Annotated in this window: 53 protein-coding genes (1 of these 53 only partly in view); 16 read left to right on the top strand and 37 right to left on the bottom strand. The window is 65.8% G+C overall.

All coding sequences use genetic code 11. The features are described 5' to 3' along the window. Window positions 1-172: 172 nt before the first annotated feature. Window positions 173-817: an NAD(P)-dependent oxidoreductase gene (locus tag BLQ85_RS18760; RefSeq protein WP_074579174.1), complete on the bottom strand. Its 645-nt coding sequence runs from the start codon at window positions 815-817 to the stop codon at window positions 173-175. 103 nt (window positions 818-920) lie between these two features. Between BLQ85_RS18760 and BLQ85_RS18755 the strand changes: the two genes are divergently transcribed. After that, complete coding sequence (locus BLQ85_RS18755; protein WP_083336912.1) at window positions 921-1,862, top strand: LysR substrate-binding domain-containing protein; 942 nt, start codon at window positions 921-923, stop codon at window positions 1,860-1,862. On the opposite strand, the gene BLQ85_RS18750 is transcribed toward BLQ85_RS18755, so the two are convergent. From BLQ85_RS18750 to BLQ85_RS18715, 8 genes are all read right to left on the bottom strand, one after another. Continuing rightward, window positions 1,837-2,757, bottom strand: a complete 921-nt coding sequence (locus BLQ85_RS18750) for an EamA family transporter (RefSeq protein ID WP_074579172.1) — start codon at window positions 2,755-2,757, stop codon at window positions 1,837-1,839. The genes BLQ85_RS18755 and BLQ85_RS18750 overlap by 26 nt on opposite strands. Before the next feature lie 20 nt (window positions 2,758-2,777). Beyond that, on the bottom strand, window positions 2,778-3,224 hold the full coding sequence (locus tag BLQ85_RS18745; RefSeq protein WP_074579169.1) for an acyl-CoA thioesterase: 447 nt from the start codon (window positions 3,222-3,224) through the stop codon (window positions 2,778-2,780). A 28-nt stretch (window positions 3,225-3,252) separates the two neighbouring features. Continuing rightward, the gene (locus tag BLQ85_RS18740) at window positions 3,253-4,224 is read right to left on the bottom strand and encodes a dipeptidase (protein ID WP_074579168.1); all 972 of its coding nucleotides are present in this window, start codon (window positions 4,222-4,224) and stop codon (window positions 3,253-3,255) included. Between the two features lie 73 nt (window positions 4,225-4,297). Beyond that, window positions 4,298-5,062: an ABC transporter ATP-binding protein gene (locus BLQ85_RS18735; protein WP_074579208.1), complete on the bottom strand. Its 765-nt coding sequence runs from the start codon at window positions 5,060-5,062 to the stop codon at window positions 4,298-4,300. A gap of 23 nt (window positions 5,063-5,085) precedes the next feature. Further along, window positions 5,086-5,937, bottom strand: coding sequence for an ABC transporter ATP-binding protein (locus tag BLQ85_RS18730; RefSeq protein ID WP_074579166.1), 852 nt, complete (start codon window positions 5,935-5,937; stop codon window positions 5,086-5,088). Then, window positions 5,934-6,848, bottom strand: a complete 915-nt coding sequence (nikC, locus tag BLQ85_RS18725; protein ID WP_074579164.1) for a nickel transporter permease — start codon at window positions 6,846-6,848, stop codon at window positions 5,934-5,936. Before nikC ends, BLQ85_RS18730 begins: the two co-directional genes overlap by 4 nt. Continuing rightward, on the bottom strand, window positions 6,845-7,939 hold the full coding sequence (locus tag BLQ85_RS18720) for an ABC transporter permease (RefSeq protein ID WP_371327315.1): 1,095 nt from the start codon (window positions 7,937-7,939) through the stop codon (window positions 6,845-6,847). Before BLQ85_RS18720 ends, nikC begins: the two co-directional genes overlap by 4 nt. A 14-nt stretch (window positions 7,940-7,953) precedes the next feature. Then, window positions 7,954-9,558: an ABC transporter substrate-binding protein gene (locus tag BLQ85_RS18715; RefSeq protein ID WP_074579206.1), complete on the bottom strand. Its 1,605-nt coding sequence runs from the start codon at window positions 9,556-9,558 to the stop codon at window positions 7,954-7,956. 447 nt (window positions 9,559-10,005) lie between these two features. Between BLQ85_RS18715 and BLQ85_RS18710 the strand changes: the two genes are divergently transcribed. The 5 genes from BLQ85_RS18710 to BLQ85_RS18690 all read left to right on the top strand — a co-directional run bounded on the left by BLQ85_RS18710 (window position 10,006) and on the right by BLQ85_RS18690 (window position 15,965). Continuing rightward, a complete protein-coding gene (locus BLQ85_RS18710; protein WP_074579162.1) occupies window positions 10,006-11,034 on the top strand; it encodes a TRAP transporter substrate-binding protein in 1,029 nt (342 codons plus the stop codon). A gap of 137 nt (window positions 11,035-11,171) precedes the next feature. Beyond that, window positions 11,172-12,971, top strand: coding sequence for a TRAP transporter large permease (locus BLQ85_RS18705; RefSeq protein WP_254806481.1), 1,800 nt, complete (start codon window positions 11,172-11,174; stop codon window positions 12,969-12,971). Window positions 12,972-13,007: 36 nt separating this feature from the next. Next, a complete protein-coding gene (locus BLQ85_RS18700) occupies window positions 13,008-14,057 on the top strand; it encodes a LacI family DNA-binding transcriptional regulator (protein WP_074579160.1) in 1,050 nt (349 codons plus the stop codon). A 32-nt stretch (window positions 14,058-14,089) separates the two neighbouring features. After that, a complete protein-coding gene (locus BLQ85_RS18695) occupies window positions 14,090-15,097 on the top strand; it encodes an NAD(P)-dependent oxidoreductase (protein WP_074579158.1) in 1,008 nt (335 codons plus the stop codon). Between the two features lie 46 nt (window positions 15,098-15,143). Beyond that, window positions 15,144-15,965 (top strand): amidohydrolase family protein, encoded by an 822-nt coding sequence (locus BLQ85_RS18690; protein WP_074579156.1) that lies wholly within the window; start codon window positions 15,144-15,146, stop codon window positions 15,963-15,965. 60 nt (window positions 15,966-16,025) lie between these two features. Here the strand turns inward: BLQ85_RS18690 and pyrF are convergent, their stop codons facing one another. Then, on the bottom strand, window positions 16,026-16,862 hold the full coding sequence (gene pyrF, locus BLQ85_RS18685) for an orotidine-5'-phosphate decarboxylase (protein WP_175456149.1): 837 nt from the start codon (window positions 16,860-16,862) through the stop codon (window positions 16,026-16,028). Window positions 16,863-16,944: 82 nt separating this feature from the next. On the opposite strand from pyrF, the gene BLQ85_RS18680 reads away from it, so the two are divergent. Then, window positions 16,945-17,835, top strand: a complete 891-nt coding sequence (locus BLQ85_RS18680) for a DMT family transporter (protein WP_074579154.1) — start codon at window positions 16,945-16,947, stop codon at window positions 17,833-17,835. A 1-nt stretch (window position 17,836) separates the two neighbouring features. On the opposite strand, the gene BLQ85_RS18675 is transcribed toward BLQ85_RS18680, so the two are convergent. From BLQ85_RS18675 to tsaB, 3 genes are read right to left on the bottom strand one after another with little or no spacing between them, the layout of a single operon-like run. Continuing rightward, on the bottom strand, window positions 17,837-18,613 hold the full coding sequence (locus BLQ85_RS18675; RefSeq protein ID WP_074579152.1) for a uracil-DNA glycosylase family protein: 777 nt from the start codon (window positions 18,611-18,613) through the stop codon (window positions 17,837-17,839). Then, complete coding sequence (gene rimI, locus BLQ85_RS18670) at window positions 18,610-19,089, bottom strand: ribosomal protein S18-alanine N-acetyltransferase (RefSeq protein ID WP_074579149.1); 480 nt, start codon at window positions 19,087-19,089, stop codon at window positions 18,610-18,612. Before rimI ends, BLQ85_RS18675 begins: the two co-directional genes overlap by 4 nt. Next, complete coding sequence (tsaB, locus tag BLQ85_RS18665; RefSeq protein ID WP_074579147.1) at window positions 19,086-19,835, bottom strand: tRNA (adenosine(37)-N6)-threonylcarbamoyltransferase complex dimerization subunit type 1 TsaB; 750 nt, start codon at window positions 19,833-19,835, stop codon at window positions 19,086-19,088. Before tsaB ends, rimI begins: the two co-directional genes overlap by 4 nt. Window positions 19,836-19,947: 112 nt before the next feature. Here tsaB and dacB point away from each other — a divergent pair, with 112 nt between their 5' ends. Together dacB and cutA are read left to right on the top strand one after the other, a co-directional pair. Continuing rightward, complete coding sequence (gene dacB, locus BLQ85_RS18660; protein ID WP_074579146.1) at window positions 19,948-21,465, top strand: D-alanyl-D-alanine carboxypeptidase/D-alanyl-D-alanine endopeptidase; 1,518 nt, start codon at window positions 19,948-19,950, stop codon at window positions 21,463-21,465. 168 nt (window positions 21,466-21,633) lie between these two features. Beyond that, window positions 21,634-22,023 (top strand): divalent-cation tolerance protein CutA, encoded by a 390-nt coding sequence (gene cutA, locus BLQ85_RS18655; RefSeq protein WP_074579144.1) that lies wholly within the window; start codon window positions 21,634-21,636, stop codon window positions 22,021-22,023. A gap of 9 nt (window positions 22,024-22,032) precedes the next feature. Here cutA and BLQ85_RS18650 read toward each other — a convergent pair whose 3' ends face one another. From BLQ85_RS18650 to purE, 5 genes are all read right to left on the bottom strand, one after another. Then, on the bottom strand, window positions 22,033-22,656 hold the full coding sequence (locus tag BLQ85_RS18650) for a LysE family translocator (protein ID WP_074579142.1): 624 nt from the start codon (window positions 22,654-22,656) through the stop codon (window positions 22,033-22,035). Between the two features lie 49 nt (window positions 22,657-22,705). Beyond that, window positions 22,706-24,238, bottom strand: a complete 1,533-nt coding sequence (locus BLQ85_RS18645) for a hypothetical protein (protein ID WP_139201055.1) — start codon at window positions 24,236-24,238, stop codon at window positions 22,706-22,708. 122 nt (window positions 24,239-24,360) lie between these two features. Continuing rightward, window positions 24,361-25,359 carry an L-threonylcarbamoyladenylate synthase gene (locus tag BLQ85_RS18640; protein WP_074579137.1) on the bottom strand — a complete coding sequence of 333 codons (999 nt, stop codon included), beginning with the start codon at window positions 25,357-25,359 and terminating at the stop codon, window positions 24,361-24,363. Beyond that, a complete protein-coding gene (locus BLQ85_RS18635) occupies window positions 25,359-26,600 on the bottom strand; it encodes a 5-(carboxyamino)imidazole ribonucleotide synthase (RefSeq protein WP_074579135.1) in 1,242 nt (413 codons plus the stop codon). The genes BLQ85_RS18640 and BLQ85_RS18635 overlap by 1 nt, the downstream gene beginning before the upstream one ends. Continuing rightward, window positions 26,597-27,103, bottom strand: coding sequence for a 5-(carboxyamino)imidazole ribonucleotide mutase (gene purE, locus BLQ85_RS18630; RefSeq protein WP_074579133.1), 507 nt, complete (start codon window positions 27,101-27,103; stop codon window positions 26,597-26,599). The genes BLQ85_RS18635 and purE overlap by 4 nt, the downstream gene beginning before the upstream one ends. Window positions 27,104-27,283: 180 nt before the next feature. On the opposite strand from purE, the gene trxA reads away from it, so the two are divergent. Next, window positions 27,284-28,174, top strand: a complete 891-nt coding sequence (gene trxA / locus BLQ85_RS18625; protein ID WP_074579130.1) for a thioredoxin — start codon at window positions 27,284-27,286, stop codon at window positions 28,172-28,174. Window positions 28,175-28,181: 7 nt separating this feature from the next. Here the strand turns inward: trxA and BLQ85_RS18620 are convergent, their stop codons facing one another. The 5 genes from BLQ85_RS18620 to BLQ85_RS18600 all read right to left on the bottom strand — a co-directional run bounded on the left by BLQ85_RS18620 (window position 28,182) and on the right by BLQ85_RS18600 (window position 32,849). Further along, window positions 28,182-28,571 carry a hypothetical protein gene (locus BLQ85_RS18620; protein WP_074579128.1) on the bottom strand — a complete coding sequence of 130 codons (390 nt, stop codon included), beginning with the start codon at window positions 28,569-28,571 and terminating at the stop codon, window positions 28,182-28,184. Window positions 28,572-28,596: 25 nt separating this feature from the next. Further along, window positions 28,597-29,505, bottom strand: coding sequence for a phosphoribosylaminoimidazolesuccinocarboxamide synthase (locus tag BLQ85_RS18615; RefSeq protein ID WP_074579126.1), 909 nt, complete (start codon window positions 29,503-29,505; stop codon window positions 28,597-28,599). 101 nt (window positions 29,506-29,606) lie between these two features. Continuing rightward, the gene (fba, locus tag BLQ85_RS18610; RefSeq protein ID WP_074579197.1) at window positions 29,607-30,671 is read right to left on the bottom strand and encodes a class II fructose-bisphosphate aldolase; all 1,065 of its coding nucleotides are present in this window, start codon (window positions 30,669-30,671) and stop codon (window positions 29,607-29,609) included. Between the two features lie 145 nt (window positions 30,672-30,816). Beyond that, a complete protein-coding gene (locus tag BLQ85_RS18605; RefSeq protein WP_074579124.1) occupies window positions 30,817-32,157 on the bottom strand; it encodes a histidine kinase dimerization/phospho-acceptor domain-containing protein in 1,341 nt (446 codons plus the stop codon). Further along, the gene (locus BLQ85_RS18600; protein WP_074579122.1) at window positions 32,154-32,849 is read right to left on the bottom strand and encodes a response regulator; all 696 of its coding nucleotides are present in this window, start codon (window positions 32,847-32,849) and stop codon (window positions 32,154-32,156) included. Before BLQ85_RS18600 ends, BLQ85_RS18605 begins: the two co-directional genes overlap by 4 nt. 129 nt (window positions 32,850-32,978) lie before the next feature. Between BLQ85_RS18600 and BLQ85_RS18595 the strand changes: the two genes are divergently transcribed. Continuing rightward, window positions 32,979-33,722, top strand: coding sequence for a phosphatase PAP2 family protein (locus BLQ85_RS18595; protein ID WP_074579195.1), 744 nt, complete (start codon window positions 32,979-32,981; stop codon window positions 33,720-33,722). Between the two features lie 146 nt (window positions 33,723-33,868). Here BLQ85_RS18595 and pyk read toward each other — a convergent pair whose 3' ends face one another. The 6 genes from pyk to def all read right to left on the bottom strand — a co-directional run bounded on the left by pyk (window position 33,869) and on the right by def (window position 39,402). Continuing rightward, window positions 33,869-35,302: a pyruvate kinase gene (gene pyk / locus BLQ85_RS18590; RefSeq protein WP_074579120.1), complete on the bottom strand. Its 1,434-nt coding sequence runs from the start codon at window positions 35,300-35,302 to the stop codon at window positions 33,869-33,871. 116 nt (window positions 35,303-35,418) lie between these two features. Beyond that, window positions 35,419-36,612 carry a phosphoglycerate kinase gene (locus BLQ85_RS18585; protein WP_074579117.1) on the bottom strand — a complete coding sequence of 398 codons (1,194 nt, stop codon included), beginning with the start codon at window positions 36,610-36,612 and terminating at the stop codon, window positions 35,419-35,421. A 120-nt stretch (window positions 36,613-36,732) separates the two neighbouring features. Beyond that, window positions 36,733-37,068 (bottom strand): AzlD domain-containing protein, encoded by a 336-nt coding sequence (locus BLQ85_RS18580; protein ID WP_074579114.1) that lies wholly within the window; start codon window positions 37,066-37,068, stop codon window positions 36,733-36,735. Beyond that, on the bottom strand, window positions 37,065-37,754 hold the full coding sequence (locus tag BLQ85_RS18575; protein WP_074579112.1) for an AzlC family ABC transporter permease: 690 nt from the start codon (window positions 37,752-37,754) through the stop codon (window positions 37,065-37,067). Before BLQ85_RS18575 ends, BLQ85_RS18580 begins: the two co-directional genes overlap by 4 nt. Before the next feature lie 55 nt (window positions 37,755-37,809). Further along, window positions 37,810-38,796, bottom strand: coding sequence for a methionyl-tRNA formyltransferase (fmt, locus tag BLQ85_RS18570; RefSeq protein ID WP_074579110.1), 987 nt, complete (start codon window positions 38,794-38,796; stop codon window positions 37,810-37,812). 84 nt (window positions 38,797-38,880) lie between these two features. Further along, entirely contained in the window at window positions 38,881-39,402 is a 522-nt protein-coding gene (def, locus tag BLQ85_RS18565) for a peptide deformylase (RefSeq protein ID WP_074579108.1), read from the bottom strand. Between the two features lie 230 nt (window positions 39,403-39,632). Between def and BLQ85_RS18560 the strand changes: the two genes are divergently transcribed. From BLQ85_RS18560 to BLQ85_RS18550, 3 genes are all read left to right on the top strand, one after another. Then, window positions 39,633-40,856 carry a LysM peptidoglycan-binding domain-containing protein gene (locus tag BLQ85_RS18560; protein ID WP_074579106.1) on the top strand — a complete coding sequence of 408 codons (1,224 nt, stop codon included), beginning with the start codon at window positions 39,633-39,635 and terminating at the stop codon, window positions 40,854-40,856. A 72-nt stretch (window positions 40,857-40,928) separates the two neighbouring features. Next, on the top strand, window positions 40,929-42,035 hold the full coding sequence (gene dprA / locus BLQ85_RS18555) for a DNA-processing protein DprA (RefSeq protein ID WP_074579103.1): 1,107 nt from the start codon (window positions 40,929-40,931) through the stop codon (window positions 42,033-42,035). 88 nt (window positions 42,036-42,123) lie between these two features. Continuing rightward, a complete protein-coding gene (locus BLQ85_RS18550; RefSeq protein ID WP_074579100.1) occupies window positions 42,124-42,639 on the top strand; it encodes a Smg family protein in 516 nt (171 codons plus the stop codon). 72 nt (window positions 42,640-42,711) lie between these two features. Here BLQ85_RS18550 and BLQ85_RS18545 read toward each other — a convergent pair whose 3' ends face one another. From BLQ85_RS18545 to BLQ85_RS18525, 5 genes are all read right to left on the bottom strand, one after another. After that, a complete protein-coding gene (locus tag BLQ85_RS18545; RefSeq protein WP_074579098.1) occupies window positions 42,712-45,372 on the bottom strand; it encodes a DUF1631 family protein in 2,661 nt (886 codons plus the stop codon). A gap of 27 nt (window positions 45,373-45,399) precedes the next feature. Next, on the bottom strand, window positions 45,400-46,353 hold the full coding sequence (gene secF / locus BLQ85_RS18540) for a protein translocase subunit SecF (RefSeq protein ID WP_074579095.1): 954 nt from the start codon (window positions 46,351-46,353) through the stop codon (window positions 45,400-45,402). A 37-nt stretch (window positions 46,354-46,390) separates the two neighbouring features. Beyond that, window positions 46,391-48,268: a protein translocase subunit SecD gene (secD, locus tag BLQ85_RS18535; protein ID WP_074579093.1), complete on the bottom strand. Its 1,878-nt coding sequence runs from the start codon at window positions 48,266-48,268 to the stop codon at window positions 46,391-46,393. A gap of 108 nt (window positions 48,269-48,376) precedes the next feature. Beyond that, complete coding sequence (gene yajC, locus BLQ85_RS18530) at window positions 48,377-48,718, bottom strand: preprotein translocase subunit YajC (protein ID WP_036839126.1); 342 nt, start codon at window positions 48,716-48,718, stop codon at window positions 48,377-48,379. Between the two features lie 209 nt (window positions 48,719-48,927). Further along, window positions 48,928-52,494 (bottom strand): indolepyruvate ferredoxin oxidoreductase family protein, encoded by a 3,567-nt coding sequence (locus BLQ85_RS18525; protein WP_074579091.1) that lies wholly within the window; start codon window positions 52,492-52,494, stop codon window positions 48,928-48,930. 184 nt (window positions 52,495-52,678) lie between these two features. On the opposite strand from BLQ85_RS18525, the gene BLQ85_RS18520 reads away from it, so the two are divergent. Further along, window positions 52,679-53,152 (top strand): Lrp/AsnC family transcriptional regulator, encoded by a 474-nt coding sequence (locus BLQ85_RS18520; protein WP_007870093.1) that lies wholly within the window; start codon window positions 52,679-52,681, stop codon window positions 53,150-53,152. Here BLQ85_RS18520 and BLQ85_RS18515 read toward each other — a convergent pair whose 3' ends face one another. Beyond that, entirely contained in the window at window positions 53,153-53,521 is a 369-nt protein-coding gene (locus BLQ85_RS18515; protein ID WP_074579089.1) for a hypothetical protein, read from the bottom strand. Window positions 53,522-53,677: 156 nt separating this feature from the next. On the opposite strand from BLQ85_RS18515, the gene BLQ85_RS18510 reads away from it, so the two are divergent. Next, the gene (locus BLQ85_RS18510; protein WP_254806479.1) at window positions 53,678-54,322 is read left to right on the top strand and encodes a hypothetical protein; all 645 of its coding nucleotides are present in this window, start codon (window positions 53,678-53,680) and stop codon (window positions 54,320-54,322) included. Here the strand turns inward: BLQ85_RS18510 and BLQ85_RS18505 are convergent. Together BLQ85_RS18505 and BLQ85_RS18500 are read right to left on the bottom strand one after the other, a co-directional pair. Beyond that, window positions 54,319-54,645 (bottom strand): hypothetical protein, encoded by a 327-nt coding sequence (locus BLQ85_RS18505; protein WP_074579087.1) that lies wholly within the window; start codon window positions 54,643-54,645, stop codon window positions 54,319-54,321. The genes BLQ85_RS18510 and BLQ85_RS18505 overlap by 4 nt on opposite strands. A 20-nt stretch (window positions 54,646-54,665) precedes the next feature. Further along, window positions 54,666-54,693, bottom strand: partial view of a murein transglycosylase A gene (locus tag BLQ85_RS18500; RefSeq protein ID WP_175456147.1) — the final stretch only. 1,220 nt of this gene lie beyond the right edge of the window; the window shows 28 of its 1,248 coding nt (coding positions 1,221-1,248); its start codon lies off the right edge, out of view; its stop codon occupies window positions 54,666-54,668.

Genomic DNA, 54,693 nt, shown 5'->3' with positions numbered 1-54,693 from the left:
GCGTAGCGCGCCTTTGGCGAACAAAGAAAACCCGCTTTGCGGGTTTCGATAAAAGTGCCTCGCCCGCCGGGGCGAGACCCGGCCAGCTGAACTAAAAAGAGGAAAGAGGAGGAAGAGCGCGCTCAGCCGGAGCAAGACCCGGCAAGCCCCCCCGCTGCATCGCCAATCAGCGTTAATTGGCCGCAGTAAACCGACGCCTCACATGCCGAGGCGTCTCCACCTCATCCACAATCGCCACGGCCAGGTCGGCCACCGAGATCCCGGCCGGCTTATCCCCCTGGCCGGGCAGCAGTTCATCGCCACCCAGCCGGTATTTGCCGCTGCGCTCGCCGGGCGCCAAGCCAATGGGCGGCGAGACAAAACTCCAGTCCAGCGAGGCTTCGAGCTTGAGCTGGTTGAGCGCCTCACGCGCTGCCAGCGCGCCCTGTTTGTATTCGGCGGGGAACTGCGGCGTGTCCACCAGTTGCAGGCCGGGTGCCACATACAGGCTGCCCGCGCCGCCCACCACCAGCAGGCGCTTGACGCCGGCCTGCTTGACGCCAGTCACGATGGCCTGGCTGGCCTGCAGGTGCAGGTCGTAAATCTTCGGTTCGCCCCAGCCGGGGTTGTAGGCGCTGATGACGGCGTCATGGCCGGCCACGGCCTTGGCGACCTGGCCGGCGTCCAGCGCGTCCGCGGCGACGACGGTGAGGCCGGTTTGCGGCGCGACTTTGCCGGGGTTGCGGGCCAGCACTGTGACCTTGTGGCCGCGGCTCAGCAATTCGGAAAGAATCGGTGCGCCGACAAAACCGGTGGCGCCTATGAGTGCGATGTTCATGGTGGAGATTTCCCTGTGGTTGAAAGAAGCTGTTAGTTTGATTGCTTCACAAGTAACTGAATAGACGGCAAAATCCGACAACACTGTGAAGTACAACTAATCAATGAGCGATAAATCCCTGGACCAACTCAAGCGCATGGCCGTCTTTGCCGAGGTGGTGGCGGCAGGCTCGCTGACGGCGGCGGCGCGCCGCTTGGGCATGACGCCTTCGGCCGTGAGCCAGCATTTGCGCCAGCTGGAACAGGCGCTGGGCCTGGCCCTGCTGCACCGCTCGACCCGGCGCCTCACGCTGACCGAGGCCGGCGAGCGCTACCACGCCGGTTGCGCGGCCATGGTGGGCGCCGCGCGCGAGGCCGAGCAAGCCCTGGTGCGCCTGCGCGACGAACCCGAGGGCGAGCTGCGGCTGGCCGCGCCCGTGGGCTTCGGCAGCCTGCTGGCCTCGGCGCTGGCGCCGCTGCGCGGCTACCCCAGGCTCAGCCTGCGCCTGCTGCTGGACGACAAGCTGATAGACCTGATCGCGGAGCGTGTGGACATCGCGGTGCGCGTAGGCGAGATGGCCGACTCCAGCCTGGTCGCGCGCAAGCTGGGCAGCACGGCGCGCCAGCTCTGCGCCTCGCCGGCCTACCTGGCCGAACGCGGCTGGCCCGCCACGCCGCAGGATTTGCTGCGCCACGACTGGCTGGGCAGCAAACCCAACAGCAGCAACAACGCGGACATGCTGGAGCTGCTGGGCCCGTCCGGCGAATGCGAAACCCTGAGGCTGGAAGGCAGGGTGCAGGTGTCGCAGGTCACGGCGCTGCACGCGCTGGCCGTCGCCGGCTGGGGCATCAGCATGGGCGTGAGCGAGGACGACCGCAAGGCGCTGGCCGAAGGCCGCTTGCTGCCGGTGCTGCCGGGCTGGCGCATGGAAGACATGCCGGTGTACGCCGTCACGCCGCGACGCGGCGAGCAACCGGCCAAGGTGCGCTACACGCTGGAGCTGCTGGCGGCCTGGTTTGGCGACAGGCAGGCGGCCGGCGTCAGGTCTGTTGCGGGCCCGGCCTGAACACCCGCCCGCCCAACATCACACAAGCCAGCGCGACCACCACAAACGCGACGCCCGCCCATTGCCAGGGCGTGACGACCTCGCCCAGCACCAGCATGCCGGTGGCCAACCCGACGACGGGCACACCCAGGCTGAAAGGCGCGACGCGGTTCGCGGGGTGGCGCTTGAGCAGGTTCGTCCACAGGCCGTAACCCAGGATGGTGGCGGCCCAGCCCAGGTAGGCCACAGCGGCCAAGCTCGAGGCGCGCGCCTCCAGCCAGTGCCAGCGCAGGGGCTCGGGGTCGAACGTCCAGGAGAGGGCGGCAAACGGCAGCACCGCGACCAGGCTGCTCCACACCACAAAAGCCAGCGGCGAATAGTCCTTGTAAGCCTGCTGCACGCGCCGCGCCACGATGTTGGACATGGCCCACATGGCCGCCGCGCAGAGCGTGAGCAAAAAGCCCAGCGGCGTGGTGGCGCTGCTGCCGTCCGTGCCCACGTAGTTGAGCGCGAAGCAGGCCAGGCCCAGGGCCGCGAGCACCAGGCCGGCCTGCAGAGGGCGGCTGGCGCGTTCATGCAGCAGCACAAAACCGAACAGCGCCGTCCAGAACACCTGGGTCTGCTGCAACACCGAGGCCAGCGCCGCCGTCATGCCGACCTTGAGGGCGAGAAACAAAATGCCGAACTGCCCCACACCCTGGAAGAGGCCATAGAACACAATCCACTTCCACGCGATCTTGGGCGGGCGTATCAGCAGCACCAAAGGCAGGGCGGCGAACACATAGCGGGCGGTGCCGAGCTGAAACGGTGTGAAGTCGCGCAGCGCGAATTTCATCACCACAAAATTGATGCCCCACAGCACGACCACGGTCAGGGCGGCCGCCAGGTCGCGGCCTGTCAGGGCATTGTGTTGCATCGGCGGGCGGGGGACGCGGCTCAGGACAGCTGCATGCTGCGCGCGGCGTCCAGGTGCGCCTTGACGCGCTGGGCCAGCGCGACGTCGCCGGGGGTCTCGGGCCGCCATTCCTGGGCGGGCAAGGCCTTGCCGTCCAGGTCCACCGCGACAAACACCACCAGGCATTCGGTGATCACCGCCATCTGGCCGATTTTCATGTCGCCGGCGCGCACTTCCACCGAGATGTTCAGGCTGGTCTTGCCGGTATAGGCCAGCCGGGCTTCAACCTCGACCAGGTCGCCGATCATGATGGGGCGCTGAAAACGTATGCTGCCCACCGAAACGGTCACGCAGTAGCGCTTGGCCCAGCTGGTGGCGCAGGCATAACCGGCCTCGTCAATCCATTTCATGACGGTGCCGCCATGGACTTTGCCGCCAAAGTTGACGGTGCTGGGTTCGGCCAGAAAACGAAGCGTGATGGAAGACATGTGGGACTGCCAGTGGGTTGCGGGAGGTTCAGGCGTGCTGCCAGGCGATGCCGGCGACACGCATCATATTGTCGCCCATCACGCCCTCGATCTCGGCCGCGCCCAGGCCCGCCTGGCGCAGCGCCTCGGGCAACAGTCGCCAGGTTTCGACCGGCGTATAGCTCATGCGCTGAACGCTGCGGTCGTAACCGGCGGCCTTGGGCCACCAGTAGTCCGGGTCGTAGTCGCCGGGCGGGTTGTCGTTGAGTTCGTCCTGGCGGAAGCTGATGTCCAGGCCTATGCCCACATGCTGCGCGCCCACCAGGCCGGCCACATAGGCCACATGCCGCGCCATGTCGCCGGCGTGCGGCGTGCTGGTGCCGAGAAAAGCCGAAACACCCGAGATGCAGACCACGCCGCCGGTGGCCGCGCAGGCGCGTATCTGCTCGTCAGTGATGTTGCGGCCGTGCTCCACCAGCGCCAGCGGGTTGGCGTGGCTGAAGATCACCGGCTTTGACGAAGCTGCCATGATGTCCAGGCTGCAGCGCCGGCCGGTGTGCGAGCAGTCCATGAGCAGGCCGGCCTTGTTGACGGCCCGCACCATGCGCAGGCCCAGCGGCGTGAGGCCGCGCGCCTCGTCATGGCAGCCGTCGGCCACGCTGTTGTTGCGGTTGTAGGCAAAGTGGATTTGCCGCACGCCGAGCTCGCGGTACAGCGCCACCATCTCGGTGTGCTCCTGCAAGGGCATCGCGCCTTCGAGGTCAAAGCCGATGGCAAGCCGGCCCGCCGCGGCGGCTTCGCGGATCTCCTCCACGCTGGAGACCAGCCGGTAGCGATCCGGGTTCGCCGCGATCCTGGTGCGGAAGGCGGCGATCACCGCCATGATTTGCGACACCGGGTTCATGTCCATGCCGACGTTGATGGACACATAGTTGACGCCGGCGGCGCGCAAGGCGTCCATGGGCGAAAAGTCGGCCGCCGGGTGCAGCGGCAGGCAGGCATGGGCTTCCCAGTTGATCATGTCGGAGGCCTCCGTGGGTGAAAGGAAATTAAAGCACGCGCACGCCCGATGCGCCAGTCAAGAATAGCCACCGCTACGCCGTGGTGGCCACCCCGGCCTCGGCGCGGCGCTTGAAGCCGGTGGACGCTTCCATCAGGCTCAGCGTGTAGGCATTGGTGACCTTGCGCACCGCCAGGTCGGCCGAAGGCAGCATCTCCACCGTCTGGCCGCGCTGCATCACCATGAGCCGCTCGCACAAATGGGTGACGACGGCCAGGTCGTGGCTCACCATGATGAAAGTCAGGCCGCGCCGGCGCCGCAGTTCTTCGAGCAGGTTGAGCACCTCGGCCTGCACCGAGGCGTCCAGCGCCGAGGTGGGCTCGTCCAGCAACAGGATTTGCGGCTCCAGGATCAGGGCCCGCGCGATCGCGATGCGCTGGCGCTGCCCGCCCGAAAGCTGGTGCGGGTAACGAAAACGAAAGCCCGTGCCCAGGCCGACTTCCTCAAGCGCGCGCTCTATGCGCGCCTCCGCATCGAGGATGCCGTGGATGGCCAGCGGCTCGGCCAGGATGCGGTCCACCGTGTGGCGCGGGTGCAGCGAGCCGTATGGGTCCTGGAACACCATCTGCACCTGGCGTCTGAAGGCCTTGCTGCCGGGCGCGCTGTCCTGGCCCAGCAGCCGCACCGTGCCGGCCGTGCGCGGCGCCAGCCCGCAAATGGCGCGCAGCACCGTGGACTTGCCCGAGCCCGATTCGCCGACGATGCCGAAGCTCTCGCCGGGGTTCACGGTGAAAGACGTGTCGGCCACCGCGGCAAAACCGTCGTACACCACGCGCAGGCCGCTCACCTCCAGGCCCAGCGATGCGGAGGAAACCGGTGCGTTCACAGTGCCCACTCCGGTTTCCGGTCCAGCGTGGCCAGCGGATGGATGGACGCGCCCAGTTGCGGCAGGCAGGCCATCAGGCCGCGTGTGTAAGGGTGTTTGGCCTGGGCCAGGCCGCCGGCGGCAAGCTCCTCCACCACGCGGCCGGCATACATCACGAGGATGCGGTCGCAAAAGGTGGATACCAGCCGCAGGTCGTGCGAGACCAGGATCAGGCCCATGCCGCGTTCGGCCACCAGGGTGTCGAGTATGGACAGCACCTGCAGCTGCACCGTGACGTCCAGGGCCGAGGTGGGCTCGTCGGCGATCAGCAGGTCGGGGTCGGCGATCAGCATCATGGCGATCATCGCGCGCTGGCCCATGCCGCCCGAGACCTCATGCGGATAGAGCTTGAAGACGCGTGCCGGGTCGTCAATGCGCACCGACTCCAGCGCGGCGAGTGCGCGCTTTTTGGCTTCAGCCGACGAGACGCGCGTGTGGGCCTGCAGCGTCTCCACGATCTGCGCGCCAATCGTCATGACCGGGTTCAGCGAAAACTTCGGGTCCTGCAGCACCATGGCGATGCGGCCGCCGCGCAGCGCACGGCGCTGCGCCGGCACGCAGTTGAGCAGGTCCGTACCAGAGAATTCCAGGCGTTGGGCGCTGATGCGGCCCTCCGGTGCGGTCAGCCCCATGATGGCGCGGCCGGTCTGCGACTTGCCCGAGCCCGATTCCCCCACGATGCCCAGGCGCTCGCGGCCCAGCGTGAAAGACACACCGCGCACCGCTTCGGTCATGCCGCCGTCGCGGCGCGGAAAGCTGACGCGCAGGTCCTCAACGACGAGCAGGGGTGTTGCGGAATGCGCCGTCATTTGGCCGCCTTGGGGTCCAGCGCGTCGCGCAAGCCGTCGCCCAGCAGGTTGAAGGCCAGGCTCACGATAAAAATCGCGGCGCCGGGCGCGGCCGCCACCCACCACTGGTCCAGCACATACAGGCGGCCGTTGGCGATCATCGCGCCCCACTCCGGCATGGGAGGCTGCGCGCCCAGGCCCAAAAAGCCCAGGCCGGCGGCGGTCAGGATGATGCCGGCCATGTCCAGCGTGACGCGCACGATCACTGAGGACACGCACAGCGGCATGATGTGGCCCAGCACGATGCGCCAGGGTGAGGCGCCTAGCAGTTGCACGGCGGCGATGTAATCAGTCTGGCGTATCGTCAACGTCTCGGCGCGCGCCATGCGCGCATAAGGCGGCCAGGAGGTAATGGCGATCGCGATCACCGCGTTCTGTATGCCGGGCCCCAGCGCCGCGACAAAGGCCAGCGCCAGGATGAGGCGCGGAAACGCGAGAAAGATGTCGGTGATGCGCATCAGCACCGCATCGACCCAGCCGCCGGCATAACCGGCCACGGTGCCGACGACCAGGCCCAGCGGCGCGGCCAGCACCGCCACCAGGATCACCACCATCAGCGTGATGCGCGAGCCTATGATGACGCGCGAAAAAATGTCGCGCCCCTGGTCGTCGGTGCCGAACCAGTGCGTCCACGAAGGCGGCAGCAAGCGCGTGGTGCGCAGGTCGCCGGTATAGGCCGAATAAGGCACCAGCAGCTCGGCAAAGATCGCCACCCCGACCAGGCCCAGCACGATAAAGAGGCCCAGCATGGCCAGCCGGTTGCGTGAAAAATCGCGGCAGCCGTGGTAGACCCGGCCCATAAAGGCCTGGCGGCGCGAGGTGGGCCTGTCGGTGTCCAGCCAGCTGCGCAAGAATGCGGCTTTGGAAGTCATCGAATGCGGGTCCTTGGATCAAGCAGCTTGTAGAGCACGTCGGAGAGCAGGTTCAGCCCCACAAAAATCGAGCCCACGATGATGGTCCCGCCCAGCACCGCATTCATGTCGGCGTTCTGCAGCGAGTTGGTGATGTACAGGCCCAGGCCCGGCCAGGCGAACACGGTCTCGGTCAGCACCGAGCCTTCGAGCAGGCCGGCATAGGACAGCGCAATCACCGTCACCAGCGGCACCATGGCATTGCGCAGCGCGTGGCGCCAGATGATGCGCGACTCCGACAAACCCTTGGCGCGCGCGGCGATCACGTATTCCTGCGCGAGTTCGTTGAGCATGAAGGAACGCGTCATGCGGCTGATGTAGGCCAGCGCGAAATAACCGAGCAGCGAGGCTGGCAGGATCAGGTGCGAAAACACATTGCGAAATGCCTCCCACTCGCCGGCCATGGCGGTGTCCAGCAGCAGCAAGCCGGTGACGGGCGTGAGCGTGTATTCATAGCTGACGTCGATGCGGCCCGGCCCCGAGACCCAGCCCAGGCGCGCATAAAACACCACCAGCGCCATCAGCCCCAGCCAGAAGATGGGCACCGAATAACCCACCAGGCCTATCACGCGCACCACCTGGTCCACCAGCTTGCCGCGCCGCACGGCCGCCCACACGCCCAGCGGCACGCCCAGGCCCGCGCCTATCAAGATGCCCAGGCTGGCCAGCTCCAGCGTGGCCGGAAAGGCGCGCTTGATGTCTGTCATCACCGGGTTGGCGGTCAGCACCGAGGTGCCGAAGTCGCCCTTGAGCACCTTGCCCAGGTAGATGTAGAACTGCTGGTAGATCGGCTTGTCCAGCCCCAGCTCTTCGCGCACGCGCGCGATCACATGGGCCGGCGCCCGGTCGCCCACGATGGCCAGCACCGGGTCTATCGGGATCACCCGGCCTATGAAAAACGTGACCGCGAGCAGGCCCAGGTAGGTGAGCAGTATCACCACCAGGAAGTTGCCAAAGCTCCTGGCGTGCGGTGCAAGGCGCTGGCCGGCCGTGCGCGTGCGCACCGCGCTGAGCGGCGCCACGCCGGCGGCCGTGGGATCGGGGATGGCCAAAGTCGGTGGAGCCGTCAGCGCTTGGACACGTTGAACACGTAGTTGCTGTCGAAGGTCGGGCCCAGCTTCAGGCCGTCGACGTTGCTGCGGTAGGCCGCCACCTCGGTCTGCTGGTACAGCATGATGAAGGGGCTGGTCTTGCGGAACTCGGCCTGCAGCTCCTCGTACATCTTCTTGCGCTTGCCGGCATCGCGCTCCAGCACGGCGGCGTCCGACTGCTTGGTCAGCTCGGGAATCGCCCAGGCGTTGCGCCAGGCCAGGGGCTTGGCCTTGGCGTCGTCGGCGTTGTCGGGGTTGCGCGTGAAGGTGTCGGCGTTCGAATGCGGGTCCCAGTAGTCGGCGCCCCACTGGCCTATGTACATGTCGTGGGTGCGCGCGCGGTACTTGGTCAGCGTCTGCTTGCCGTCGCCGGGAATGATCTCGATGTCTATGCCGGCCTGCTTGGCCGTCTGCTGGAAGGCTTCGGTGATGCCCTGCACCGGCTGTATGGTGCGCATGTCTATGGTCACCTTGAAGCCGTTGGGCAGGCCCGCCTTGGCCAGCAGCTGTTTGGCCTTGGCCACGTCGAGCTTGTAGGGCTTTTCGGTGCTCGCGCCCAGCAGGCCCTGCGGCAAAAAGTTCTGGTTGACCACACCGATGTTCTTGATCAGCGTGTCGCCGATGGCACCGTAGTCGACCAGGTATTTCATGGCCTCGCGCACCTCGGGCTTGGCCAGGTTGGGGTTCTTCTGGTTCAGGCTGATGTAGTAGACCGTGCCCTTGGGCGTGGAGGTGAGCTTCACGTCCTTGTTGGCCGAAAGCGCCGCGATGTCCTGCGGGCTCAGGTTGCGGGCGATGTCGATATCGCCTTTTTCCAGCAACAGGCGCTGTGTGGCCGACTCCTTCACGTGGCGGTAGATCACGCGCGCGAGTTTGGACTTGGTGCCGTAGTAGTTGTCGTTGCGCTCCAGCGCCACGATTTCATTGGCGCGCCATTCGCGCAGCTTGAGCGGGCCGGAGCCGGCGTAGTTGGTCTTGAGCCAGGCATAGCCCCAGTCGCCATTGACCTCCTTGGACTGCACCAGCTTCATGTCGACGATGCCGGCCACATTGGCCGTCAGGCAGTTGAAGACGAAGGTTGGCGCATAGGCCTTGTCGGTCTCCATGGTCAGCACGGTCGGGCTGGTGGCCTTGATCTTGTCCTTGACGTTGGTCTTGGAAAAACCGAACTGGGTCAGGATGAAGGCCGGCGATTTGTCCAGCATCACGGCACGCTGCAGCGAGTAGGCCACCTCTTCGGCCGTCAGCGGATTGCCCGAGGCGAATTTGAGGCCGGGCTTGATCTCGAAGGTATAGGTCTTGCCGTCGGCCGAGACACTCCAGGACTTGGCCACGTCGCCCACCAGCTTGGAAGGGTCGTTCACGTCCAGGCGCAGCAGGCGGTCGTAAGTGTTGCCCATGACTTCACCGGCGGACAGCTCGAAGGCCTCGGCCGGGTCCATGGTGATGATGTCGTCAAAGCCGAAGGCCAGCACCAGCGTGTCCTTGGGCGTGGCGGCCAGCGCGGCGCCGGCGCCGCAGGCCAGCATGGCGGCCGCGGCCGTGGCGCAGAGCACGCGGCGGCTGATGAGGGGGAGCATGTGGTTCAAGATGGTTTCCTTCTGTTGGACGGTTCAAAAAGAATGCGCTGCGCCGCTTGTGGCGGCTGCGCCCTGGCCCTGAGAGGCTTAAGAGGAGAGCACGAACCGTGCCCATATACCCCGCTTGTTGCCGCTCGTAACTTGTACATACAAGCTCGGCAGCTGATGCATTCTGCGCCGCTGCCCGCTCGCGTCAAGACCCGGGTTTTCCGCGATTGCCGAGCGAACCAAAAAGGGGCGTCGGGTCTGTCTCCCCGGATTTCATCGCGCTTTTGCCGCCGATGGCAAAACCCGCCCCAAACACCGGTTTACGGAGGAAAACACCTAGCAAAACCGCGCCCACCCGGCTTGACGGTCAATTTGGTGTAACGATACAGTAAATCGTTCTACAAAGAACACCGAGATTCCCCAGCGCACCGCAAAACACATCACATCAGGAGACAAAAAATGGGTTCACTTTCACGCCGCCGCTTTGTCCAGGCCACTTCTGCCGCCTCCGTTGCCATGGCGACGGGTTTTTCGGGCCTGGCCAAGGCCCAGTCCACCGTCGCGCTGCGCCTGTCGTCCGCGCACCTGCCCGACCTCAATTCCTCGCACTTCGCCTGGCAGCAGCTCATGGAGGCCAACCTCAAAAAGGCCGTGGGCGACAAAATACGCATCGACTACTTTCCCAACAACCAGCTCGGCAAGGAGAGCGACGTGGTGCAACAGGTCAAGGTCGGCTCCATCGACATGATGCTGACCGGCTCGTCCATCTGGGCCACGGTGACGCCGCAGCTGGGCATGCTGGACCTGGGTTACCTGTTCGACAGCTACGAGCACGTGGCCAAGGCGCTGGACAGCGGCGTGGGCGCCAAACTCAACGAGATGCTGCAGAAAAGCACCGGCTGCCAGGTCATCACCTGGAGCGCGCATTACGGCGCCCGCAACGTCTACACCAAGCAGCCGGTCAAGTCGCTGGCCGATATCAAAAACGTCAAGCTGCGCGTGCTGCCGACGCCGGCTTTTATCGAGACCTTCAAGATCATGGGCGCCATCCCCACGCCGATTTCCTTCGGCGAGCTCTACATGGCCGCGCAGACCGGCGTGGTCGACGGCTTTGAACACGATTCGGGCACGGTGCTGGCCAGCAAGCTCAACGAAGTCGTCAAGCACTGCTGGATGACCGAGCACCTGTTCAGCCCCATGGTCTGCATCATGGGCAAGCGCGGCGTAGAGCGGATCCCGGCCGAACTGCGCCCGGCCTTCATGAAGGCCGCCGCCGATTCGACGGTGCAGCTGCGCAAGACCGGCACCGAAAAAGGCCTGCAGGGCATTGAAGACCTGAAGAAACTCGGCATCACTTTCACGCCCATGGCCAAAAACGAGCGCGACCAGGTGCGCAAGGAAATGGAAACCAAGCTCTGGGCCGGCTTTGCCAAGCAGTATCCTGAAACCGCGCCGCTGTTCACGGCCATCAGCGCGGCGCGGGGCTGAGCATGGAAGCCACCCTGTCGGCGGCCCTGCCCGGTACCGCAGCCGCCAGCCCCCCAGCCCCGTCCCACAACCCGGCGCATGCCTCGGCGCCCGGCTTCAGCGTCGGCCATTCGCCGGGCCGCTGGCTGGCCTGGCTGATGCGCATGACCGAGTACGTCGCGGGCGTGGTGCTGGCCGTCGACATGCTGGTGGTGTTTGCCTCGGTGGTGTTCCGCTACTTTCTGCATGAGCCTTTTGACTGGGCCGAGGAGGTGGCGCGCGCGCTGATGATCGTGCTGGTGTTTTTCGGCGCAGCCACGGTGCTGGCACGCAGCCAGCATGTGGGCGTGGACATCTTCCGCGGCTTCCTGCCCGTGCGCTGGCAGCCGGCGCTGATCCAGTTCGCGAGCTGGATCATCGTGGGGGTTTCGGCCAGCCTCTTCGTCTCGTCGGTCGGCCTGCTGGTGGACTCCTGGTCCAGCACCACGCCCATAGGCCTGCCGCAATGGATTTACACCTTCCCCGTCGTGATCGGCAGCCTGTTCATGACCCTGTTCGGCATCGCCAACGCAGTCAATGGGCCTTCGCGCGTGGTCTGGTCCACGCTGGGAATCGGCATCGCCATGGTGGCGGCGGTGGTGGGCTGGAACATGCTGCTGCCCGGCCTGGCCATCAAGCCCTGGATGCTGCTGACCGCCGGCTTCCTGGGCGGGCTGCTGCTGGGCGTGCCGATCGCCTTTGTGCTGGGCCTGTCCTCGCTGGTGTTCTTCATGGCCGACCCGTCCCTGCCCATGCTGGTGTATTCGCAGCAGGTGATGGCGGGCACCGACCACTATGTACTGCTGGCGATTCCCTTCTTTGTGCTGGCCGGGCTGCTGATGGAGTCCAACGGCATGTCATCGCGCCTCATCGAACTGCTGCTGCGCATGTTCGGCCGGGTGCGCGGCGGGCTGGGGCTGATCACCATCACGGCAACCGCCTTCTTCTCGGGCGTGTCGGGCTCCAAGCTGGCCGACATCGCGGCGGTGGGCGGCATCATCATGCCGGCGGTGCGCAAGACCAAACAGGACCCGAACGAGACCGCGGGCCTCTTGGCCTGCACGGCCGTGATGGCCGAGACGATTCCGCCCTGCATCAACATGATCATCATGGGTTTTGTCGCCAACATCTCGATTGCCGGCCTCTTCATGGCCGGGCTGGTGCCGGCGGCCGTGCTGGCGCTGTCGCTGGCGGCGGTGACGGTTTACGTGGGCACGCGCATCAACCCCGACGAGGCCTTTGACGTGCGCACGCCGATGCTGCGCCTGCTGGGCGGCGCCATGGTGGCGCTGGTCATGGTGGCGATGATCGGCAAGGGCGTGACCTCGGGCGTGGCGACCTCCACCGAGGTTTCGGCCTTTGCCGTGGTCTATGCGCTGGTGGTGGGCTGGATGGCGTTTCGCGAGCTCACGGTGAAGTCGGTGGCGCAGCTCTTTGTGCGCTCGGCCTCCATGGCCGGCGGCATCCTCTTTATCGTGGCGGCGGCGTCCAGCGTGTCGTTTGCGCTGACCATACAGCAGATCCCGCAATACCTGTCGACCTTCATGATCGGTTTTGCGCATGCCTACGGCAGCACCATGTTCGTGATTCTTTCGGTGCTCATCATGATCGTCTTCGGCGCCGTGCTGGAGGGCGCGCCCGCGCTGATCATTTTCGGCCCCCTGCTGACGCCGATTGCCTCCCAGCTGGGCGTCAATCCATTACATTTTGGGACCGTCATGGTGATTGCCATGGGATTGGGCTTGTTCGCGCCGCCGGTCGGGTTGGGCTTGTTCGCCACCTGCGCCATCACCGGCACGCATGTCAAGGACGTGGCCCGGCCCATGATGAAATACCTGGCGGTGCTGTTCGTCACGCTGATCCTGCTGGTGCTGGTGCCGCAATTCTCGTTGTGGCTACCCACCCGCATGGGCCTCTGACAATGCCTTCAACCTCTTGATGAAAAGAAGAACGCCGTGAGCAAGATCCGAGATGTCGCCAGCCTGGCCGGGGTTTCCACCAGCACCGTGTCCAACGTGCTCAACGGCCGTGCCAACCGCATGGCCGCCGAGACGCTGGCGCGCGTGGAAGCCGCGATCGCCGAGCTCAAGTACCGGCCCAACTCCACGGCGCGCCAGCTGAAGACCGGCTACACGCCGCTGATAGGCCTGCTGGTACCGTCCATGGCCAACCCCATGTACGGCTTCATCGCGCGCGAGATCGAAACCCTGGCACAGGAGCGCTACGGCTTTCGCATCATGATTGGCAACACCTATCGCGACAGGGACAAGGAGACGCGCTTCTTCGACGACCTGCTGGCCCACGGCGTGCGCGGCGTGATCATCATCTCCTCGCTGATCGACGAGCAGCACGTGGAGGCCGCGGCCGAACGCGGCATGGTGATGGTGAGCTACGACAGGCGCGCCACGCCCAATATGCGTTCCATCGTTGACCATGTCACGGTGGACAGCTTCGAGTCGGCGCGCATCGCCACGCAGCACCTGATAGACCTGGGCCATCGCCGCCTGGCGTTTGTCACGCCGGCCGGCCGCACCATGAGCCGTAACGAAAAAATCGCCGGCTTCCTGTCGGCCGCCAAAACCGCGGGGCTGGAGGGCAGCGCCCGCGTTGTCGAGGGCACGCCGGTCGACGAGTACGGCGACTCGATGATGAGCGAAGTCGGCCGCGCCCAGGCCGGCCTGCTGGCCAAACTGCCGGAGCGGCCCACCGGCGTGATAGGCGTCAACGACCTGATGGCTTTCGGCCTGATGGCGGGTTTTCGCGACGCGGGCCTGGCCGTGCCCGAGGACGTGTCGGTGATCGGCATAGACAACGTGTTCCTCTCTACCTTGATGCACCCGGCCATGACCAGCGTGCGCCTGCCGGTGCCCGAGATGGCGCAGGTCATGGTCGAGCGCGTGATGAGCCGGTTGGCCGACCCCTCCATAGAGACCCGGGAATACATCTTCCAGCCCACGCTGGTGGCGCGCGATTCCGCCGTGAGATACCAGGCCCGCGGGCGCTGATTTTTGGTACGCACTGAACACAAGGTTTTTGAATGGCAACGGTTTTTGTCAGCCACCCCCAAAGCAAGCTAGGGCACTACTTCGGCGACCGCGCGATCGCCGCGCTGCGGGCCGTCGCGGAGGTGCGTTTCAACCCGGGCGACACCGACCTCTCCTCCAGCGAACTGGCCGCGCTGGCCGCCGATTGCGAGGTCATCATTTCCTACCGCCAGACGGTGGGCGACGAGGCGCTGTTTGCGGCGCTGCCCCGCCTGCTGGCCTTTGTGCGCTGCGCCATCGACATCCGCAACATCGACGTGCCGGCCGCCAGCCGACACGGCGTGCTGGTCACCCAGGCCAGCGCGGGTTTTATCCCCTCGGTCAGCGAATGGATTGTCGGCGTGATGATTGACTTGAGCCGCCACATCAGCAGGGCCGCGGCCGACTACCACGCGGGCCGGCCCGTGCTGCCCGCCATGGGCCGCGAGCTGCGCGGCGCCACGCTAGGCGTGATCGGTTATGGGCAGATCAGCCGTTACCTCTGCGACGTGGCGCTCGCGCTGGGCATGCGCATCGTGGTGCACGACCCCTATACGCCGACCGGCCGCAAGGAGCTCGAGCAGCTCGAGCTGCTGCCCTTGCTGCAGCGCTCCGACTATGTGGTCTGCCTGGCCGCCGCGACGGAAGCCACCGAGAATTTGATGAACGCCACAACCTTTGCGGCCATGAAGCCCGGCGCGTTTTTTATCAATGCCTCACGCGGCAACCTGGTCGATGACGAGGCCTTGATCGCCGCGCTGGACGCCGGCACGATTGCCGGCTGCGCCGTCGACGTGGGCCGCGCGCCCGACCAGATGCCCTCGCCGCGCGTGGCCGCGCACCCGCGCGTGATCGCCTCACCCCATATAGGCGGCCTCACGCCGCCCGCGGTGGAACACCAGGCCATGGAAACCGTGGCCCAGGTGACCGAACTGCTGCAAGGGCGTGCGCCCCAGGGCGCGGTGAATGCGGCGCAGGCCCACCGCTGGCAGCAGGCCACGCAGGCGCCGCAGCCGGCCTGAATGCCGCCTGGCCTCACTCCCTCTTTTTGCGAAAGCCCTTTCCTTCATGCAAGCCACCCAGAACACCACCGACGCCGGCGCCTGCGACTGCCATGTGCATATCTACGAAGACAAATACCCCATGGTGCCCAATGTGGCCTGGGTGCCACCGCATCTGCCGGTCTCGACGTACCGCGAGGTGCAAAAGGCGCTGGGCCTGAGCCGCGCCGTCATCGTCCAGCCCTCGGCCTACGGCTTTGACAACAGCTGCACGCTGGACGCCGTGGCGCAGCTCGGCGAGTCGGGCCGCGGCATCGCGCTGGTGGCGCCCGAGGTGACGGATGCCGAGCTGCGGCGCCTGCACGACGGCGGCATCTGCGGCGTGCGTTACATGATGATCAACCCGGTGCTGGAGTGGAGTTCACTCGAGCCCATGGCGGCGCGCCTGGCCGCCATGGACTGGATGGTCAACCTGCAGCTCGACGGTCGCAATTTCCCTGAGCATGAAGAAATGCTCAAGCGCCTGCCCTGCAAGCTGGTGATAGACCACAACGGCAAGTTCCTCGAACCCGTCAAGCCCGAGCATCCCGCCTTCCAGTCGCTGCTACGCGTGCTGGACACCGGCAAGGTGTGGATCAAGCTGTCGGCGCCCTACGAGACTTCCAAAGTGGGCGCGCCCGGCTATGACGACGTGAGTCTGATCGCGCGCACGCTGGCCGAAAAATTTCAGGAACGCTGCCTGTGGGCCAGCAACTGGCCGCATCCAGGGCGCAATCCTCCGCCCTCCGAGGTCGAGCTGTATGACTTGCTGTTTTCCTGGGCTTCGAGTGATGAGGCGAGGCGAAAGATCCTGGTGGACAACCCGGCGGCGTTGTACGGGTTTCGCTAAGAGCTTGTCCTGTGAATGCGCCTTCAGCAGGGCGCGCACCGGCCAACAGCCGCAAACAGCCTACTTCGAAGCTTCATCCCTGGCCGCTTCCAGCACATCACGCGTCTTTACCGCTTCCCGACGCGCGGCATCGGCAAAATCATCTCCCGACGACGCGTACAAAATCGCGCGCGATGAATTCACGATGATGGGCGCACCGACACGCCAGCCAGCCTTGACGGTGGCGACGGCATCACCGCCCTGCGCGCCCACGCCTGGAATCAACAAGGGCAAGGTGGGCGCCACGGTGCGCACGCGTTCAATCTCGGCCGGATAAGTCGCACCCACCACCAGCCCAAGCTGGCCGTTGAGGTTCCAGGGCCCTTGCGCCAGGCGCGCCACATGTTCATACAACAGCGGCTGGCCCTCGATGGAGGCGAAGCGCTGGTTCTGCAAGTCGTCGCCGCCGGGGTTGGAGGTGCGGCACAGCAAAAACGCCCCCTTGCCTTCGTATTTCAAGTAGGGCGCGACCGAGTCAAAACCCATGAAGGGCGAGAGCGTCACCGCATCGGCGCCGTAGCGCTCAAACGCTTCTTTCGCATACTGCTCGGCGGTGGAACCTATGTCGCCGCGTTTAGCGTCCAGGATGATGGGCACCTGGGGCGCAACGCGGCGCATATGTTCCATCAGGCGTTCGAGCTGGCCTTCGGCGCGGTGGGCTGCGAAGTAGGCGATTTGCGGCTTGAAGGAAATCACCAGGTCGGCGGTGGCATCCACAATCGCGGCGCAAAAATCGTAAATCTTGTTGGCGTCGCCCTTGAGCTTGCCGGGGAATTTGGCCGGTTCCGGGTCCAGGCCGACGCAGAGCATGGAATGGTTCTGGCGTTCTGCGGCGCCCAGCATGTCGAGGAAATTCATAACCCCTATTGTAAGAAGGTGGCTCTTCAGCATGTTTTGCCCCAAACCGGGACAATCGCGCAAACCATCGCCCACCCTCTGCATGCAACTCTCCCAGCGCCAACTCGTCCTCCTGGTCCTGCTCACCCTGGTCTGGGGCCTGAACTGGCCGGTGATGAAGCTGGGCATCGCGGACTACCCGCCGCTGACCTTTCGCGCGATCTCGATCTGGCTGGGCATTCCAGTGCTGGGCCTGGCCATGGTGCTGCTCAAGGTGCCGTTTTTTGTGCCGCGCGACAAATGGCGCGAATTGTTCTGGCTGGCGGCGGCGAACATGTTTGTCTGGCATGCGCTCATCATCCTGGCGGTGAAAAACCTGAGCAGCGGCCGCGCCGCCATCCTGGGCTACACCATGCCAATTTTCTCGGCGCTGCTGGGCGCCTGGTTTTTCGGCGCGAGGCTCAAACCGCGCAACTGGCTGGGCGTGGCCGCCGCGGCGCTGGGCGTGGCCCTGCTGCTCTGGTATGAGCTGACCAACCTGACGGGCCGGCCGCTCGGCGTGCTGTGCGCGCTGGTGGCGGCGGCCACGTGGGCGCTGGGCACGCAGCTGCTGCGCAAGACCACGATTGAGGCCGCAACCTTAACGATCTCATTCTGGATGACGGTCATGACGGCCGTGGTGATGAGCGGGCTGGGCATGGCGTTCGAGCTGCCGCAGTGGAAAGCGCCCTCGCCCACGGCCTGGGCGGCGATTGTCTACAACGCGGTGCTGATCTTCGGTTTTGCCCACGCGGCCTGGTTCACGCTGGCGCGCGCGCTGCCGCCCGTGGCCTCGACGCTGAGCGTGATGATGATTCCCATCCTGGGGGTGTTTTCAGGCGCGCTGGGCCTGGGCGAGGTGCTGCACTGGCAGGACTGGGCCGCGGTGCTGCTGATGGTGGCGGCGATCGCCTCGGTGCTGGCGCCCAGCCGGGACACCACTGCTAAAACCTGAATCAGACTGGTGTAGCCACCCGGCTCATGGCCAGGCACAGGTCGTCCCAGGCTTTGGCTTTGTCGGAGGGGTTGCGCAGCAAATAGGTGGCGTCATAAGTCACCACCGCCTGGGCTCCGTGCAGGGCGTGTACCTGGCCGCGCAGTTTGCCGAAGGGCTCACTCGATTGCAGCAAGGCCTGCGCGGCCAGCCGGCCCATGACCAGCACGACGTCGGGCTGCGCGCTGGCCATCAGGGCCGGCAGCGCCTCGGGCAGGGCGGCGCCCACACCGGCCGCCGCGCCGCGCACCAGCGGCGCGAGCAGCACCACGCCGGCCTTGTGCAAGCGGGCGGCGCGCAGCATGTTGTCGAGCAGCTTGCCGGCATCGCCCTCGAAAGGACTGAAGGGCTCGCGCTGCAGCGCGGCCGCCGGCGTTTCGGCCAATACCAGCCAGCGCGCGCCCTGGTCATGGGCGGCCTCGGCATACAAAGCCTGGGCCGCGCCCATGCTCCAGGCGCCTGAGATATTGGGTGCGGCGGCTTCACGCGCTTCGACAGGCGGCGCGGCCAGCGGTGCGCGAGGGGGTGGGGTGCGCAGCGGCGGCGGCGCTTCGCGCGCCACCGGGGCCGCCGCCGGCGTGGCTTCTGGCAGGGCAGCCGCGGGGCTTGCCGCTGCGCCGGCGCGGGCAGCAGCCACGTCCATCACCGCTTCGGCCGCTGGCGCCGCCTGCGGCAGCCACACGCGCACACCCATCTCGCGCAGCATGGCGCGGTGCCGTTTGTCGAGGTCCAGGCTCATAGGGCCAGGCTCATGACCACGGCATCTTCGCGCGCGGAGGCGCCGGCCGGGTAGTAGTTGCGGCGCGTGCCGACATGGCGAAAGCCGTAGCTCTCGTACACCGCCTTGGCGCGCGCATTGCTCACGCGCACTTCCAGCCACAGCCACTGCGCGCCCTGGGCGCGCGACCAGATGGCCAGCCCGTCGAGCATGATGCGGGCCCAGCCCTGGCGCTGGTGTTCGGGTGCCACGGTGATGTTGAGCAAATGCACCTCGTCCACGCCCTTCATGGCCACGAAGTAGCCCAGCAGTTGGGTATCAGGGGCGTTGCCGGCGGTCAGCAGCTGCGCCTGGTAGCCGGCGTTGAGCGAATCGAGGAAGTTGCCCTTGGTCCAGGGCTGGCTGTAGGCGCTTTGCTCCACCCGCAGCACCGCGTCCAGCCATGCGGGCGTCATGGCTTCGAACTGGGCTTCCAGGGGCTTGAGGATGGCGTTCATGGTGAAAGGGGCGGCACCTCAGCGAGGAGCTTGGCGGCCTTGGCCTGCTCGCGCTCCTCGGTGGTGAGCGCTACTTTATCGCGAACGTAAAGCGGCAGGGCAAGCTCGGCACTCACACAGTGTCCGGCGGCGGCCAGCATGGGCGCCAGGCGCAGCAAGGCGGTGGCCGTGGGCAGGGCCTCGGCCTGCGCCGGCATGGCGGCCGGCAGGCGCCCGGCGTAGACGGCAAACACATTGCCGGCCAGCAGCCCGGCCGCCGCATCGGGCACAAAGTCCTCGGGCCGCAGCAGCTCGCATTCGCCCAGCGCGCGGCACTGGCCATCGCTGAACTCAAAGCTTTGCACATACATCTCGTCCATGCGCGCGTCGAGCAGCGCCGTGATGGTGGACGACTTGGCACCGGCTTGCTGCGAGCGCGCCTCCTCGGCCACGGCCATCAGCGTGTCTATGGGCAGTACCGGCATGCCGGCGCCGTCCCTTGCACCAAAGGCCAGGCCCTGGGCCACGGCGCAGGCGGTGCGCAGGCCGGTAAACGAGCCCGGGCCGCGCCCGAAGGCGATGGCGTCCAGCTCACCCAGCGCCAGCCCGGCCTCGGCCAGCAGCGCCAGGACGGCCGGGATCAGCGTGGTGGAGGCCTGCGCGCCGCCGGGGCCGCTGTGCTGCCAGGTCCGCGCGCCGTCGGTCACGGCCACCGACATGCGGTCGGTGCTGGTGTCAAAGGCGAGGAATTTGAGGAATGGGGGCATGCGGTCGGGCGGGTGTATCGGGGGCCGGCAGCGTCCGAATAAAAGGGGCCGGCGGGTATCTGCACCCGATTATCCCCGCCAATGGCCGGTGCGCCGCCGCGATAATCCCCGCATGACCCATGACCCGCCACGCCCGCGCGCGCCGCATGCCGTCGCGCGGGGCCTGCTGGCCGCCGCGCTGATCGCCGCCCTGCCCTGCATTCCCCATACCGCCCTGGCGCAAGCCCCGCGCCTGCCCGCCCCGATTGAAAAAGCCCTGGCGCGCGCCAAGGTGCCGCGCGACGCGGTGTCCATGCTGGTGGTCGAGGCAGCCAGCGGCAAGCCGGTGCCGCGCCTGAGCTGGCGCATAGACACGCCGATGAACCCGGCCTCGGTCATGAAGCTGGTGACCACCTACTCGGCGCTCGACGCGCTGGGGCGCGACTTCACCTGGAAGACCCGGGTGATACTGGACGGCAGCACCTCGGGCGGCTTGCTGAGTGGCAATCTGGTGGTGCAGGGCGGGGGAGACCCCAAACTCGTGGTGGAGCGCCTGCAGGCCCTGCTGGCCCAGGTGCAGGCCGGCGGCGCGCGGGTGGTTCGCGGCGACATCGTGCTGGACCGCAGCGCCTTCAGCGTGCCCCCCACCGACCCTGGAGAGTTCGACGGCGAGCCGCTACGGCCCTACAACGCGCGGCCCGACGCGCTGCTCATCAACTTCAAGTCCATCGTGATGACGTTCACGCCGGACCTGCCCAGCGGCCGTGCGCTGGTGCGCTACGAGCCACCGCTGGCGGGCGTGCAGGTGGGCGCCAGCGTGCCCATGGTGCGCGTGGCGCGCTGCGGCGACTGGCGCAGCGAGCTGCGCGCCAGCGTCGAGAACCCGCTCAACATCGAATTCCTCGGCACCTATTCATCGGCCTGCGGCGAAAAAGTCTGGCCCAGCGCCTATGCCGACCCGGCCAGCTTTGCCGCGCGCGCCGTCGAGGGCTCGTGGCGGCAGCTGGGCGGCCTGCTGACCGGCACCGCGCGCGACGCCACGCCGCAGGAACTGGCCATGCTGCGCAGCACCGGCACGCTCTCGGGCGAAAAAGCCTCGATACGGTTTGAGCACGCCTCGCCGCCGTTGCTGGAAGTGGTGCGCGACATCAACAAATACTCGAACAACGTGATGGCCCAACACGTCTTTTTGACGCTGGGCCTGCACGCCGGCCTGGGCCAGCCCAAAAGTGGCACGCTCGAATCGGCCCACGCCGCGCTGGCCGCCTGGTGGAAAAAAAACCTGCCGGGCACGGCGCCGCCCTTGATGGACAACGGATCGGGCCTGAGCCGCCAGGAGCGCGTGACGGCGGCGGCCCTGTCAGCCCTGCTGCTGCATGCCGCCAGGAGCCCGCTGGCCGCGGACTTTGCCGATTCGCTGCCCGTGGCGGGTGTGGACGGCACGCTGCGCGAGCGCGGCAAAAGCGTGGCGGGGCTGGCCTTCCTGAAGACCGGTTCGCTGCGCGACGTGAGCGCGATCGCGGGCTACGCCAACGGCCACAGCGGCACGCGGTATATCGTGGTGGGGCTCATCAACCACCCGAACGCCGGCGCCGCGCGGCCGGCGCTGGACGCGCTGCTGGAATGGACCGTGAAAGAAGCGGCCCGCTAGGGAATTTCCTGTCCCGGGGCAGGCAAGTTATCCCTGAGGGGTGTGGACAAAGCTGTTGATGACCCCGGGGCTGGAGGGCCAAACCCCCATCCGGCGCGGCTTGCGCCACAATGCCTGAAATTTGGGCAGCCGCCTGTCCGGTGCAGCAGGCTGAAACGGAGCCTCATCATGCAAACAGCCAGTCACTCCCCCAGCAGTAACAAGGTGTACTGCCTCGTGTTGACCACGACGGCCACGGCGCAGGAAGCGCAAAGCCTGGCCCAAGGCATTGTCGAGGCCCGATTGGGCGCCTGCGTGCAGATACAGCCCATCCAGAGCCTTTACCGCTGGCAGGGCAGGCTGTGCAACGACAGCGAATTTCGCCTGGCGGTCAAAACGCCGAGGGCGCGCTACGAAGCGCTGGAACGCTTCATCAGCGCGCACCATAGCTACGAGACGCCGGAGATTGTGCAGATACCGATCACCGCGGGCTCAGCGGCCTATTTGCAGTGGCTCGACGAGGAAACGCAAGGCGGGCCGGACGAGCCGGAGCCTGAGGGGCAGTTCGCGCTGCCCTGAGAACGGTTTCTACGATCGCGCTTCGCGCAGCGTTGCCGCCAGCAGACCCAGGCCCAGCGCGCCCACGGCTGCCGCGGCCACTCGATTGGCGATGCCGCGCGAGCGGGAATAGGCCTGCCGCACGCGCCCGCGCGAAAACAAATAGGCCAGCAGCATATGCCAGCACAGGGCATTGGTGACAATCATGGCCACCGCCGCGGCCTGCAGGCCCATGCCGGGCGCCGCCGGAAAAGAGGCCGCGAACACGCTGCCGAAAAACAGCGCCGACTTGGGGTTGGTGATATTGGTCAGAAAGCCAAGCCGGAAAGCCGCCGGCGAAGACACCGTGGGGCCGGCATTGCCCAGCGCCACGCCGCCGGAACGCCAGAGCCGGCTCGCCACATAAAGCAGGTACAGGCCGCCAGCCACCTGAAGCGCCAGGCGCAGCCCTGGAAAGACTTGAAAGATTGCATTGACACCCAGCACCGCGCAGAGCGCCCAGATGGCAGCCCCGACCGTCACCCCCAGCGCCGCGAACACAGCGCTGCGCGCGCGGTCGCTGGCCGCCAATTGCGACACCAGCAAGACATTGGCGCCGGGGCTCATCATGGCCGCGACGTGGAGAAACCAGATGGTGAGAAGGATGGAGAGCATGAGTTGTCCCGTGGTGGTGGCGTGGAAACGCGCCCCGTCTCTTGCCAGGTCAAGGCGCGGGAGGCAGGTCGCTTCTTTGCAGCAAGACAGCCCGCTGGTCCATGGCCCGTATGGTCCAGCGCCCGCTGGTCCAGCTTGGCAGTTTTTCAAGGGACCGGAAATTCTCATGATTCAGCAACATATACCGCACGTCGTAATCTTTTACGTACTCCGTGAGCACTGCGTCGTCCAGGAAAAGGCGCCCGTTAAGCCATGTGTAGGCCCCTCCGTAGGAGTCAATCCGTGAATCGATGGAAGGACGAAGCCGTGGATATGCCCGGTAGACCAGTTCCGCTCCCAGTTCATAGGAAGTGATCACATTGCCCTGTAAATCGGGGGCGCTCAATTTGTTCTTCATGAAAGTGGTGAAGCTCGAACTGACTCCCAGCGCCACATGCGGGTAGACACCGTAAGCGTTGCCGAATTGCAAAGCCAATCCCAGAACCACGGCAGCCGCGAAGGTACAGATCGCATACACCCGGATATGGATCTTTGCACCCTGCGGCTTTGCCGTCACGAGCGTCGAAATGACAAATGCCGCGACCATGCCCTGGTAAACGAGAAACCGGACGGTTTTCAGCGCCAGGACCAGGAACATCAGAAACATCAGTGCCTCCACGGCACTGAGCCTGCGCCATTGAGCCAGCATCACGGTTGCGGTGACGGCGGCACAGCCAAGCCCCATCCACACGACTGGAGCTTCGTACCAACCCGGGCTAAAAGTCGGCATCCATTCATTGATACCCATTTTGGCCGTGTCGGCATGAAAGCTCGCGACAAACTGCAGGAGTTCCACACCGGAGGGATTGACCAGGCACGCCGCCAGGGCGACGACGGAGAAGACGGCAAATGCCTTGGGAATTTGCTTCGGGCGCCAATCCCCCGTGGCCCCCCAACGAAGCCCGTCCAGCCACAAACCCACGGCATAGATGGCCGCGATGACAGGCGCCAGGATAAAAGAACCATGGGTATTCGCCCAAAGAATCACCACCAGCAAGGCTCCCGTCCAGGCCAGCGGCCGTGGCCTTAGTCGGCAGGCGTCCAGCAGGAGCCAATAAAAACCCAGAAGAAATAGCGAAATAAGTTCGGGGCGCAGGAAGTGACGCTGGTTTTCCACACCCAGAGCCAGAAAACCCAACAGCAAGGCCAGCGACAAATTCTTTCTGCTGCGGCGGTAGGCCATCCAGGCCATGAGGCTGAACAGCGCAACCCCGGCGGCGCCCATGACAAAGGGCAACCCATCCTCGCCAACGAGAGCAATCAGCCAGTAGAACATCAGGGACGGCAGCCATTCATGCGCGTTGAAACGGGCGTCGCGTATTTCCGTAAAGGGAAACAGGATGGTCTTCGGAACGGCGTGATCCCGGGCGATGATCTCACCCACCTTCGCCTGCAGCCAGAAGTCGTTGGATATCTGAGGTACCACGCTGATGAAGACCACCGCAATGATGATCATCGCCAAGGCCGTCATGCGCCAAAGTTTTAGCGAAGTGGTGGTGTGCGAAGCATTTCCGGACTCGCTGTCCAGGGAGTGTTGTGACACGGAGTGTTCCAAAATGCGCTTCCCATGTAGTTGTTGGCCGATCAGCTTTCGGCGCGTTCATCCCGCGCGGTAACCGCCGCCGATGACGGAACTTTGTTTATACCGCAGCGCGGTGACGCGCCTCAGCTCGCGGCCGCGCGCCCCAGCCGGTCGCGCACGCCGTCCCACTCGGCATCCGGTGGCGGGGGTTCCACCCAGATCAGCTTGACACCTTTGGCGTCGAAGTCGCGCAGCACGGCGAACAGCTGCTGCGCGGTGGCCGGCGCGTCGTCGGGCATGCGGCGGTACAGCACTTTTTCGGATTTGATGCGCACGATGCTGCGGGCATAAACCGCGATGTGGGCCGCGTCGGCGCCCAGCAGGTCCAGCGCGGTCTGTATGGCCCCGGCGTCCATCAGGCGCAACTTGGCGTTGGGCGCGTAATGCGCCTCCAGCGTGCCGGAGGCGCGGGGGGCAACACTCACCAGACCCAGGGTCTGCTGCTCGAATTCATCCTTGCCCAGCACGGCTTCACCGCAGGCGGCTTCCAGCTGCGCGCGCGTGAGCACGCCAGGGCGCAGCAGCACGGGCCGGCCGCGCGTGCAGTCGACGATGCTGGACTCGATGCCGACATCGCAGGGACCGCCGTCCAGCACCAGCAGGCCGTCGCCGAACTCCTGGAGCACATGCTGCGCGGTGGTGGGGCTGACGCGGCCGAAGCGGTTGGCGCTCGGGCCGGCCACGCCGGTGTCGCAGGCCTTCAGGAAGGCCAGCGCCACCGGGTGCGCGGGGCAGCGCAGGCCTATGGAATCCTGGCCGCCGGCAGCGGCTGCGGCGATGCCCGGCTTGCGCGGCAGGATCACCGTGAGCGGCCCGGGCCAGAAAGCTTTCATCAAGCGCGCTGCAAAAGGCGGCACGCTGCTCGCGTAAGCCTCTACGTGCGCGGCGTCCGCCACATGCACGATGAGCGGATGATCGGACGGCCGACCCTTGGCCAAAAAAATGCCGGCGACGGCTTGGTCGCTGGACGCATCGGCGCCCAGGCCGTACACCGTTTCGGTCGGGAAGCCGACCAGTTCGCCGGCCTGGATGCGGCGGGCGGCCTCAAGAATGGCCTGTGGATCGGTGCCGGACAGAATCATCAGATGTCTTCAAGGCCGGGCAGCCCCAGGATGGCGGCCGCCTGGCGCGCCGTGGCCCTGACCATGGCGATATCGGCACCGGTGATATTGAGGTGGCCCATCTTGCGGCCGGCGCGCGCTTCGGTTTTGCCATAAAGGTGCAAATGCGTGCCGGGCAGGGCCAGCACCGCCTGCCAGTCGGGCGTGCGCGCTCGGCCGTCGGCGTCGAGCCAGACGTCGCCGAGCAGGTTGAGCATGACGGCCGGCGAATGCTGGCGCGGCTGCGGCAGCGGCAAGCCGGCCATGGCATGCACCTGCAGGTCGAACTGCGAAACGTCGCAGGCATCCATCGTGTAATGGCCGCTGTTGTGCGGGCGCGGCGCCATCTCGTTGACTACCAGCGCGCCGTCGGCACTGCCGTCGTCGACCAGGAAAAACTCGACGCAGAGCACGCCCACATAGCCAACGTGGTTGGCGATGGTGTGGGTGGCGGCCAGCGCGCGCCGCGCCAGGGCGACCGGCATATTGCCTTCATAGGCCTGGGTCACGGCCAGGATGCCGTCCACATGCACATTGCGCTGCGGCGCGAAGCTCACGATGCGGCCGTCCCAGCCGCGCGCCACGATGACCGAACATTCGGCCTTGAGCGGCAGCATTTTTTCGAGCACGCAGGGCGCCTGCTTCAGGCCCGCCCAGGCGGCGGCGAGTTCGGCCGCATTTTTAACGCGAACCTGGCCCTTGCCGTCGTAGCCCATGCGCGCGGTTTTGAGGATGCCGGGCAGCAGCTCGGCCGGCACGGCAGCTAGCTGCGCCTGCATTTCAATGACCGCATAGGGCGCGCAGCTCACGCCGGCCAGCGCGCCCGATTCAGCGGCGCTGGCGGTGAAGTGGGATTTTTCCTCGATGCGGTTTTGCGCGATGGCAACGGCGGCAGCCCCCGGCGCCACAGGCCGGCTGGCGGCCAGGGCCTGCAGCGCGCCCGCGGGCACGTTTTCAAATTCGGTGGTGATCGCGGCGCACAATGCGGCCAGCTGCTTGAGGCCTTGCTCGTCGGCGTAACCGGTCTGGATGTGGTGGTGGCTGACCAGGCCGGCCGGGCTTTGTGCGTCGGGATCCAGCACCGCGGTGAAATAACCCAGGCGCTGCGCGGCGTGCACAAACATGCGGCCCAGTTGGCCGCCACCCATCACGCCCAGCGTGGCGGGCTGGCCGGAGGCGGAAACAGTGCCGGGAAAAACAGGAAGGCCGGAAGGAAGGCTCATGCGGGCGGCAGGGTCATGGCATGCGCGGCGGCGGTCTGCTCGGCGCGAAAGGCCTGCAGCCTGGCGGCCAGCGCCTTGTCGTGCAGGGCCAGCATGGCGACGGCGAACAGGGCCGCATTGGCCGCGCCGGCGTTGCCGATGGCGAAGGTGGCGACGGGAATGCCCTTGGGCATCTGCACGATGCTGTGCAGCGAATCGACGCCTTGCAGGTGCTTGCTGGCCACCGGCACGCCCAGCACCGGCACGGTGGTCTTGGCCGCCAGCATGCCGGGCAGGTGGGCCGCGCCGCCGGCACCGGCGATGATGGCCTGCAGGCCGCGGCCCGCGGCGGCTTCGGCATAGGCGAACAGCTCATCGGGCATGCGATGGGCCGACACCACGCGGGCTTCATGCGCCACACCGAACTGCGTGAGGATCTGCACCGCGTGCTGCATGGTCTCCCAGTCGCTGCTGGAGCCCATCACCACGCCCACCAGGGCGGCCGGATTGTTTGTCGTCGTCATTGGGACCTTCTGGTCTTGGGATTTGCAGGCCGTTCGCCCGTAACCCCTGATTTTAAGGGCTGTACGCGCGGGCGGCGGCAAACAGGGCCCGCATGCTATCGTTTGGGCCTGCTCCCGGGCCAGGCCAGCCGCGCCGCGGCGGTTGAAACCCCTTATTCCAGCCCCACTTTCGACTGAATCATGATAGACGTCACCATTGCCAATTTCGAAGCGGAAGTCGTTGCCGCCTCCATGACCACCCCCGTGCTGATCGACTTCTGGGCGCCTTGGTGCGGCCCCTGCAAGTCGCTGGGGCCGATTCTTGAAAAAGTCGAGGCCGAATACGCCGGGCGCTTCAAGCTTGTGAAAATCGACTCCGACCAGGAGCAGCAGCTGGGGGCGGCCTTCGGCATACGCAGTATCCCGACCTGCATCCTGATGATGAACGGCCAGCCGGTGGACGGCTTTGCCGGCGCCTTGCCCGAAGGCAAGGTCAAGGAGTTCCTGGACAAGCACCTGCCGCCGGCCGGCGAGCCCGAGGAAGCCGAGCTGGCGCTCGAGGAAGAAAGCACGGATCCGGCCGACGTGCTCGAGAAACTGCAGCACGCCGTGGCCGCCAACCCGGCCGACGACAACGCGCGCTTTGATTATGTGAAGCTGCTGCTGCAGATGGGCCGCGAGGACGACGCCAAGGTGGCGTTTGCGCCGGTGATCGCGCAGACCACGGTGGTGCGGCGCTTTGACTCGCTCAAGCGCTGGATGGACGCCATGGATTTTGCCGCCACGCAGGGCGCGGGCGACGCGGCCGGCCTGGACGCCAGGATCGCGGCCAACAAGCGTGACTTTGAAGCGCGTTTTGACAAGGCCCGCGGGCTGATGGTGCGGCAGCGCTGGACCGAAGCGCTCGACGAGCTGCTGGAAATCCTGATGCGCGACAAGGCCTGGAACGAGGAGCTCGCGCGCAAGACCTATATCGCCATCCTCGACATCATGGAAGCGCCCAAACCCAAGGTGGCCGACGGGCAGATTCCGCCCGAGGACCCTGCTGTGGCCACGTACCGCCGCCGCCTGAGCAGCGTCATCCTGAGTTGAGCCCCAGTCAAGAGCCGAAAAGCCAGCGGGTCAGGGCGAAGGCAAAACCGAATAGAGCGGCATAGCCGGCAACCTCCAGGCTGAATTCGCGGCGCGATTCGCGCCAGGCGCGCAGCCGCTCGACCAGCAGGCCCGCCACCACGGGCGCCAGCAGCAGGTTGAGGATTTGCAGCCAGTGCAGCCGTATCGCCAGGTGGGGCACGACCAGCACGGTGAGGATGCCAGCGGCAATGCCGGTCACGACGGACCATGCCGTTTCCTGCGCCGCCGTCAGTTCATGGTCCCGGCCGCGCAGCTTGTACCAGGCGGCCTTGAACGCGCCGCCGAACATCTCGCCAAAAAGCTGCAGAAACAGTTCGCCGAAAAACTCAAACAGCAGTTCCAGCAGGAATTCCATCGCGGCGCCGGGCTGGGCCTGGGCTTCAGGCGGTCAGGCGCGTCAACGCTTCTTGGTATTTCGCGGCCGTTTTGGCAACCACATCGGCCGGCAGTGGAGGTGCCGGGGGAGTCTTGTCCCAGGGCTTGCCGTTGATGCGCACGCTCTCCAGCCAGTCGCGCACGAACTGCTTGTCGTAGCTGGGAGGGTTCTGGCCGGCCGCGTAGGCGGCTTCATAGCCTTCTATGGGCCAGTAGCGCGAGGAATCGGGCGTCAGCACCTCGTCCATCAAGGTCAGGGTGCCGTTTTCGTCGAGGCCGAATTCAAACTTGGTGTCGGCAATGATGATGCCCTTGGTCAGCGCAAAGGCCGCAGCCGTGCTGTAGATCTCTATGCTGATTTTTTTGATCTGCGCGGCGAGCTCAGGGCCAACGACCTTGACCACCTGTTCGTAGCTGATGTTTTCATCGTGCTCGCCGGCTTCGGCCTTGGCCGCCGGCGTGAAGATGGGCTCGGGCAGCTTGCCGGCGTTCTTCAGGCCCGCGGGCAGCGGCACGCCACAGACGGCCTGGCTCTCCTGGTATTCCTTCCAGCCGCTGCCGGCCAGGTAGCCGCGCACCACGGCTTCGACCGGAATCGGCTTGAGGCGCTTGACCAGCATGGAGCGGTTCACCACCTGCGGCACTTCAGCCGGCGTGACCACGCTTTCGGGCGTTTCGCCGGTCAGGTGGTTGGGGCAGATGTGGCCCAGCTTGCCGAACCAGAACAGCGCCATTTGCGTGAGCAGCGCGCCTTTGCCGGGAATCGGCTCGCCAAGGATGACGTCAAAGGCGCTAAGCCTGTCGCTGGCCACCATCAACAGCCTGTCCTTGCCCACGGCATAGTTGTCGCGCACCTTGCCGCGCGCGAGCAGGGGCAGGGAGGTCAGGGCGGAAGTGTGGAGTGCTTGGGTCATGGTGCAGGCGTGAGAGAGGGAGTCAACGTAAAAAGCCCGCGACTCGCAAGAGCCACGGGCTTTGAATTATCGCCAATCCGCGCGGGCGGCCGGCGAAATTTTCAATGCACCACTTGGGCCAGTTCGCCTTTTGCGTATTTGGCGGCCACGACCTGCAGGGTGTCGCCCTTGATCTTGGCGCCCTGGCCTTCGCAACCGAACTGGATGTAGCGCTGCTTGCAGATCTGCTTGGCGGCTTCACGGGCGGGCTTGAGCCATTCGCGGGCGTCGAATTTTTCGGGGTTTTCGGCCAGGAACTTGCGCACCGCGGCCGTCATGGCCAGGCGGATGTCGGTGTCAATGTTGATCTTGCGCACGCCGTGCTTGATGGCTTCCTGGATTTCCTCGACGGGCACGCCATAGGTTTCCTTCATGTTGCCGCCGTACTGGCGGATCAGGGCCAGCAGCTCCTGCGGCACCGAGGAGGAGCCGTGCATCACCAGGTGGGTGCTGGGAATGCGCTTGTGGATTTCCTTGATGCGGTCAATCGCCAGGATGTCGCCGGTGGGCTTGCGGGTGAATTTGTAGGCGCCGTGGCTGGTGCCGATGGCGATGGCCAGCGCGTCGATCTGTGTGCGCTTGACGAAGTCGGCGGCCTGCTCGGGGTCGGTCAGCAGCTGTTCGCGCGTCATGGTGGCATCGGTGCCGTGGCCGTCTTCCTTGTCGCCCTTCATGGTCTCCAGCGAACCCAGGCAGCCGAGCTCGCCTTCCACGGTGACGCCGTATTTGTGGGCCAGCTGGGAGACCTTTTTGGTCACTTCGACGTTGTAGTCGTAGCTGGCGATGGTCTTGCCGTCGGCTTCGAGCGAGCCGTCCATCATCACCGAAGAAAAACCAAGGTCTATGGCACCCTGGCAGACGTCAGGGTTCTGGCCATGGTCCTGGTGCATGACCAGGGGGATGTTGGGATACATCTCGATGGCGGCCTGGATCAGGTGCTTGATGAAAGGCTCACCGGCATATTTGCGCGCGCCGGCGCTGGCCTGCAGGATCACGGGCGCGCCGGTTTCCTTGGCCGCTTCCATGACGGCTTGCACCTGCTCGAGGTTGTTGACGTTAAAAGCCGGAATGCCGTAGCCGTTGACTGCCGCATGGTCCAGCAGCTCGCGCATCGAAACGAGTGCCATGATCAGAATCCCCAGAAAGTTAAAAACGCTGCCGAAAAAGGCGAGGTCCCCGCGGAGGGCCGCGCAGCACGAGGGCTGCATGCATGGGCCGTAACCGCGAAGTAACCGAGGCCTTCATTCTACCGGCTGCGTAAAGACCACTTATTTAGGGAGTTAGCGGCAGAACCATGCGGTAACAGCGTGTAAAAGGCGCGGGCGCGGCTGGCTGCGTAAATCGGCCGCCGTGCACATCCATCACGCGGCCGACGATTTTGTGGCCTAGGCCCAGCCTTTCGGCGGAAGGCGCCACGGCGCCGGGACGGGCCTGGCCGTCATCGCAGACCTGCAGCCACGCCGCGTCGGCATCGTGGCCCCACTGGACACAGACGAAAGTGCCCCGGGCCGTGTGCTGCAAGGCGTTGTCGACGAGGTTGCGCAGGGCCAGTTCCAGCAGCAGCGGATGGGCCAGCACCTCAAGCCCCTCCTCGCCCTGCACGCTGAGCGTATGCCCGCTTTCCCAGGAAGCCTGCGCGTAACCCGCCACCACCCGCCCGGCCAGGGCGCCCAGGTCCAGGCGCTGCATCTGCTGCTGCAGGTCGGCGCGGCTGGCCCGCGCCAGCGCGAGCAGCTGGGCGATGACGTGCCCGGCGCGCATCGCGTCGGCGCCTATCTGCGCCAGCGCCTGCTCGCGCGCGGCGGGCGAAAGCTCGCCGCGCAGCGAGGCCGCCTGCAGCGCGATGGAGGACAGCGGAGTGCGCAATTCATGGGCCACCTCGCTGGCCAGCTGCCGTTCCCGCTCCAGCGAAGCCTGCTGCTGGCCCACCAGCGTGTTGATGGAGCGCACGACCGAGTTGAACTCGCGGTAGGGATGGCGCGCCTCAAGGCGCTCGGCCTTGTCCACTTCAAGTTCGGCCACGTCGCGCGACAGCACCTGCAAGGGCCGCAAGCCGCGCCAGATGGCCGCGCCCAGCGCGAGCGCCACCACAGGCAGCAGCCACAGGCCCGGCTCCGCCAGTTGCCCGGCGACGTCGGCGGCCATCTCGTCGCGCTCGTCGGCACGCACCAGCACGGTGACCTGCCGCGCATGCAGGCCGTCCCACTGTGAAAAGCTGCGCCAGGTGGCCGGCGGCGTGCCCAGTTCGAGGTCGGCGAAACCGGAGTGTTCATTGAAAGGCGGCACAGGCGCGTCGCCCGAGCGGGCCAGCAGCCGGCCGTCGGCGCCGCGCACCAGCACGCTCAGGGATGGCTGGTAGTCATGGCTCTTGAGCGTGGGAATGGCGGGACGCACGGTTTCCCTCGCCGCGTCGACGAAGGGAGGCAGGTCCAGGTTGAGCATCAGGGCCGCGGTGCCGGCCAGGTGCCCGTCGGTCAGCTCGCCCGCCTCATGGATACCGGTTCGGTAACCCACCGCCACAAAGCCGGCCCACACCAGCAGCAGCGCCGCCAGCACCCACAGCAGCAGGCGGCGCGTGAGCGAGGCCTGCGCACGCATCATCGCGGGCTTCATGTGCCGTCCTCCCGCGGTATGAAGTAGCCGACACCGCGCAGGGTCTGGATCAGGCCCTCCCCCAGCTTGCGCCGCAGGTGGTGAACGTGGACCTCCACCGCATTGCTGCCGACGGCATCCTGCCAGTTGTAGAGGCGCGCCTCGAGCTGCTGGCGCGACAGCACCCGGCCGCGCGACTCCAGCAGCAGGAGCAGCAGGGCGAATTCGCGCGGCGCCAGCTCGACGGCCTCACCCGCGCGCAATACCGTGCGGGCCGCCGGGTCCACCACCAGATCGCCGTGAACCAGCAGCGGATGGGCCCGGCCCGCCGCGCGCCGCAGCAAGGCGCGCATGCGCGCCTCAAGCTCATCAAGGTTAAAGGGCTTGACCAGGTAATCGTCAGCGCCCAGGTTCAGGCCCGAGATGCGGTCCGCGACCTGGTCGCGCGCGGTCATGATGAGCACCGGCGTCAGCGGGTCGGGCAACGCCCCCGGCGCGCCGGCGCGGGCCTGACGCAGCCGCAGCAGCAGGTCGCCGCCGTCGCCGTCCGCCAGGCCCAGGTCCAGCAGCACCAGGTCGAAGGGCTCGCCGGACAGCGCCGACCACGCCGAGGCCAGGCTGGCGCAGGCATCGACCGCATAGCCCCGCTGCTGCAGATTGGTCCGCAGGCCCAGGGCGATGCCCGCATCGTCTTCAACCACCAGGATTCGCATGGGGGCCATTGTCGGCGCGGCGGGCCGCGGCGGGGGCGTTTCACCGCCCGCCGCAAGGCCTTAAGGGTGAGTTAAGACGCTCAACCTATCTTGCGGCATCCCCTGCCCACCCGCTTGCGCGACATGCCCATGACCGCTTCCCGCTCCCTTCACGACGGCGCCCCTGTTTCATCCCGAGTGTTCCTGGCAAGCCTGCTCGGCCTGGCGCTGCTGCTGGCCTGGGACCATTCAGGCCTGGACCTGTGGATGGCGCACTGGTTCGGCTCCGCCACCGGCTTTGCCTATGAAGACCACTGGTTCTGGCGCGGCACGCTGCACGACGACATACGCTGGCTGCCATGGATGGTCGAACTGGCGCTGCTGGCGGCCGTGGCGCGGCCTTTCGGCGCCCTGCGGGGCTTGGCCGTGGAGCGCCGGGTGCAGCTGGCGCTGACCACGCTGGTTTCGCTGCTGGTGGTGTCCACCCTCAAGCTGCACAGCCTCACGAGCTGCCCCTGGGAACTGCGCGAGTTCGGCGGCACGGTAGCCTATGTGTCGCACTGGGCCTGGGGCGTGCGCGACGGCGGCAGCGGCGGCTGCTTTCCGGCCGGCCATGCCTCGGCGGGTTTTGCGTTTATCGGCGGTTTTTTTGCGCTGCGCCACACCCTGCCCCGGACGGCGCGGCGCTGGCTGGCAGGCGCCCTGGCGGCGGGTCTGGTGCTGGGCCTGGCACAGCAGGTACGCGGCGCCCACTATATGAGCCATACGCTCTGGACCGCCTGGCTGTGCTGGGCCTCGGCGGCGCTGGTGGACAACATCGTCGGCCAGATGCTTTCACAAAGGCCGTCGCCGGACCAAGCACAGGTGCCTACCCTCGCAACACTGAATCCATAGACCCGTGGGAGCTACTCGCGATAAACAACCGTGGGGGCCCTTAACCCAGCAGGGGCCGCGGAACCGGCTTTGCCGGGCCGCAGGCGCAGCGGCCCCCTCGGGGGGCAGGGAGCTACACGCAGTGAGCGACCGTGGGGGCCATATTCTCAGGCTACTCTGCAGATCTTCAGCATGTTGGTGCCACCGGGCGCGCCCATGGGCTCGCCGCAGGTGATGGCGTAGACGTCGCCGCTTTGCACGATATTGCGGCGCAGCAGGTGGCCTTCGGCCTGTTCGAGCGCGGTGTCGCGGTCGGCGCTGGTGTCCATCAGCAGGGGGCGCACGTTGCGGTACAGCGCCATCTTGCGCTGCGTGGCCAGGCGCGGCGTGAGCGCGTAGATAGGCACGCGGATGTCGTGGCGGCTCATCCACAGAGGGGTGGAGCCGCTGTCGGTCAGCGCGACGATGGCCTTGGCGCCCAGGTGGTGGGCGGTGAACAGCGCGCCCATGGCGATGGACTGGTCGATGCGGCTGAAGGTCTTGCCGGAGAAATCGCCTTCCAGCTCCTTGTATTCGGCCTTCTCGGCTTCCTCGCAGATCTTGGCCATTTCCTCGACGGTCTCCAGCGGGTACTTGCCGGCGGCGGTCTCGGCGCTGAGCATCACCGCGTCGGTGCCGTCCAGCACCGCATTGGCGACGTCGCTGACCTCGGCGCGCGTGGGCACCGGGTTGACGATCATGGACTCCATCATCTGCGTGGCGGTGATGACAACCTTGTCGCCGGCGCGCGCCATCTTGATCATGCGTTTTTGCAGCGCCGGCACGGCGGCGTTGCCGACTTCCACGGCCAGGTCGCCGCGGGCCACCATGATGCCGTCGCTGACCTGCAGGATTTCCTCGAGCTTGGGGATGGCTTCGGCGCGCTCGATCTTGGCGATCAGGCCGGGCTTGTGTTTATAGGGCGCGGCGGCCACATTGCACAGCTGGCGCGCCATTTCCATGTCGGTGGCGTTCTTGGGAAAGCTCACCGCCACATAGTCGGCCTGGAAACTCATGGCCGTCTTGATGTCTTCCATGTCCTTGGCGGTCAGCGCCGGGGCGGTCAGGCCGCCGCCCTGCTTGTTGATGCCCTTGTTGTTGGACAGCTCGCCGCCCAGCTTGACGGTGGTGTGGACTTCCTCGCCGCGCACCATATCGACAGTGAGCACGATCAGGCCGTCGTTGAGCAGCAGCACGTCGCCGGCTTTCACATCGCGCGGCAGTTCCTTGTAGTCCAGGCCCACACCCTTGAGGTCGCCGGGTTCGGTGCGGGAGGCATCGAGGATGAATTTCTCGCCGGGCTCGAGCTGGACCTTGCCTTCGGCGAACTTGCCGACGCGTATTTTGGGGCCCTGCAGGTCGGCCATGATGGCGACTTCGCGGCCGGCGCGCTGGGCGGCTTCGCGCACCAGCTGGGCCCGGTCCACATGGTCCTGGGCCGTGCCGTGGCTGAAATTGAGGCGCACCACGTTGACGCCGGCGCGGATCATTTTCTCCAGCAGTGCGGGATCGCTGGAGGCGGGTCCGAGGGTGGCAACGATCTTGGTGGCGCGACGCGGCATAGTGAATGTCTCCATGTAATTTAGTTTCCGATTTTCACACGGAAATAGTTACAGAGGCGTTACCAATTCGGCGCCCGGGGTCATCCCTGGGCCAGTGCGGCAGGAAAAGAAGACGCTCAGCCCGCGGCGCGTTTTTGCAAAATCTCGAAGGCCGGCAAGGTCTTGCCTTCCAGCACTTCGAGGAAAGCGCCGCCGCCGGTGGAGATATAACCGACCTGCTTTTCGATGCCGTACTTGGCGATCGCGGCCAGCGTGTCGCCGCCGCCGGCGATGGAGAAGGCGCTGCTTTCGGCGATGGCGCGCGCAATGCCTTCGGTGCCCTTGGCGAAGGCCTCGAACTCGAACACGCCGACCGGGCCGTTCCAGACGATGGTGCCGGCGACCTTGAGCTGCGCGGCCAGCCGCGCCGTGGTTTGCGGGCCTATGTCGAGGATCAGGTCGTCATCGGCTACGTCGGTGGCGGCTTTGACGGTGGCCGGTGCATCGGCGGCAAAAGTCTTGGCGGTGACCACGTCGGTCGGGATCGGCACTTCGGCGCCGCGCGCCTTCATGGCCTCGATCACGGCCTTGGCTTCGGCCAGCAGATCGGCTTCGGCCAGGCTTTTGCCGATCTTCAGGCCGGCGGCCAGCATAAAGGTGTTGGCGATGCCGCCGCCCACGATGAGCTGGTCCACATTGGCGGCCAGCGACTTGAGGATGGTCAGCTTGGTGGACACCTTGCTGCCGGCCACGATGGCGACCAGCGGCCGGCGCGGCGCCGTCAGCGCCTTGGAGATCGCGTCCATCTCGGCGGCCAGCAGCGGGCCGGCGCTGGCCACGGGCGCGTACTGCGCGATGCCGTAGGTGGAAGCCTCGGCGCGGTGCGCGGTGCCGAAGGCATCGTGCACAAAGATGTCGCAGAGCGCGGCCATCTTGCGCGCGAGTTCTTCGCTGTTTTTCTTCTCGCCCTTGTTGAGGCGGCAGTTCTCGAGCAGCACCAGCTGGCCGGGTTGGATCTCCACGCCGTCCACCCAGCCGGCGGCCAGCGGCACTTCGCGTTTCATGAGTTCGCCCAGGCGCTTGGCCACGGGCGCCAGCGAATCGGCCGGCTTGAACTCACCCTCAACGGGCCGCCCGAGGTGGGAGGTCACCATCACCGCGGCGCCGGCGTCCAGCGCCATCTGTATGCAGGGAATGGAAGCACGCACGCGGGTGTCTTCGGTGATGTTGCCGGCATCGTCCTGCGGCACATTGAGGTCGGCACGGATGAAGACGCGCTTGCCGGCAACTTTGCCGCTGGCGCACAGGTCGGAAAAACGGATGAAATTCATGGAAAGGCTCGCAAGGAAAGTGGAGTTTCAGGCCGGTGCCGGCCTGAGCTGCCGCAATTGTAGGCGGGCGTTTTTCCTGCAAGCCCCACTGCGAGCCGCCTTTGCGTTTGCTTACCTACCCTACCAGCCTAGATAGATATGCAGCGGCAGGTAAACCGCCATGCCGGCCAGTATGGTGCCCAGCACGCCGTGGCGCCAGTAATACCAGGCCGTGCCCGCAGCGACGGCAAAGAGGCGCGCGTCCTTCCAGGTGGCGATCAGGTGGCCCTGGCTCATCACCATTTCGGGGATGATGACGGCCGCCAGCGCGGCGATAGGCGCGTAATGCAGGCCGCGCTGGGCCCAGGCCGGCAGAGTCCAGGGCTTGTCCGACAGGAAAAAGAAGCTGCGCGTGAGGACGGTGATCGCCGTCATGCCGAGGATGGTGGCCACGGTCCAGAGGTCGGTCTGGTTCATGCGGCGTCTCCGGAAGCGGGCGCGGCCGGTTTGGCCACCGGTTTTTCCAGCAGCAGGCAGACGGCCACCGCGGCGGCGATGGCCACCAGGATATTCAGTTTGAGCGGCAGGGCGAAGGTGGCCACGGCGGCCGCGCCGGCGATGCCGGCCGACACCGCGCGCAAACGGGTGGTGGCCAGCGAGCACATGATGCCCAGCAAGGCCAGGATGCCGGCAAAACCCAGGCCCCAGGACAGCGGGATGGAGTTGGCCAGCACGATGCCCAGCAGGCTGGCGCCCACCCAGCTGACCCAGCCGGTCGCGCAGTTCCCAATCCAATAGGCTTCCTGCGCGGCAATGATCGCGGGGTCCGTGCCGGGGTGCGGGAAACGCCTGGTGAACAGCACGTAATTCAGGTCGGCCATCAGGTAACCGTAGCCCAGGCGCTTCCAGAGGCTCTGGTGCATGACATAAGGCCGCAAATGCGCGCTGAACACCATAAAGCGCAGATTGACGCAGAACGCGGTGGCCAGAATCACCCACATCGGGGCACCGGCGACGATGAGCGGAAGAGCCGCCAGCTGTGAGCTGCCGGCAAATACGAGGATGGCCATCAGCAGCACCTCAACGAGGCTCATGCCCGACTTGACCATGGCCACACCCGTCATCAGGCCCCAGGCCGCGATGCCGGGCGCGACCGCCGCCATGTCGTTGACGCCCGCCCGGAAATCCGGGTGATTGAATAATCTCTTCACAAAATCCTCATTCCTGTTGCTCTGCCGGCGCCTGGCTGAACACCATGCCGGGCCGGATGTCGAAGCCGCGCAAAAAGTCGGCCGCATCCAGCGCCTTGCCACCGGCTTTTTGCAGGCGGCTCACGCGCAGCACGCCGTCCACCGTGGCGATGTCTATGCCTTGCGCGCCGGCGGCCAGCACTTGGCCGGCCTCGGTATTGGCGGGCCGCGCCGCTTCGGCCAGGATTTCGGCGCGCCAGAACTTCAGGGTCTGGCCCACCAGCACGCCGGCCGCGCCCGGAAAGGGGTTGAAAGCACGGATTCGGCGTTCCAGAACAGCGGCGCTTTGCGTCCAGTCCGTCATGGCCTCATGTTTTTCAATCTTGTGGGCATAGGTCACGCCCTCGGCCGGCTGGGGCGTGGCGGCCAAGCCGCCGCAGGCCGCCAGTTCCAGCGCCTCGACGACAAGCCGCCCGCCCAGTTCGGCCAGCCTGTCATGCAGCGAAGCCGTGGTGTCCTGCGCGGCGATCGGCAGCTTGTCCACCAGCAGCATGTCGCCGGTGTCCAGCCCGGCATCCATTTGCATGATGGTGATGCCGGTTTCCGCATCGCCGGCCTCGATGGCGCGGTGAATCGGCGCCGCGCCGCGCCAGCGCGGCAGCAGCGAAGCGTGGATATTCAGGCAGCCCAGCCGGGGCACGTCCAGCACCCATTGCGGAAGGATCAGCCCATAAGCGGCAACCACCATGACGTCCGCTTTGGCGGCCAGGATGGCCTCGCGGGCTGAAGCCGCGTCATCGGGGAATTTGCCGTCCAGCCGCAGGCTGCGCGGCTGGGCGACGGGAATGTGGTTGCTTGCCGCCCATTGTTTGACGGGGGAAGCCTGCAGCTTCATGCCGCGGCCGGCGGGGCGGTCGGGCTGGGTCAGGACCAGGGGGATCTCAAAACCGGCTGCGTGCAATCTTTCGAGGGCCACGCGGGCGAACTCAGGGGTACCGGCAAATATAACGCGCATGGCGCCTGATTCTAAAGACCCCTGGGGAAATCCCGGGGTTGCGGCGGCAAAGCCCCGCGTATCGCGCAATCCAGCCGTGAACGCTCAGCCAGCGGACTCGCGTTCCTCGTCCTTTTTCTGCTTGATCATCTTGGTCTTGATGCGGTTGCGCTTCAACGGAGACAGGTATTCGACAAACACCTTGCCCAGCAGGTGGTCCATTTCATGCTGGATGCAGACCGCCAGCATGCCCTCGGCCTCATACACCTGGGATTTTCCGTCCAGGTCCAGGGCCTGGACCTTGATCGACGTCGAGCGCTCCACGCCGTCATAAATGCCGGGCACGGACAGGCAGCCTTCGTCGCCGACACGCTTTTCCTCGCTGGCCCAGAGAATTTCAGGGTTGATCAGCACCATGGGCTGGTTGCGCTCTTCGCTCACGTCAATCACGATCAGGCGCTCGTGCACATTGACCTGGGTGGCGGCCAGGCCTATGCCGGAAGCCTCGTACATGGTTTCAAACATGTCATCGGCCAGCTTGCGCAGGCGTGCATCGACGGCGGCCACAGGTTTGGCCACTGTATGCAGGCGGGGATCGGGGTAACGAAGAATGGTCAGCTGGCTCATGGGGGAAAGCAAGGGGAAATGAAGGCCCGAGGGGGAGATGTCGCTATTTTCGCCACTTTTCTCGGTTTTTCGGCATCCTGATATTCCCAGAATCGCGTATTCGTTGCTTAATCAAGGGCTTAGGTACAAAATCGTTAGTAATTTATCAAGATATGACACGGCCTTTTCCGTCTGATTCCGCTGCGGATCGCGCCGTGCCAATCCCCTAAAAGCGCCGAAGGCCTACAAAGATGCAAACAATTTTTGGTCGTTTCAGTCAAATTTCAATAGCCGCCACCGCCCTCCTGGGTATCGCCGGCGGCCTGCATGCCCAGAATTTCCCCATCACACCGGGCCAAAAAGCAACAGCCGCCCAGGTGGCCCAGGCCGGGGTCCCTCTCAGCGAACTGGCGCCCAATGCGCCGGACGAATACACGGTCAAGCGCGGCGACACACTGTGGGCCATCTCGGGCATGTTCCTCAAAAGCCCATGGCGCTGGCCGGAACTGTGGGGCATGAACCTGCAGGACATCCGCAACCCGCACCGTATCTACCCCGGGCAGCACCTGTACCTGGACAAAACCGGCGGCCGCGCCACCCTGCGCACGCGCCAGGCCTCCAGCGACGGCCCACCGACCGACACGGTGCGCGTGTCGCCCCGCACCCGCTATGAGTCCCTGGCCGACAACTCCATTCCCACGCTCTCGCCCAACGCCATCGAGCCCTTCCTCTCGGAAGCCGTCCTGGTGGACGACGCGACCTTTTCCAGGGCTCCCCGCATCGTCGCTGCCCAGGAAGGCCGCGTGCTGCTCAGCCGTGGCGACCGTGCCTATGCGCGCGGCGAATATGTGGGCGGGGTGGCCACCGGCACCCCTCTGAGCGATGCCAAAGATCAGCCGCTGGACTACCGCGTCTACCGTAATGCCACGCCCCTGAAAGATCCAACCACCCAGCAAATCCTGGGCTATGAGGCGCAATACATCGGCAAGGCCGAATTGATACGCGGCGAATCCGTCATGCAGGTGGCGGGCAAGGACGGCAAGCCGCAACCGGAAATCGTGCCGGCCACGATTGACATCGTCGCCACCAAGGAAGAAATGCGGGTCGGAGACCGCCTGCTTCCCGACCCGCCCCGGGAGCTGGTCAGCTACGTCCCGCACGCACCGGCGACCCCGGTCACGGGCCAGATCGTGTCGATTTACGGCAGCGCCGTGGCGAACGCGGCGGAAAACCAGGTCGTGGTGATCAACCGCGGCGCCAAGGACGGTCTGGAACGCGGCCACGTCATGGCCATCCTCAAGGACGGCGAGCGGCTGGCCGACAAGACCGACAGCGCGCGGCCGCAAATCAAGCTGCCCAATGAGCGCAACGGCCTGATGATGGTGTTCCGCACCTTCGACAAGCTCTCCTACGCGCTGATCCTGCAGATCACCGACGGCGTGAAGGTCGGCGACCGCTTCACCAACCCGAACTAAGGGCGCTGCCTGCGGCCGGGCGCGCCGCGGTGCGGCCCACCGGCAGCGGCCTCCCTGCCCGTCCAGACCGACGTGGATACCCAAGAGCTGCAGGCCTGGTTACGGCTGACGCTTTCCCCCGGTGTAGGAAACGACACCGCGCGCAAGCTGCTGGCCGCTTTTGGCTCGGCGCAAGCCGTCTTTGGCCAGAGTGCGGCCGCCCTCAGGCAACTCGGCACCGAAAAGCTGGCTAAAGCCATCCTGGAAGAGCCGCCGGCGCTGGCGGCCCAGCTGCAGCTCACCCTCGAGTGGCTGCAGGCCGGCGACGACAGGCAGGTTGCCACACTGGGCGACACCGCCTACCCGGCGGCCCTGCTCGACATCGAAGACCCGCCCCTGATGCTTTACATGCTGGGCACGCTGGCCGCAAAGCCGTCGACGGCACCCCACATCGCCATCGTGGGCAGCCGCAACCCGACGCCGCAGGGTGAAGCCAATGCCCGGCAGTTCGCCAAGGCCTTCGGCCGCGCAGGGCTTTGCGTGGTGTCGGGGCTGGCCCTGGGTGTTGACGGCGCGGCGCACGACGGCGCCCTGCTGGGCGGCGGCGAGACGATTGCGGTGGTGGGCACCGGACTGGACAGGGTCTATCCCAAAAAACATCTCGCGCTGGCGCACCGGATCGCGCAGCAGGGCATGATCGTCAGCGAGTTTCCCCTCGGCACGCCGCCGCTGGCGGCCAATTTCCCGCGGCGCAACCGCATCATTTCGGGCCTGTCCCGCGGCACCCTGGTGGTGGAGGCCGCGCTGCAATCGGGCTCGTTGATCACGGCGCGACTGGCGGCCGAGCAGGGCAAGGAGGTCTTTGCGATTCCCGGCTCCATTCACTCGCCCCAGTCACGCGGCTGCCACGCGCTGATCAAGCAGGGCGCCAAGCTGGTGGAAGTGGCGCAGGATGTCCTGGAAGAGCTCAAACTCTCCACCGCAGTCCGGGTGCCCGGCGGCGATGATGCGGCGGCCGAGCCGCACGCCGCTGATCCGCTGGTCGCGGCCCTGGGCTTTGACCCCGTGAGCCTGGACGCCTTGCAGGCGCGCACCGGGCTGGACACCCCGCGGCTGCAAGCCGGCCTGCTGGAGCTTGAGCTGTGCGGGCAGGTGGTGCGCCTGCCTGGCGGGCTGTTCCAGCGCCTGGCCGCTGGTTAAGGTCAGCCGGGCCTGCGGATTTTCCGCGCGCCGCAAACCCCGGCCGGAGGTTTGACACGGGCGGCGGCATCTGCGTTATATTGGGTGCATGTTTGAAGTACTGGTGTACGTCTACGAGAATTACTGGCAAGGTGACGCTTGCCCCGAACTCCACCGACTGAGCCGCAAACTTACCGCGGCGGGATTCGACGCCGAAGAAATCCAGGCGGCCCTTGTCTGGCTCGACGGCCTGAATGTCGCGGCCCAGGGCACGCAGATCAGCCTGCCGGCCAAAGCCCCGCAGGCAAGCGGTGAATCCCCCGCAAGCGCTCCCGCCATCCAGCAGCAATCGGCCGCCAGCCTGCGCGTGTACTCCGTCGCCGAGCAGGTGCACCTGGGCGCGCAAAGCCTGGGTTTTGTGAGTTTTCTTGAGTCCTCCGGCGTGCTGCCGCCACACATGCGCGAGATCGTCATAGACCGCGCCATGGCGGCCCCCGGCGACCCGGTGACGCTGGACGACCTCAAAATCATCGTCCTCATGGTGTACTGGAGCTTTGGCGAAGAGCCCGACGCGCTGGTGCTCGACGAACTGTGTGACGACACGGAGTTCCGCCTGGCCCACTGAGCGCTGAACGCCGCGTGCCCGCGGCCGGCCCCGCGCGCCGGGGGCCTCTGCCCCAATGTGAAAATTAAAGGCCTAGCCCAGCAGGCGCTCGGGATTGGCGTCCAGCTTGGCCAGCGCATCGCGCGTGGCGCGCACCGTCAGCGCCTCTTCTTCCGTCGGCACCAGCAAGCCCGCCTGCAGGTAGGCGGCCAGGCGGCGCGCCTGGATCAGGAAATTGCGGCCGTCGGCGGAGGCGAACAGGTGCAACTGCTTGCGGCCGCTGCACCAGGCGAACTGCACGTGGCTGACCTTGCCGTTGTGGTCCAGGCTGAACCAGGAACCCAGTTGCAGCTCCCTGGCCCAGGCACGCATGGCCTCGGTGGGGTGGCTGCCGCCGTCGGCGATCACCTCAATGTCGGTGGCGTCTATGCCTATCATGGTCACCAGGCTGTCGGTGTCCAGAGGCAGGTCCCCAACATCCTCATCGGACAGGTAATCCTCGAGGTTGGTCAGGCGCTTGGCCATGGCCTCCACCTTCTCCACCGGAATGGCCTCGGTCTTGGACATGAAAGCATCGGCCAGCGTATCGCTGATGATTTTCAGGTGCACGTCCTGGTCGGCGACACTCAGACCCAGCATGGACATCCCCAGGCGCAGCAGCTGCAGCAACTTGGGCAGGTCGGCGATGACGCGCGCGCGGTCATTGCGGTTGGGCTTGGCGCTGGCCGCCCATACCAGGTCGACGGCGGCCCGCTTGAGCGTGAGGGTTTCTTCATGCTGCGGGCCGTTCTTCATGGCGGCGATCGCCAGCACCTCGGCCCATACCTTGAACAGGAACTCGCGGATTTCATCGCGCACCGACATGTCATTGAGCATGTTGCGCATCTCAATGGTGTACTGGATGGTCATGGTCTCTTTTTGCTCGACCTGCTGGGCCACGCTCACCACGCGGGCGGCGTTGCCGTGCTCCGAAAGAAACCGGGACAGGAATTTGTCGAATTCATCGTAGACGAGCTGGAACACCCGGCGACCGGTTTCGGGATATTGCTCAATCACCTGCACAACGCGCTTGATCTCGGCTTCCAGCACGCCGCCAGCCACCGTGACGTCGAAGCCAAGCACGCACGAGCCCATGCGGTCTATCAGCCGGCGCGCGGGATGCTGCAGGGACTCGAAAAATTCAGGTTCGGAAATCGCCACGCGCAGCACCGGCATCTGCAGGCGCGCGAACCAGACACGGATCACCGCGGGAATCCGGTCTTCCGCGAGGATGCTCTGGAACATCAGGGCGACGATTTCGATCGTCGCCTTTTCGGAGGAGGTGGACGCGGCCTCCTTGAGCTTGGTGGTGCGTTCGCGCAAGACGCCGACGGCGTGGTCCACCTGCGCCTGGCCGTAGACCTGTCCCGGCGCATCCACCAGCAGCGTGCGTTCTCCGCCGGTTTCCTGCACGCGCTCCACATGGGCCATGGCCTGCGCCAGCTGCGGCGAGGCCTGGCTGGGCCGCGTATCGTCGAAGCCCGCCGCCTGGTTTGACAGCAGGCGCTTGAGTTGCCCCATCACGCCCTGGGCGCGCATGCGCGCCCGGGCCAGGGGCGTGGTCGCGGTCTGCAGGCGGGTTTCGTCGTACACCCCCTGGCCGGGACCCGTGGTGGCTTCCGGGCCTTTTGCGGAATGAGGCTGGCCGGTGCTTGCAGCGCCATTGCCGGCGTTGCCGATGCCGCCCTGAGAACCCGGGCCGGCCGCGCTGCCCGTAAAGCGGCCGCCACCCGGACCGCCGCCGGCCGCGGCACCTGCTGCGCTTCGCGCAACGCCGCCTGCGCCGCCATAAGCCGCGCCGCCCCCCGAAGCACCGCCGCCGGAGCCACCTCCCCGGGCAACGCCGCCACGGCCACCACCCATGGAAGCCGGGCCTCGGCCGCCGGATAAGGACGGGCCCGCGCCACCTGTGGGCTCGCCATAAGAGGCTGAGGCGTTGCCGCCGCCAGCCCCTCCATAGGCACCGCCGCCGCCCATGCCGGAGCCGGCCGGACCGCCCTCGCCCTGCGGATCTCTTCGTCTTTGCGCTTCGGGTGCCGTTTTGGCCGGCGCACCGGTGCCGGCAGCCGAGGGCGTGCGCTTGACCAGCGGCCTCAGGTCGATTTCGGCCATCACGCCCTGCTGCACCAGGAATTCGTTGGTGGCATGGTAGATTTCGAGCAAGTGCTCGCCCATGTCCTTCTGGATGCCGCTCTGGACCGCGAGCCAGACCTCGCGCGGCAGGCCGGCCTTGCCCCACTGCTCCACCAGGTGCTGGGCGAGCACTTCGGGCCGCAGGATGTCCTGCTTGTGGAGTTCGGTGATCCCCTCCAGGTTCTGGATGCGCAAACGAAGGTCATTGAGCTCCCAGCTCGCGAAATCGAGCAGGCGCAGCGCAAGGCGTGAGGCGAGGATCTTGTCCTCCATCACGTCGTTGTCCATCAATTCGAATTTCCCGCTGTCCAGGAAGCGGGCCGGTGAGTTGACGGCGGGAATAGCCTGCGCGTTGGCCCAGGCGGCGGTGGTGCCGCGGACCCAGACATCGCCGCTTTTCTGGAAGGCCAGCCAGCCGTCCCGCCGCTCCTGCATGTCGCGGGCGCTGCCCGGCTGGTCGACCAGCGCGGACAGCTTGTCTTGAATGGTTTTGGCCAGCGCGGGCAATATCCGTGCTGCACGCTCCGTAAACAGCGCGCGAGCCTGCTCGACAAGAAGACTGTTATTTTTGTTGCTTGGCACGACCGCCCTGGGTGATTAGCCTATAGCTTACACCGTAGCCCCTGCGTTGGGGTCATTCGGATCTTCGCCTTTTTTGGCCGGCGCCTTGACCAGGTCTTCCCGCTTGATGCCCAGCCACATCGCGATCGCGGCGGCCACAAAAACCGAGGAATAAATACCGAACAGGATGCCTATGGTCAGCGCCAGGGCGAAGTAAAACAGTGTCGGGCCGCCGAACAGCAACATGGACAACACCATGATCTGGGTCGAGCCGTGGGTGATGATGGTGCGGCTGATGGTGGAAGTGATCGCGTTGTCGATGATCTCTATGGTGTTCATCTTGCGGTAACGGCGGAAGTTCTCGCGGATCCGGTCGAAGATCACCACCGACTCATTGACGGAATAGCCCAGCACCGCTAGCACGGCGGCCAGCACGGCCAGCGAGAACTCCCACTGGAAGAACGCGAAGAAGCCCAGGATGATGACGACGTCGTGCAGGTTGGCGATGATGGCCGCCACCGCGTACTTCCATTCAAAACGGAAGGCCAGGTAGACCATGATGCCGAACACCACCATGGCCAGCGCCTTGAGCCCGTCGTGGGCCAGCTCCTCGCCGACCTGCGGGCCGACAAACTCCGTGCGGCGCAGCGTCACCTCCGGGCTGGCGGCTTTGAGCGCCGCGAGCACCTTGTCGCTCTGCTGGGCGGTGCTCACGCCCTTCTGGGCTGGCAAGCGGATCATCACGTCGCGCGAAGTACCGAAGTTCTGCACCTGCACGTCGCTGAATCCCAGGCCGGCCACGGTGTCGCGGATCTTGCCGACGTCGGCGGCCTGGGTGTAGTTCACCTCCATCAGGGTGCCGCCGGTGAACTCCACCGACAGGTGCAGGCCGCGCGTGATCAGGAAGAAGACGGCCAGCGCGAAGGTCGCAAAACTGATGACATTAAAAATCAGGGCATGCCGCATGAACGGGATGTCGCGCCGGATTTTGAAGAATTCCATCTGGGGTCCTTGGGAAACTCGGGAGAAAAGGCCGGGATTATTTGGTTGCCACGGCGCCGGAGGCGGCGGGCCGCCACACGGTGCCGATGGAGACCGACTTGAGCTTTTTCTGGCGGCCGTACCAGAGGTTCACCAGGCCGCGCGAGAAAAACACCGCCGAGAACATGCTGGTCAGGATGCCTATGCAGTGCACCACCGCGAAGCCGCGCACCGGGCCGGAACCGAAGGCCAACAGCGCCAGGCCGGCAATCAGCGTCGAGATATTGGAGTCCAGGATGGTGGCCCAGGCCCGCTCGTAGCCCGCGTGGATGGCCGCCTGCGGCGACGAGCCGTTGCGCAGCTCCTCACGCACGCGTTCGTTGATCAGCACGTTGGAGTCGATGGCCATGCCCAGCGCCAGCGCCATGGCCGCCATGCCGGGCAACGTCAGGGTCGCCTGCAGCATGGACAGCACCGCCACCAGCAGCAGCAGGTTGACGGCCAGCGCCAGGCCGGAGAACAGGCCGAACAGCATGTAATAGGCGGCCATGAAGGCCACGATCACGACAAAGCCCCAGGACACGCTGTGAAAGCCCTTGGAAATATTGTCGGCGCCCAGGGTCGGGCCTATGGTGCGCTCCTCGATGATCTCCATGGGCGCGGCCAGCGAGCCGGCGCGCAGCAGCAGCGCCAGGTCATTGGCCTCGACGACGCTCATGGAGCCCGAAATCTGAAAGCGGTTGCCGAGTTCGCCCTGGATGACGGGCGCGGTCAGTACCTCGCCCTTGCCTTTTTCGAACAGCAAAATGGCCATGCGCTTCTTCAGGTTCTCGCGGCTGGTGTCGCGCATGATGCGCCCGCCCTTGGCGTCGACCGTGAGGTCCACCTTGGGCTGCTGGCTCTGCGAGTCAAAGCCGGGCTGCGCGTCCGTCAGGCTTTCGCCGGTCAGGATCACCTGTTTCTTGACGATCACAGCCTGGCCGTTGCGCTCAAAAAAGCGCTCATCGCCGAAAGGAACGGCGCCGGTATTGTTCGCGGCGGCGCGGGCTTCCGCGCTGTCGTCCACCAGGCGCATTTCCAGGGTGGCGGTGCGGCCCAGGATGTCCTTGGCCTTGGCCGTGTCCTGCACGCCGGGCAGTTGCACCACGATGCGGTCTATGCCTTGCTGCTGGATCACCGGCTCGGCAACGCCCAGCTCGTTGATGCGGTTGTGCAGCGTCACGATGTTCTGCTTGAGCGCCTGGTCCTGGATGCGGCGCGCGGCTTCAGGCTTGATGGAGGCCGTCAGTTTGTATTCCGTGCCGTCCGGCGCATCAACGGTCTGCAGGTCGGCGAACTGGTCCTGGATCAGTCCCTTGGTGGAGGCCAGGGTGGCGGAGTCTCGCAGCCTGATTTCAATGGCCTGGCCGTTGCGGCTGATGCCGCCGTGGCGGATGTTTTTCTCGCGCAGGGACAGGCGGATGTCGCCGGCCAGGGACTCGGCGCGTTTGGTGAGCGCCGCCTGCATGTCCACCTGCAGCATGAAGTGCACGCCGCCGCGCAGGTCCAGCCCCAGGTACATCGGGAAAGCGTGCAGCGATGTCAGCCAGGCGGGCGAGCGCGACAGCAGATTGAGCGCGACCACATAGGCCGGGTCGTTCGCGTCGGGCGCCAGAGCTTTCTGGATGGCGTCCTTGGCCTTGAGCTGCGTGTCGGTGTCGCCGAAACGCGCCTTGATCGAACTGCCCTCGAGCGTGATGGCGTCGGCCGCGATGCCGGTGTCCTTGAGAGCCTGCTCGACTTTGGCCAGCGTCGTGCTGTCGACCTTGACGGTGGATTTGCTGCTGGACACCTGCACCGCGGGCGCTTCGCCGAAGAAATTGGGCAGCGTGTACAAAGCCGCGATCAGCAGCGCGACCACGATGATGGCGTACTTCCAGGCCGGATAACGATTCATGGGAGGGCTGTTCCTGGTGGACAAATGAACAAAAGGGGCGCCCGCATCAAGCCGCAGCAGCCCCGATATACCAAAAAGCCCTGCGAATCCCCACAGGGCCTTGAAGACTTACTTGGCCGTGCTGATCGCGCCCTTGGGCAGGACCTGGATGATGGCGCTGCGCTGCAGCTGCACTTCGACGCCGGGGGCCAGTTCCAGGGTCAGGTAAGCGTCGCCCAGCTTGGTCACCTTGCCGAGCAGGCCGCCGGCCGTTGCGACTTCATCGCCCTTGGCCAGCGCGTCGATCATGGCGCGGTGCTCTTTCTGCTTTTTCATCTGCGGGCGGATCATGACGAAATACAGCACCACAAACATCAGCACCAGGGGCAGCATGCCCGTCAGCGAGGACATCATGTCACCACCGGCGGCTGCAGCGGGAGCGGTTTGGGCAAAGGCGGAAGAAATGAACACGGCTAACTCCACAACATAATAAAAACACACTGGCGCGCGCGCCGTCCAGCACGGACGGCGTACGGAGTCCACGATTGTATGCGGCGGGGCAAGCGCCCCAAGGGGTAACTGGCGCGCGCCAGGGGCTTTTCAAGCCGGGTTTACGCGCAAAGGGCCGTCGCGGGCTTTGCCGCGGCGGCCCTTACAGGCAAGAAAGGGGCGAAGCCGACTCAGGCCGCTTTCCGCTGGACGGTAGATCCGGGGCTACGAAAGGCTTGCATCAAGGCGGCCCACTGCGGCCGCGCGGCGGCCAGGTGGCGGGCCTTGACATGGCCGTAACCCTTGATCATTTCGGGAATCCGGGCGATTTCCAGCGCGGTGGCATGGTTTTCGGCCGTCAGCCCCGCCAGCACTTCCGAAAGACTGGCCTTGTATTCCTCGATCAGGGCGCGCTCGGTGCGCCGCTCTTCGGTGCGGCCGAACACATCCAGCGGCGTGCCGCGCAGGCCCTTCAGGCGCGCCAGCACCTTGAACGCGCCCAGCATCCAGGGGCCGAACTGCTTCTTTTGCAGCTCGCCTTTGTCGTTTTTGGCGGCGATCAAGGGCGGCGCCAGGTGGTAATGCAGCTTGAAGTCGCCTTCGAACATGGCGTTGACCTTGCCCAGGAAGGCCGTATCGGTGTGCAGCCGCGCCACTTCATACTCGTCCTTGTAGGCCATCAGCTTGAACAGGTAGCGCGCCACGGCTTCAGTCAGCGTCGTCTTGCCCAGCACCGCCTCGGCGCCCCGCACTTGTTCGACAAAGGACTGGTAGGCCTGGGCGTAGGCGGCATTCTGGTAGGCCGTCAAAAAGTCCACCCGTTTCGCCAGCATTTCGGCCAGGGCCGGCTTTTTCACGAATTCGATAACCTGCGCCGCCTTGAACAGCGCCCGCACCGAGGCCAGGTCGTGCGCGCAGCGACGGCCCCATTCAAAGGCCGCCTTGTTGTTGTCGACTTGCACGCCGTTGAGCTCGATGGCCCGCATCAGCGCGGCATGCGACAGCGGCACACGCCCCTTTTGCCAGGCAAAGCCCAGCATCAGTGGGTTGGTGTAAATCGAGTCGCCCACCAGTTGCACCGCCACCTCTTCGGCATCGAAGCTGCCCAGCAAGTCAGCGCCCACTGCGGAGGTCACGGCGCTTTCGCAATTGCCGCCGGGGAACTGCCAGCCCGGGTCCTTCACAAAGGCCGCCGTCGGCGTGCCGTGCGAATTCATGGCCACATAGGTGCGGCCCGGCTGCATGACGGTGAGGGTGTATTTGCTGGCCGCCACAATCGGGTCGCAGCCTATGACCAGGTCGGCCTTGGCGGTGTCCACCTTGGTGGTGTAAATCGCCTCGGGCCGGTTCGCGATCTGGATGTGGCTCCAGGTGGCGCCGCCTTTTTGCGCCAGGCCGCCCGCGTCCTGCGTGACCACGCCCTTGCCTTCCATGTGGGCCGCCATGCCCAGCAGCTGGCCTATGGTGATGACGCCGGTGCCGCCCACGCCGCCCACGACAATGCCCCAGGCGTTTTCCGCCACGGGCAACACGGGTTCGGGAACCGGCGGCAGGCTGGAGATGCCGCCCTTCTTTTCTTTCTTCGGCTTCTTCAGTTGCCCGCCCTCGACGGTGATGAAGCTGGGGCAGAAGCCCTTTACGCAGGAATAGTCCTTGTTGCAGGTGTTCTGGTTGATGCGGCGCTTGCGGCCGAATTCGGTTTCCAGCGGCTCGACCGACAGGCAGTTGGACTGCACCGAGCAGTCGCCGCAGCCCTCGCAGACCAGTTCGTTGATCACCACGCGCTTTTCCGGGTCCACCAGGGTGCCGCGTTTGCGGCGCCGGCGCTTTTCCGTCGCGCAGGTCTGGTCGTAAATGATGGCGGTCGTGCCCTTGATCTCGCGGAACTCGCGCTGGATGCGGTCCAGCTCGTCGCGGTGGTGCACCGTCACGCCTTCCAGCAGCGGCGCGCCGTCGTATTTCTGCGGCTCGTCGGTCACGATGACCAGCTTGGCCACGCCTTCAGCGCGCAGGCTTTGCATGATTTGCAGCACCGAGTGGCCTTCGGGCCGCTCGCCGACCTGCTGGCCGCCCGTCATGGCGACCGCATCGTTGTAGAGGATCTTGTAGGTGATGTTCACGCCCGAGGCGATGGCCTGGCGTATCGCCAGCAGCCCGCTGTGGAAGTAGGTGCCGTCGCCGAGGTTGGCAAAAATATGCTCATCGGTCGTGAAGGCTGCCTGGCCCACCCAGGTCACACCTTCGCCGCCCATCTGCGTGAAAGTGGAGGTGGAGCGGTCCATCCAGGTCGCCATGTAGTGGCAGCCTATGCCGGCCACGGCGCGTGAACCCTCGGGCACACGCGTGCTGGTGTTGTGCGGGCAGCCGCTGCAAAACCAGGGCGCGCGCTCGCCGGTGTCGGCCTTGGCTTCGGCCAGGGCGCGTTCGCGCGCCTCGATCACGGCCAGGCGCTCGTCCATGCGCGAAACCACGTCGGCCGGCACGCCCAGCTTTTTGAGGCGTTTGGCGATCGCCTTGGCGATGATGGCCGGCGTCAGGTCGGCCTTGGCGCGCAGCAGCCAGTTGTCGCTCGGGTTGGAGCGGCCCCATTCGCCGCCCGACTGGTCGCCTTCGGGCTCGTCGAACTTGCCCAGCACATTGGGCCGCACGTCGGCGCGCCAGTTGTACAGCTCTTCCTTGAGCTGGTATTCGATGACCTGGCGTTTTTCCTCGACCACCAGGATTTCCTGCAGGCCCTCGGCGAAGTCGCGCGTGATGGTGGCCTCCAGCGGCCAGACCACATTGACCTTGTGCAGGCGTATGCCCAGCTGGTGGCAGGTTTGCTCATCGAGCCCGAGGTCGGCCAGCGCCTGGCGCGTGTCGTTGAAGGCCTTGCCGCTGGCGATCAGGCCGAAGCGGTCCTTGGGGCCGGCGATGACGTTGTAGTTGAGCTTGTTGGCGCGGATGTACGCGAGCGCCGCATACCATTTGTAGTCCATCAGCCGGGCTTCCTGCTCCAGCGGTGCGTCGGGCCAGCGGATGTGCAGGCCGCCGGGCGGCATTTCGAAGTCTTCGGGCAGGATGATCTTCACGCGGTCCGGGTCGACCAGGATGGAGCTCGACGACTCCACGACTTCCTGTATGGTTTTCATGCCTGACCAGACACCGGAAAAACGGCTCATGGCAAAAGCATGCAGGCCCATGTCCAGGATGTCCTGCACATTGGACGGAAAGAACACCGGCAGGCCGCAGGCCTTGAAGATGTGGTCGCTCTGGTGGGCGGCGGTGGAGCTCTTGGAGACATGGTCATCGCCGGCAATCGCGATCACGCCGCCGTGTTTCGCGGTGCCCGCCATGTTGGCGTGCTTGAAGACGTCCGAGCAGCGGTCCACGCCCGGGCCCTTGCCGTACCAGATGCCGAACACACCGTCGAATTTTTTGCTTTGCGGGTACAGGTCCAGTTGCTGGGTGCCCCAGACGGCGGTGGCGCCCAATTCCTCGTTGACGCCCGGCTGGAACACGATGTTCTGCGCGGCCAGGTGTTTTTTGGCGGCCCACAGCGCCTGGTCATAGCCGCCCAGCGGCGAGCCGCGATAGCCGCTGACAAAACCCGCGGTGTTCAGGCCCGCCATGGCATCGCGCGTGCACTGCAGCATGGGCAGGCGGACCAGCGCCTGGACGCCGCTCATGAAAGCGCGGCCGTGCCCTAAGGAATATTTATCGTCAAGAGTGACGGTTTCCAGGGCCTTGCGGATGTGTTCAGGTAGGGGCGCGTTCATGTTCGTGGGTCTCCAGGACTGTTTTTAGTACCGCCTTGTGGGCGAGTTCGCGAAAGGGTCAAACCCGGTTAGGGCCAGCCCTCTATAGGCATGCAAAGTGTATGCCGCCGGCCCTGATATGTCTTTGCTTTGTTTGCCCCATTTAGCCCACTTCCAGAAAGAATCTTGCTGCAAAATGGCAAATATGGAAACATTAGACAAGTTTGACATCGCCATCCTGAATGAGTTGCAGCGCGACGCGCGGCTGACCAACACCGAACTGGCCTCGCGCGTAGGCCTGTCGGCAGCGCCCTGCTGGCGGCGCGTGCGGGCACTCGAAGAATCGGGCTTCATCACCGGCTACCGGGCCGAGATCAACCGCCACAAAATCGGGCTGGGCGTGCTGGCTTTTGTGCGGCTGGACGCCGACCGCAACAGCGGCGACGCCACGCGCCAGCTGGAGGAGGCCATCAAAAAACTGCCGGAAATCGTGTCCTGCCACTACATCAGCGGCACCGGCACTTTTGAATTGCAGGTGGTGGCGCAGGACCTGGAGGCCTTCAGCAAGTTCGCGCTGCAAAACCTGATCAACCTGCCCAATGTGAAGGACCTGCACACCAGTTTTTCCCTGGGGGAGGTCAAGGCCAGCAGCGCGCTGCCGCTCGGGCACCTGGCGTGATCACCCGGCAGGCGGGGCCGGAACCCTCCATTTGTCGACATTGATCAGGTGGCCGTTGACATTGATGTGCCACCTGCCGGCGGACACATAGGCGACGACCGTATGGCATTGCGCGGAAGGGGCGCAAAGTAAAAACTGCGCCATCCCATCCGAGGAGCTGTTTTTGAAATACCAGGACGACCACCATTTGAAGTAAAGCGGCTTGTTGGCGTCGCTTGATTTCGTGGCACGCAGGTAATCAGCCACGCCCCCCTTGGCCAAGGGAAACATTTCCGCGGAAACGATGCGGTAGGCACCGATGCCGACGCTCGCGGCATACGCGGCAACAATGCCAAAAATCCAGGCGATGACTTTTAATTTCGGGCTCATGGGCTCACGGGTTGGGGCGCGGCGCTCACGGTCTCGTGGCGTGAAACGGCAGGCAGCCGGCTGACTTCAGTACGATGTTAGCTTGCCTGGATGCAAGCGGGTACTTTATCTCCCCGTAAGGCCGCCCTTTCCTTCTTTGCCACCCTGGAGCCCGCCATGACGAAATTCCGCAATGCCATTTCCGCGCTGTCCCTGATGCCCTTCATGCTGGCCCCGGCCTGCCTGATGGCGCAGCCGGCCGGCCCCGAGGCACTGCCCATGCGCAACCTGCAGATCGAAGTACGGCAGGCCGGCAGCAGCCTGCGCTCCCAGAGTGCCTTGGGCGCGCAGGGCGGGATCGTGCTGCAGCCGGGCCGCTCGGGCGCCAATGCCCACATCACGGCCCAGGACAGCCAGCGCAGCGATACGCGCGACCTGGTGCAGCGGGTGCTGGTGCTCAACGGCCGCCCCGCCAACATCAACCTGGGCAACAGCCAGCCGCTGCGGCTGGTGCAGGGGCGCCAGGCCGCCACCGTGTTCATCGATGCCAACAGCGGTTTTTCGGCCCGGCCGCTCTGGTACGGCGGTGACAGCGTGGAGCTGGAACTGGCCGCGGGGCAGACCAGCCGCACGGGCTCGTCGCCGCTCGCGCCCTTGTCCTCGTCGTCCACCAGCACGTCGCTGAACGTGCGGCTCGGGGAATGGGTCACCGTGGCGGAGTCTGACGACGCGAGCGCCGGCAGCAGCAGCGGCATCGCCGACAGCCGGCAATCCACCCGGCGGGATGGCATGCGCGTCGAGGTTCGCCTTTCCGTTCGCTAGTCGCACACGCAGCGCGCTACGAGGGGCAACAGGGGATAACGCAGCACCGCCTCGCGCCCGCTGGCGCCCAGGCCAAATTCGGCCCGCATGCGCGGGTTGCTGTAAACCGTCTGCCGCGGCCCCTCGCCGCCGGCGTCGCGCTGGAGCACATCCTGCCCGCCGGGGCCGTCCAGCACCGCCGTGTCGTCGATGAATTTGACGCGGAACGCTATGCCGTGTTCACAGCGGTACAGCGGGCCGTCGGCCTGCCAGTTGCCGCCGGCGCAGCCGCCCAATGCCGCCGCGGCCAGCAGCGCCGCACAGATGTTCCATGGCCTGTTCATGATGACTCCAGGAAGGTGGTTTAACGCGGCCAGAGCACCCACAGCCGC

It is taken from the genome of Polaromonas sp. JS666, from assembly GCF_900103405.1.
GTDB lineage: Bacteria > Pseudomonadota > Gammaproteobacteria > Burkholderiales > Burkholderiaceae_C > Polaromonas.
The sequence above is the reverse complement of the archived record's forward strand: the minus strand, read 5'-3'. Positions and strand labels throughout refer to the sequence as shown.

What these genes read in the sequence shown, in the direction of transcription:
- BLQ85_RS18760 (WP_074579174.1), bottom strand. Translation starts at nt 817, where the DNA reads ATGAACATCGCACTCATAGGCGCCACCGGTTTTGTCGGCGCACCGATT.
- secF (WP_074579095.1), bottom strand. Translation starts at nt 46,353, where the DNA reads ATGGAATTCTTCAAAATCCGGCGCGACATCCCGTTCATGCGGCATGCC.
- def (WP_074579108.1), bottom strand. Translation starts at nt 39,402, where the DNA reads ATGAGCCAGCTGACCATTCTTCGTTACCCCGATCCCCGCCTGCATACA.
- BLQ85_RS18580 (WP_074579114.1), bottom strand. Translation starts at nt 37,068, where the DNA reads ATGAACCAGACCGACCTCTGGACCGTGGCCACCATCCTCGGCATGACG.
- BLQ85_RS18525 (WP_074579091.1), bottom strand. Translation starts at nt 52,494, where the DNA reads ATGAACGCGCCCCTACCTGAACACATCCGCAAGGCCCTGGAAACCGTC.
- cutA (WP_074579144.1), top strand. Translation starts at nt 21,634, where the DNA reads ATGCAAACAGCCAGTCACTCCCCCAGCAGTAACAAGGTGTACTGCCTC.
- BLQ85_RS18675 (WP_074579152.1), bottom strand. Translation starts at nt 18,613, where the DNA reads ATGAGCCTGGACCTCGACAAACGGCACCGCGCCATGCTGCGCGAGATG.
- pyrF (WP_175456149.1), bottom strand. Translation starts at nt 16,862, where the DNA reads ATGAATTTCCTCGACATGCTGGGCGCCGCAGAACGCCAGAACCATTCC.
- secD (WP_074579093.1), bottom strand. Translation starts at nt 48,268, where the DNA reads ATGAATCGTTATCCGGCCTGGAAGTACGCCATCATCGTGGTCGCGCTG.
- BLQ85_RS18620 (WP_074579128.1), bottom strand. Translation starts at nt 28,571, where the DNA reads ATGGAATTCCTGCTGGAACTGCTGTTTGAGTTTTTCGGCGAACTGTTT.
- BLQ85_RS18650 (WP_074579142.1), bottom strand. Translation starts at nt 22,656, where the DNA reads ATGCTCTCCATCCTTCTCACCATCTGGTTTCTCCACGTCGCGGCCATG.
- rimI (WP_074579149.1), bottom strand. Translation starts at nt 19,089, where the DNA reads ATGAACGCCATCCTCAAGCCCCTGGAAGCCCAGTTCGAAGCCATGACG.
- BLQ85_RS18605 (WP_074579124.1), bottom strand. Translation starts at nt 32,157, where the DNA reads ATGAAGCCCGCGATGATGCGTGCGCAGGCCTCGCTCACGCGCCGCCTG.
- tsaB (WP_074579147.1), bottom strand. Translation starts at nt 19,835, where the DNA reads ATGCCCCCATTCCTCAAATTCCTCGCCTTTGACACCAGCACCGACCGC.
- BLQ85_RS18635 (WP_074579135.1), bottom strand. Translation starts at nt 26,600, where the DNA reads ATGAGCCTTCCTTCCGGCCTTCCTGTTTTTCCCGGCACTGTTTCCGCC.
- BLQ85_RS18520 (WP_007870093.1), top strand. Translation starts at nt 52,679, where the DNA reads ATGGAAACATTAGACAAGTTTGACATCGCCATCCTGAATGAGTTGCAG.
- BLQ85_RS18510 (WP_254806479.1), top strand. Translation starts at nt 53,678, where the DNA reads ATGACGAAATTCCGCAATGCCATTTCCGCGCTGTCCCTGATGCCCTTC.
- purE (WP_074579133.1), bottom strand. Translation starts at nt 27,103, where the DNA reads ATGACGACGACAAACAATCCGGCCGCCCTGGTGGGCGTGGTGATGGGC.
- fba (WP_074579197.1), bottom strand. Translation starts at nt 30,671, where the DNA reads ATGGCACTCGTTTCGATGCGCGAGCTGCTGGACCATGCGGCAGTCAAC.
- BLQ85_RS18550 (WP_074579100.1), top strand. Translation starts at nt 42,124, where the DNA reads ATGTTTGAAGTACTGGTGTACGTCTACGAGAATTACTGGCAAGGTGAC.
- BLQ85_RS18730 (WP_074579166.1), bottom strand. Translation starts at nt 5,937, where the DNA reads ATGACGGCGCATTCCGCAACACCCCTGCTCGTCGTTGAGGACCTGCGC.
- nikC (WP_074579164.1), bottom strand. Translation starts at nt 6,848, where the DNA reads ATGACTTCCAAAGCCGCATTCTTGCGCAGCTGGCTGGACACCGACAGG.
- BLQ85_RS18585 (WP_074579117.1), bottom strand. Translation starts at nt 36,612, where the DNA reads ATGAATTTCATCCGTTTTTCCGACCTGTGCGCCAGCGGCAAAGTTGCC.
- BLQ85_RS18740 (WP_074579168.1), bottom strand. Translation starts at nt 4,224, where the DNA reads ATGATCAACTGGGAAGCCCATGCCTGCCTGCCGCTGCACCCGGCGGCC.
- dacB (WP_074579146.1), top strand. Translation starts at nt 19,948, where the DNA reads ATGACCCATGACCCGCCACGCCCGCGCGCGCCGCATGCCGTCGCGCGG.
- BLQ85_RS18750 (WP_074579172.1), bottom strand. Translation starts at nt 2,757, where the DNA reads ATGCAACACAATGCCCTGACAGGCCGCGACCTGGCGGCCGCCCTGACC.
- BLQ85_RS18680 (WP_074579154.1), top strand. Translation starts at nt 16,945, where the DNA reads ATGCAACTCTCCCAGCGCCAACTCGTCCTCCTGGTCCTGCTCACCCTG.
- BLQ85_RS18710 (WP_074579162.1), top strand. Translation starts at nt 10,006, where the DNA reads ATGGGTTCACTTTCACGCCGCCGCTTTGTCCAGGCCACTTCTGCCGCC.
- BLQ85_RS18575 (WP_074579112.1), bottom strand. Translation starts at nt 37,754, where the DNA reads ATGGCGGCGGTCGCGCCCGGCATCGCGGCCTGGGGCCTGATGACGGGT.
- trxA (WP_074579130.1), top strand. Translation starts at nt 27,284, where the DNA reads ATGATAGACGTCACCATTGCCAATTTCGAAGCGGAAGTCGTTGCCGCC.
- BLQ85_RS18705 (WP_254806481.1), top strand. Translation starts at nt 11,172, where the DNA reads ATGCGCATGACCGAGTACGTCGCGGGCGTGGTGCTGGCCGTCGACATG.
- BLQ85_RS18745 (WP_074579169.1), bottom strand. Translation starts at nt 3,224, where the DNA reads ATGTCTTCCATCACGCTTCGTTTTCTGGCCGAACCCAGCACCGTCAAC.
- fmt (WP_074579110.1), bottom strand. Translation starts at nt 38,796, where the DNA reads ATGCGCGTTATATTTGCCGGTACCCCTGAGTTCGCCCGCGTGGCCCTC.
- pyk (WP_074579120.1), bottom strand. Translation starts at nt 35,302, where the DNA reads ATGCCGCGTCGCGCCACCAAGATCGTTGCCACCCTCGGACCCGCCTCC.
- BLQ85_RS18715 (WP_074579206.1), bottom strand. Translation starts at nt 9,558, where the DNA reads ATGCTCCCCCTCATCAGCCGCCGCGTGCTCTGCGCCACGGCCGCGGCC.
- BLQ85_RS18515 (WP_074579089.1), bottom strand. Translation starts at nt 53,521, where the DNA reads ATGAGCCCGAAATTAAAAGTCATCGCCTGGATTTTTGGCATTGTTGCC.
- BLQ85_RS18505 (WP_074579087.1), bottom strand. Translation starts at nt 54,645, where the DNA reads ATGAACAGGCCATGGAACATCTGTGCGGCGCTGCTGGCCGCGGCGGCA.
- BLQ85_RS18695 (WP_074579158.1), top strand. Translation starts at nt 14,090, where the DNA reads ATGGCAACGGTTTTTGTCAGCCACCCCCAAAGCAAGCTAGGGCACTAC.
- BLQ85_RS18615 (WP_074579126.1), bottom strand. Translation starts at nt 29,505, where the DNA reads ATGACCCAAGCACTCCACACTTCCGCCCTGACCTCCCTGCCCCTGCTC.
- BLQ85_RS18755 (WP_083336912.1), top strand. Translation starts at nt 921, where the DNA reads ATGAGCGATAAATCCCTGGACCAACTCAAGCGCATGGCCGTCTTTGCC.
- BLQ85_RS18600 (WP_074579122.1), bottom strand. Translation starts at nt 32,849, where the DNA reads ATGCGAATCCTGGTGGTTGAAGACGATGCGGGCATCGCCCTGGGCCTG.
- BLQ85_RS18640 (WP_074579137.1), bottom strand. Translation starts at nt 25,359, where the DNA reads ATGATTCTGTCCGGCACCGATCCACAGGCCATTCTTGAGGCCGCCCGC.
- BLQ85_RS18560 (WP_074579106.1), top strand. Translation starts at nt 39,633, where the DNA reads ATGCAAACAATTTTTGGTCGTTTCAGTCAAATTTCAATAGCCGCCACC.
- BLQ85_RS18595 (WP_074579195.1), top strand. Translation starts at nt 32,979, where the DNA reads ATGACCGCTTCCCGCTCCCTTCACGACGGCGCCCCTGTTTCATCCCGA.
- BLQ85_RS18690 (WP_074579156.1), top strand. Translation starts at nt 15,144, where the DNA reads ATGCAAGCCACCCAGAACACCACCGACGCCGGCGCCTGCGACTGCCAT.